This window comes from Paenibacillus sp. FSL H7-0331, from assembly GCF_001956045.1.
Genome location: NZ_MRTH01000004.1, coordinates 346,028 through 403,698, shown reverse-complemented (window position 1 = coordinate 403,698; position 57,671 = coordinate 346,028). Strand labels below are relative to the sequence as shown.

General features: G+C 46.6%; 55 protein-coding genes and 1 riboswitch (2 of these 56 running past the window's edge). Of the genes, 11 read left to right on the top strand and 44 right to left on the bottom strand.

Features of this window, described 5'->3' with window-relative positions; all coding sequences use genetic code 11:
* On the bottom strand, positions 1-384 hold the 5' portion of the coding sequence (locus tag BK127_RS08595; protein WP_076229602.1) for an FAD-dependent oxidoreductase. It extends 1,026 nt beyond the left edge of the window; only the first 384 of its 1,410 coding nucleotides appear in the window; the start codon lies at positions 382-384; its stop codon lies off the left edge, out of view.
* Positions 385-557: 173 nt separating this feature from the next.
* Here BK127_RS08595 and BK127_RS08590 point away from each other — a divergent pair, with 173 nt between their 5' ends.
* The 4 genes from BK127_RS08590 to BK127_RS08575 all read left to right on the top strand — a co-directional run bounded on the left by BK127_RS08590 (position 558) and on the right by BK127_RS08575 (position 6,599).
* Positions 558-1,613: a LacI family DNA-binding transcriptional regulator gene (locus tag BK127_RS08590; protein WP_076229601.1), complete on the top strand. Its 1,056-nt coding sequence runs from the start codon at positions 558-560 to the stop codon at positions 1,611-1,613.
* Between the two features lie 191 nt (positions 1,614-1,804).
* On the top strand, positions 1,805-2,800 hold the full coding sequence (locus tag BK127_RS08585) for a LacI family DNA-binding transcriptional regulator (RefSeq protein WP_076229600.1): 996 nt from the start codon (positions 1,805-1,807) through the stop codon (positions 2,798-2,800).
* A gap of 5 nt (positions 2,801-2,805) precedes the next feature.
* The gene (rbsK, locus tag BK127_RS08580) at positions 2,806-3,720 is read left to right on the top strand and encodes a ribokinase (RefSeq protein ID WP_076229599.1); all 915 of its coding nucleotides are present in this window, start codon (positions 2,806-2,808) and stop codon (positions 3,718-3,720) included.
* A 23-nt stretch (positions 3,721-3,743) separates the two neighbouring features.
* Positions 3,744-6,599 carry a stalk domain-containing protein gene (locus tag BK127_RS08575; protein WP_076229598.1) on the top strand — a complete coding sequence of 952 codons (2,856 nt, stop codon included), beginning with the start codon at positions 3,744-3,746 and terminating at the stop codon, positions 6,597-6,599.
* 118 nt (positions 6,600-6,717) lie between these two features.
* Here the strand turns inward: BK127_RS08575 and BK127_RS08570 are convergent, their stop codons facing one another.
* The 3 genes from BK127_RS08570 to BK127_RS08560 form a co-directional block, all read right to left on the bottom strand.
* Positions 6,718-7,866, bottom strand: coding sequence for a Gfo/Idh/MocA family protein (locus BK127_RS08570; protein WP_076229597.1), 1,149 nt, complete (start codon positions 7,864-7,866; stop codon positions 6,718-6,720).
* Between the two features lie 168 nt (positions 7,867-8,034).
* A complete protein-coding gene (locus tag BK127_RS08565) occupies positions 8,035-9,267 on the bottom strand; it encodes an ROK family transcriptional regulator (protein WP_076229596.1) in 1,233 nt (410 codons plus the stop codon).
* 75 nt (positions 9,268-9,342) lie between these two features.
* Positions 9,343-10,014: a sulfite oxidase-like oxidoreductase gene (locus BK127_RS08560; RefSeq protein ID WP_076229595.1), complete on the bottom strand. Its 672-nt coding sequence runs from the start codon at positions 10,012-10,014 to the stop codon at positions 9,343-9,345.
* A gap of 266 nt (positions 10,015-10,280) precedes the next feature.
* On the opposite strand from BK127_RS08560, the gene BK127_RS08555 reads away from it, so the two are divergent.
* Entirely contained in the window at positions 10,281-11,195 is a 915-nt protein-coding gene (locus BK127_RS08555; RefSeq protein ID WP_256711226.1) for an S-layer homology domain-containing protein, read from the top strand.
* Between the two features lie 68 nt (positions 11,196-11,263).
* Here the strand turns inward: BK127_RS08555 and BK127_RS08550 are convergent, their stop codons facing one another.
* From BK127_RS08550 to BK127_RS08520, 7 genes are all read right to left on the bottom strand, one after another.
* Positions 11,264-12,223, bottom strand: coding sequence for a D-2-hydroxyacid dehydrogenase family protein (locus tag BK127_RS08550; protein ID WP_076229593.1), 960 nt, complete (start codon positions 12,221-12,223; stop codon positions 11,264-11,266).
* A gap of 54 nt (positions 12,224-12,277) precedes the next feature.
* On the bottom strand, positions 12,278-13,000 hold the full coding sequence (locus tag BK127_RS08545) for a Rossmann-fold NAD(P)-binding domain-containing protein (protein ID WP_076229592.1): 723 nt from the start codon (positions 12,998-13,000) through the stop codon (positions 12,278-12,280).
* Positions 13,001-13,029: 29 nt separating this feature from the next.
* Entirely contained in the window at positions 13,030-13,893 is an 864-nt protein-coding gene (locus BK127_RS08540) for an oxidoreductase (protein ID WP_076229591.1), read from the bottom strand.
* Positions 13,894-13,986: 93 nt separating this feature from the next.
* On the bottom strand, positions 13,987-14,559 hold the full coding sequence (locus BK127_RS08535; protein WP_076229590.1) for a TetR/AcrR family transcriptional regulator: 573 nt from the start codon (positions 14,557-14,559) through the stop codon (positions 13,987-13,989).
* 104 nt (positions 14,560-14,663) lie between these two features.
* Positions 14,664-15,116 carry a DUF441 domain-containing protein gene (locus tag BK127_RS08530; RefSeq protein ID WP_076229649.1) on the bottom strand — a complete coding sequence of 151 codons (453 nt, stop codon included), beginning with the start codon at positions 15,114-15,116 and terminating at the stop codon, positions 14,664-14,666.
* 17 nt (positions 15,117-15,133) lie between these two features.
* Positions 15,134-16,354 carry an ABC transporter permease gene (locus BK127_RS08525; RefSeq protein ID WP_179097424.1) on the bottom strand — a complete coding sequence of 407 codons (1,221 nt, stop codon included), beginning with the start codon at positions 16,352-16,354 and terminating at the stop codon, positions 15,134-15,136.
* Positions 16,355-16,371: 17 nt separating this feature from the next.
* The gene (locus BK127_RS08520) at positions 16,372-17,070 is read right to left on the bottom strand and encodes an ABC transporter ATP-binding protein (protein ID WP_076229648.1); all 699 of its coding nucleotides are present in this window, start codon (positions 17,068-17,070) and stop codon (positions 16,372-16,374) included.
* Positions 17,071-17,279: 209 nt separating this feature from the next.
* On the opposite strand from BK127_RS08520, the gene BK127_RS08515 reads away from it, so the two are divergent.
* Positions 17,280-17,768 (top strand): glutathione peroxidase, encoded by a 489-nt coding sequence (locus BK127_RS08515; RefSeq protein ID WP_076229588.1) that lies wholly within the window; start codon positions 17,280-17,282, stop codon positions 17,766-17,768.
* Positions 17,769-18,001: 233 nt separating this feature from the next.
* Here the strand turns inward: BK127_RS08515 and BK127_RS43620 are convergent, their stop codons facing one another.
* The 9 genes from BK127_RS43620 to BK127_RS08470 all read right to left on the bottom strand — a co-directional run bounded on the left by BK127_RS43620 (position 18,002) and on the right by BK127_RS08470 (position 25,450).
* Entirely contained in the window at positions 18,002-18,154 is a 153-nt protein-coding gene (locus BK127_RS43620; RefSeq protein ID WP_179097423.1) for a hypothetical protein, read from the bottom strand.
* A 47-nt stretch (positions 18,155-18,201) separates the two neighbouring features.
* Positions 18,202-19,305, bottom strand: coding sequence for a GerAB/ArcD/ProY family transporter (locus BK127_RS08505; protein WP_076229586.1), 1,104 nt, complete (start codon positions 19,303-19,305; stop codon positions 18,202-18,204).
* 5 nt (positions 19,306-19,310) lie between these two features.
* On the bottom strand, positions 19,311-20,507 hold the full coding sequence (locus tag BK127_RS08500; protein ID WP_076229585.1) for a Ger(x)C family spore germination protein: 1,197 nt from the start codon (positions 20,505-20,507) through the stop codon (positions 19,311-19,313).
* Positions 20,508-20,512: 5 nt separating this feature from the next.
* On the bottom strand, positions 20,513-21,976 hold the full coding sequence (locus BK127_RS08495; RefSeq protein ID WP_083689175.1) for a spore germination protein: 1,464 nt from the start codon (positions 21,974-21,976) through the stop codon (positions 20,513-20,515).
* Between the two features lie 192 nt (positions 21,977-22,168).
* On the bottom strand, positions 22,169-22,621 hold the full coding sequence (locus tag BK127_RS08490; protein WP_076229583.1) for a MarR family winged helix-turn-helix transcriptional regulator: 453 nt from the start codon (positions 22,619-22,621) through the stop codon (positions 22,169-22,171).
* A 138-nt stretch (positions 22,622-22,759) separates the two neighbouring features.
* Positions 22,760-23,599, bottom strand: a complete 840-nt coding sequence (locus BK127_RS08485; RefSeq protein ID WP_076229582.1) for an energy-coupling factor ABC transporter ATP-binding protein — start codon at positions 23,597-23,599, stop codon at positions 22,760-22,762.
* A 5-nt stretch (positions 23,600-23,604) separates the two neighbouring features.
* Positions 23,605-24,405 (bottom strand): cobalt ECF transporter T component CbiQ, encoded by an 801-nt coding sequence (gene cbiQ / locus BK127_RS08480; RefSeq protein ID WP_076229581.1) that lies wholly within the window; start codon positions 24,403-24,405, stop codon positions 23,605-23,607.
* Complete coding sequence (locus BK127_RS08475; protein WP_076229580.1) at positions 24,402-24,686, bottom strand: energy-coupling factor ABC transporter substrate-binding protein; 285 nt, start codon at positions 24,684-24,686, stop codon at positions 24,402-24,404. The genes cbiQ and BK127_RS08475 overlap by 4 nt, the downstream gene beginning before the upstream one ends.
* Positions 24,683-25,450 (bottom strand): energy-coupling factor ABC transporter permease, encoded by a 768-nt coding sequence (locus BK127_RS08470; protein ID WP_076229579.1) that lies wholly within the window; start codon positions 25,448-25,450, stop codon positions 24,683-24,685. The genes BK127_RS08475 and BK127_RS08470 overlap by 4 nt, the downstream gene beginning before the upstream one ends.
* A gap of 142 nt (positions 25,451-25,592) precedes the next feature.
* A riboswitch (cobalamin riboswitch) is annotated at positions 25,593-25,782 on the bottom strand.
* Positions 25,783-25,995: 213 nt separating this feature from the next.
* Here BK127_RS08470 and BK127_RS08465 point away from each other — a divergent pair.
* Entirely contained in the window at positions 25,996-26,535 is a 540-nt protein-coding gene (locus tag BK127_RS08465) for a hypothetical protein (protein WP_076229578.1), read from the top strand.
* Between the two features lie 176 nt (positions 26,536-26,711).
* Here the strand turns inward: BK127_RS08465 and BK127_RS08460 are convergent, their stop codons facing one another.
* On the bottom strand, positions 26,712-27,386 hold the full coding sequence (locus BK127_RS08460; protein ID WP_076229577.1) for an MBL fold metallo-hydrolase: 675 nt from the start codon (positions 27,384-27,386) through the stop codon (positions 26,712-26,714).
* A gap of 331 nt (positions 27,387-27,717) precedes the next feature.
* On the opposite strand from BK127_RS08460, the gene BK127_RS08455 reads away from it, so the two are divergent.
* The 4 genes from BK127_RS08455 to BK127_RS08440 all read left to right on the top strand — a co-directional run bounded on the left by BK127_RS08455 (position 27,718) and on the right by BK127_RS08440 (position 30,866).
* The gene (locus BK127_RS08455) at positions 27,718-28,131 is read left to right on the top strand and encodes a DUF4183 domain-containing protein (RefSeq protein WP_076229576.1); all 414 of its coding nucleotides are present in this window, start codon (positions 27,718-27,720) and stop codon (positions 28,129-28,131) included.
* A 183-nt stretch (positions 28,132-28,314) separates the two neighbouring features.
* Positions 28,315-28,788: a transcription elongation factor GreA gene (greA, locus tag BK127_RS08450; RefSeq protein WP_076229575.1), complete on the top strand. Its 474-nt coding sequence runs from the start codon at positions 28,315-28,317 to the stop codon at positions 28,786-28,788.
* A gap of 109 nt (positions 28,789-28,897) precedes the next feature.
* Positions 28,898-29,566 (top strand): hypothetical protein, encoded by a 669-nt coding sequence (locus BK127_RS08445; protein WP_076229574.1) that lies wholly within the window; start codon positions 28,898-28,900, stop codon positions 29,564-29,566.
* Positions 29,567-29,654: 88 nt separating this feature from the next.
* Positions 29,655-30,866 (top strand): MFS transporter, encoded by a 1,212-nt coding sequence (locus BK127_RS08440; protein WP_076229573.1) that lies wholly within the window; start codon positions 29,655-29,657, stop codon positions 30,864-30,866.
* A gap of 362 nt (positions 30,867-31,228) precedes the next feature.
* On the opposite strand, the gene BK127_RS08435 is transcribed toward BK127_RS08440, so the two are convergent.
* From BK127_RS08435 to BK127_RS08325, 23 genes are all read right to left on the bottom strand, one after another.
* Positions 31,229-31,684: a hypothetical protein gene (locus BK127_RS08435; protein ID WP_076229572.1), complete on the bottom strand. Its 456-nt coding sequence runs from the start codon at positions 31,682-31,684 to the stop codon at positions 31,229-31,231.
* Between the two features lie 327 nt (positions 31,685-32,011).
* Positions 32,012-32,719: a metal-dependent hydrolase gene (locus BK127_RS08430; protein ID WP_076229571.1), complete on the bottom strand. Its 708-nt coding sequence runs from the start codon at positions 32,717-32,719 to the stop codon at positions 32,012-32,014.
* 133 nt (positions 32,720-32,852) lie between these two features.
* The gene (locus BK127_RS08425; protein ID WP_076229570.1) at positions 32,853-33,944 is read right to left on the bottom strand and encodes a mandelate racemase/muconate lactonizing enzyme family protein; all 1,092 of its coding nucleotides are present in this window, start codon (positions 33,942-33,944) and stop codon (positions 32,853-32,855) included.
* 28 nt (positions 33,945-33,972) lie between these two features.
* Entirely contained in the window at positions 33,973-34,263 is a 291-nt protein-coding gene (locus BK127_RS08420; RefSeq protein WP_076229569.1) for a DUF6807 family protein, read from the bottom strand.
* Positions 34,184-35,224, bottom strand: a complete 1,041-nt coding sequence (locus BK127_RS08415; protein ID WP_083689174.1) for a DUF6807 domain-containing protein — start codon at positions 35,222-35,224, stop codon at positions 34,184-34,186. The genes BK127_RS08420 and BK127_RS08415 overlap by 80 nt, the downstream gene beginning before the upstream one ends.
* A gap of 63 nt (positions 35,225-35,287) precedes the next feature.
* Positions 35,288-37,390, bottom strand: coding sequence for a hypothetical protein (locus tag BK127_RS08410; RefSeq protein WP_076229567.1), 2,103 nt, complete (start codon positions 37,388-37,390; stop codon positions 35,288-35,290).
* Between the two features lie 40 nt (positions 37,391-37,430).
* The gene (locus BK127_RS08405) at positions 37,431-38,417 is read right to left on the bottom strand and encodes a DUF4432 family protein (RefSeq protein ID WP_076229566.1); all 987 of its coding nucleotides are present in this window, start codon (positions 38,415-38,417) and stop codon (positions 37,431-37,433) included.
* Between the two features lie 46 nt (positions 38,418-38,463).
* The gene (locus BK127_RS08400; RefSeq protein ID WP_076229565.1) at positions 38,464-39,471 is read right to left on the bottom strand and encodes an aldo/keto reductase; all 1,008 of its coding nucleotides are present in this window, start codon (positions 39,469-39,471) and stop codon (positions 38,464-38,466) included.
* 19 nt (positions 39,472-39,490) lie between these two features.
* Positions 39,491-40,519 (bottom strand): aldo/keto reductase, encoded by a 1,029-nt coding sequence (locus tag BK127_RS08395; protein ID WP_076229564.1) that lies wholly within the window; start codon positions 40,517-40,519, stop codon positions 39,491-39,493.
* 41 nt (positions 40,520-40,560) lie between these two features.
* On the bottom strand, positions 40,561-41,739 hold the full coding sequence (locus BK127_RS08390) for an enolase C-terminal domain-like protein (protein ID WP_179097422.1): 1,179 nt from the start codon (positions 41,737-41,739) through the stop codon (positions 40,561-40,563).
* Entirely contained in the window at positions 41,739-42,620 is an 882-nt protein-coding gene (locus BK127_RS08385; protein WP_076229563.1) for an SMP-30/gluconolactonase/LRE family protein, read from the bottom strand. Before BK127_RS08385 ends, BK127_RS08390 begins: the two co-directional genes overlap by 1 nt.
* Complete coding sequence (locus BK127_RS08380; RefSeq protein WP_076229562.1) at positions 42,617-45,130, bottom strand: glycoside hydrolase family 2 protein; 2,514 nt, start codon at positions 45,128-45,130, stop codon at positions 42,617-42,619. The genes BK127_RS08385 and BK127_RS08380 overlap by 4 nt, the downstream gene beginning before the upstream one ends.
* Positions 45,131-45,183: 53 nt before the next feature.
* On the bottom strand, positions 45,184-45,999 hold the full coding sequence (locus tag BK127_RS08375) for a carbohydrate ABC transporter permease (RefSeq protein ID WP_256711225.1): 816 nt from the start codon (positions 45,997-45,999) through the stop codon (positions 45,184-45,186).
* Positions 45,996-46,895: a carbohydrate ABC transporter permease gene (locus BK127_RS08370; protein ID WP_076229560.1), complete on the bottom strand. Its 900-nt coding sequence runs from the start codon at positions 46,893-46,895 to the stop codon at positions 45,996-45,998. Before BK127_RS08370 ends, BK127_RS08375 begins: the two co-directional genes overlap by 4 nt.
* A 101-nt stretch (positions 46,896-46,996) precedes the next feature.
* Positions 46,997-48,328, bottom strand: a complete 1,332-nt coding sequence (locus BK127_RS08365) for an ABC transporter substrate-binding protein (RefSeq protein ID WP_076229559.1) — start codon at positions 48,326-48,328, stop codon at positions 46,997-46,999.
* 91 nt (positions 48,329-48,419) lie between these two features.
* Positions 48,420-50,195, bottom strand: a complete 1,776-nt coding sequence (locus BK127_RS08360; protein WP_076229558.1) for a sensor histidine kinase — start codon at positions 50,193-50,195, stop codon at positions 48,420-48,422.
* Positions 50,196-50,261: 66 nt separating this feature from the next.
* Positions 50,262-51,803 (bottom strand): response regulator, encoded by a 1,542-nt coding sequence (locus BK127_RS08355; protein WP_076229557.1) that lies wholly within the window; start codon positions 51,801-51,803, stop codon positions 50,262-50,264.
* Between the two features lie 149 nt (positions 51,804-51,952).
* Positions 51,953-52,276: a hypothetical protein gene (locus tag BK127_RS08350; RefSeq protein WP_305954287.1), complete on the bottom strand. Its 324-nt coding sequence runs from the start codon at positions 52,274-52,276 to the stop codon at positions 51,953-51,955.
* Positions 52,277-52,665: 389 nt separating this feature from the next.
* Positions 52,666-53,061 carry a DoxX family protein gene (locus tag BK127_RS08345; protein WP_076229555.1) on the bottom strand — a complete coding sequence of 132 codons (396 nt, stop codon included), beginning with the start codon at positions 53,059-53,061 and terminating at the stop codon, positions 52,666-52,668.
* Between the two features lie 381 nt (positions 53,062-53,442).
* Complete coding sequence (locus BK127_RS08340; protein WP_076229554.1) at positions 53,443-54,930, bottom strand: ABC transporter substrate-binding protein; 1,488 nt, start codon at positions 54,928-54,930, stop codon at positions 53,443-53,445.
* Positions 54,931-55,012: 82 nt separating this feature from the next.
* Entirely contained in the window at positions 55,013-55,834 is an 822-nt protein-coding gene (locus BK127_RS08335) for a carbohydrate ABC transporter permease (RefSeq protein WP_076229553.1), read from the bottom strand.
* A gap of 12 nt (positions 55,835-55,846) precedes the next feature.
* A complete protein-coding gene (locus BK127_RS08330; RefSeq protein WP_076229552.1) occupies positions 55,847-56,788 on the bottom strand; it encodes a carbohydrate ABC transporter permease in 942 nt (313 codons plus the stop codon).
* Between the two features lie 69 nt (positions 56,789-56,857).
* On the bottom strand, positions 56,858-57,671 hold the 3' portion of the coding sequence (locus BK127_RS08325) for a sulfatase family protein (protein ID WP_076229551.1). The gene runs 575 nt beyond the window's last position; only the last 814 of its 1,389 coding nucleotides appear in the window; its start codon lies beyond the right edge, outside the window; it ends in the stop codon at positions 56,858-56,860.

Sequence of the window (57,671 nt, the reverse complement as noted above, 5' to 3'; positions counted from 1 at the left end):
GGCGCCGCTGTCCAGCACCTCCTTGTCGTATACCCGCTTTAGCGTTTCCACGTCAATCGGTACCCAATCCAGCAAATCCTTGTAGCTATTAAGGAATTTGTCACCAGCGGCCTGCTTCATCTTCTCCAGCAGATCCAGTCCGATACCGCGAATAATCGGCTTTTCTCCATCTGTATATGGGCAAAAGGCAGGCACCAAAGCTGCCGTACCCATACCGCCGAGGTATCCGCGCTGCTCAATCAACAATGTATTCGCGCCATTCCGTGCCGCTGCTATGGCAGCAGCAATCCCTGTCGCACCGCCTCCGATAACGACAACATCCGGTGTATGGGACACCTGCAGCTCAGAAGTTATTTTAATCGTTGTTAACGCTTGCTTATTCATATTGTCAGCCTCCTCAATAAGATATCTTCATTATAAGCTGCCGCTGCCGGAGAACTAGTTTCATTTTAGTTTCATCTAAAATCAAAGCATGGTAGGATAGAACATAAGCACAGTGATACCGAAGCCGAAGCATAGCCAATAAAGTCCTAATCTAATTCAAAGGGAGCCCAAGTATGCCCATACGCAAGCAGGTAACGCTGAAAACTATCGCTCAGCAGCTTGGCGTTACGATACAGACCGTTAACAAAGCCTTAAAAGGAAAGCCCGGGATGTCAGAGGCCACAAGACAGCTTATCGTGGAAACGGCGGAGAAGCTCGGGTATTTTACGAAGGAGCAAATTCGCAGCTTAAGAGCGGAACGGATTATTTCTTATCCCATAGAACGCAAAAGATTCCTGCTCGTACAAACCGAGCAATCCGTTGGCTATAATCGTCTGCTGCTGGAGGGGCTGCATGATCGCTTTGCCTCCTTCGGTCACCATATTGAAATCTGCTTACTACCTGCCTTAACTCGGGAGGCTGCTATGGCAGAGTGGCTGGAAGAACAAGCAGTCACATTCACTGACGGCTTGTTCATTGCGCCCAGCATCTTGCCCAAAACCTGGGAGTCTGTGCTGCTGCAAATACCGATGCCGAAGATTCTGCTCAGCTATCCCCCGCTCGGTACCAAGGCGGACAGTGTAATCTGGGATATATACGAAGCCACTTATCAGGCTGTTGCTTATTTAAGGTCCATCGGCCATCATAACATCATGTATATTGGCGACACGCATTCGCAAAGAGGATTTATTGTGCGCTGGCAGGCTTTTATCCATGCGATGAATGAATTCAATGCTGAGGTAGACGCTACAGCGCATTCGATCGGTCAGCGCAGCCTTCAACCTGAATGGCTGAAGGATTTGCGAGACAAGCTTGTTTTACACGCCCCAACTGCCGTAATTTGTGGTGTCCATGGTGAGGTCGCCCCTTTTTATCAGCTATGTCAGGAGCTTAACCTTCATATACCCGAGGATATATCTGTTATCGGCTTTTTAAATGAGCAGTCGGATTCGCTTCCGCTCTTCACCAGACCCCTGCTATCGATCCGCGAAACCGGATATCGGGCTGCCGATCGTATGCTTTGGCGAATTGCCAATCCAACGCTTCCCTACGAGCACATTCGGATTCAGGGAGATTTATGTATCGCTGGAACTACGGCAGTACGCGTAGACAAACAAGAGAAACACTAACTACTTAACCGGCTTCAGTGGGGATCTTCATGATTCTTTAATGAGTTTGCAGCTTGTCTGTATTGACATCGTTTTATTTTCCAAGTAAAATTCAATCTATGAATGTGGTAGCGGTACCACATATTTTTTTACGGATATATGGTACCGCTACCATAAGCCTGCACCAACTCTCATGAAGGAAGTGAACAGCAGTGGCTACGATCCGCGATGTTGCACAATTATCAGGTGTGTCTGTTTCCACTGTGTCCCGTGTTTTGAACAAGAGCGGTTACGTCAATCAGGAAACCGAGCACAAGGTGAATCTGGCCATCCAGACGCTGCAGTATGAACCCAGTGCAGTCGCAAGAGGGCTGGCAAGCAAGCGGAGCCGAACGATCGCTTTGATTCTTTCCAATATGATGAATCCTTTTTTTCCAGAGCTGGCAAGAGCCGTCGAGGAAGTCGCACGTACATTTGGTTATACCGTGTTTTTTGGCAGCTCCGATGATCAAGCCGATAAGGAGCAGGCTTACATTGAGATTTTCAGACAAAGATATGTAGACGGAATTATTTTCTCCTCGCACACGCTGGATATGGACGAGGCTCTTCGCCTGAACAGCAGCCATATCCCCTATATCGTGTTGGATCGAGCACCCTCTGATGAGGTTTGCAGCGTTGTCCGCTCGAATAATCGTGCTGGTGCGAGACTCGCTGTTCAGCATTTGCTGGATAGAGGCTGCAGCAAAATTGCTCATATTTGTGGGCCACAGGGGATTCGGACCGCCCAGGAACGACTTCGAGGATACGAGGATATCGTGAAGCATTTGCCGTGGTATAGTCCGAGTCTGCTCATACCCGGAAATTTCCTTTTGGATGGCGGGATAACGGCTGCTGAACAAATGATGGAGCGCCACCCCGATGTAGACGGTGTCTTCGTTGGAAATGATCTGATGGCTGTCGGGGTATTGAAATCCTTGCTCCGTATGGGAATCCAGGTTCCTGAGCAAGTGGCGATATGCGGATTTGATGGCATACAGCTTACAGAGGCCACAGAACCTGAAATTACAACGGTAGCCCAGCCGATTTATGAGCTTGGGGCTTTAGCGACAAGACTGTTGATTCAAAAGATTAACGGAGAAGCTGTTGCAAACAACCTGCACGAATTAGATGTTACCCTTATACCACGAGCCTCCACAAGAAAGGATTGAAAACCATGAAACCAGCTATCGTAGTTGTAGGAAGTTTGAATATGGATATTGTCATTAATGTCGATCACATGCCTAAGGAGGGCCAGACGCTCATTGGTACCGGATTAACGGAAATCCCAGGAGGAAAAGGCGCCAATCAGGCAGTAGCGATCGGCAAGCTGCAAGCACCGGTCAGCATGATCGGGAAAGTCGGAGCGGATCCGTACGGTACCTCCCTCTTGAATTCTCTAACAGCCTCCAACGTCAATACAGAACATATCGTTACCTCTACCGAGAAATCCGGTGTTGCTGTAGTTACCGTGGATCAGAGTGGCAGTAACCATATCATTGTTATTCCAGGTGCTAACTTTGATATCACAGAGCAGGATATTGAGCTGCAAAGGCAAGCCATTGAGCAATGTGAGATTGTGGTGCTTCAGCTTGAGGTTCCAATGGAGGTTGTCAAATACACCCTTCAATTAGCCAAGCAGCTTGGTAAAACAACGATATTGAATCCAGCTCCTGCCAAACCTCTCGATGATGAGCTCTTGTCCTACGTCGATATTTTGATCCCCAATGAGCATGAGCTGGCGGATATTTGCGGAATTGAGCTTGTCGATGACCTAAGCCTTCAAGCTGCGACTCAGGCGCTGCTGGCCAAAGGCGTCCAATCACTCATTGTGACACTTGGCGAGAAAGGCTGCTGTTATGCAGATCATCAAACGTTCAAAATGTTCCCGGCCCATAAGGTCAAAGCCCTGGATACCACTGCTGCCGGAGACAGCTTTATAGGTGGCTTCGCAGCCAGCTATGTGTCCAATCCGAATATGGACGAAGCGATCCGGCAAGCACAGATTGTAGCCGCTATCACGGTGACGCGCGCTGGAGCCCAAAGCTCACTGCCTACTCTGGCAGAGGTGCAGCAGTTTGGTCGCGAATGAATTAGATAAGAGGAGAGATATTTTTGCAAGAGAGAATTCGAAGTCTAAGAATATGGAAAAAAAGCGCAATACTCAGCACGGCCGTATTTCTTTCAAGTATCACTTGGGCGGTTCATGCGAACGCGGAGGGCAATACGTCGCCTTTGGTTTCGGGTCATAATCCTGAAGAAATCATGTCTAAATGGGAACAGTACCGTCCTAAATTCAACGGAAATCCGTTTATCGAGCAGCCGCTGCTGGTACCGCCTTACACTACGGGCAGGCTGAATGCCGAATTTATTCAAGACGGTGTCAACATGGCCAATTATGCTCGTTATTTGGCAGGCTTGCCAGACAATCTGACAGCCGACCCAGCGCTGAACGATCAGGCACAGCACGGTGCCGTCCTGCTGTCGGTAAGGGACAAGGGATTATCCCATACGCCGGACAAGCCGTCAACGATGGAAGACAGCTTTTATAAGATTGGCTACAAATCAACCAGCAGCAGCAATCTGTACAGTGGGGCTACCCAATTGTACTCAACCGTTATCGGTTATATGAGTGATAGCGATATGAGCAATATCGACCGTCTTGGACATCGACGCTGGATTCTGAATCCACCGCTCCGGTATACAGGGTTTGGCTTAGCCAGCGGCAACACAACCTATTCACCGATGCAGGTATTTGATAAAAGCGGCACGGCAGCATTTTCCATGCCCTACGTCGCTTGGCCTAGTCCAGGAGCATTCCCCACCAACGCCTTTAAACGTGGTGATGCATGGTCCATCACACTGAATCCGGCACAATACAAAACACCGTCCGCCGATCAGGTAAAAGTCGTGCTTAAGCGTAAAGGGGACGGTAAAGTATGGACCTTTGACCAAAAAGATCGGGGTATTCCCTCAGACCCCAAATCATTTGCCAACCGCAATTATTTTAATGTAGAAACATCAAACTTCGGGATTGCCAACTGTATCATTTTCCGTCCTGCATTAGTAGGTACTATCGAGAATAACGACGAGTATGAAGCCCAAATTACGGGTATTCAAGCTATTAATGGCGCACCCGCCACAATTACATATACGGTACGTTTTTTTGATATTCCAGACAAAGCGGATCAAGCCGCCTTCTTAAGCGAATGGTCCAAACCAAGTGATCAGAAGGCCAATTTAAACCCGGTCGCTTTTCAAAGCGTCGATTTTGAGAAAATGATCCGCACCATACTGGAGAAACCCCAGGAACCGGTAACGGATTGGGATTTATCGAGAATTACAGCGTTGGATATCGATTACAGCACCGGAGATATAGCCAAAGACGCTGGTTTGCTGAGAAAATTCACGAGCATGGAAAGACTTCAGATGTTCCATATGAAGGATGCCGATATTTCGTTTTTGTCCGAGTTGAGGTTGCTTCGCGATTTGACGGTACGAAATCAGAATTTGAAAATCAACGGTGTTGATGCTCTGAAGCAGCTACCAAATTTGAAAATTTTGTACCTCCAAGGCGATGTAGCCACAAGCCAGCTAACCGCTCTGCTCGACCCTATGAAATCACTGCAAAAGCTCGACATTTGGAACGATTCGGTTACCGATTTAAATTTCGTTCCCCATATAGCCAACCTGCAGCGCCTGTCTGTCGGCGGCAATGCATTACGTGATATTTCTCGTTTGGATAAGGCTACACAGCTGCGAGAGCTCGGTTTGCACAGTAAAGCCATTACCGATTATTCGAGTGTTAACCGTCTCGGCCAATTGGAAACGCTGGAGTTAAATTCATCAGGCCTATCCGATTTAACCTGGGTGTCCACACTTACCCGTCTCAAATCGATGGATATTACGGACAATGCTGTAAGCAATTTATTGCCGCTGTCCCCTCTGACCAGCCTGGAGACACTGTATGCCAGTAATAATCGGATTCAGAACGTAGGTCCGCTTGCCAGTCTGCCGAACTTATCGACCCTTTATTTATCATCAAACGGGATCAAGGATATATCTCCGTTTATGACAGTGAACACGAAATGGAAGTACCTGAATTTGAACTACAATTTCCTAGATGTCGCACCAGGCAGTCCATCACACAAATGGCTGGAATCCCAGTCAAAAAAAATAGTTTCTTATGACAAGCAGCAGCAGTTGAAACTAAAAAGCCTTCGTCTTGCGGATAAGCCAAATGCCTCTGCCTCCAATTCGTACATGCTTGTAAATGAAGCCATTGCAAAAAAAGTGATTGCCGTATACAACGATTACAGTGAAAAGACACTGAGCGAGGGCGTGAATTGGGAATCCTCCAGGCCGGATACGATAGACGTGGAGGGCGACACACTTGTGGCCAAAAAGAAGGGTTATGCTCAGATCAAAATCAAAGCAGATGGATTGGACCAGTCGATCAGCGTCACGGTGCTAGACAAGCATAACATCGATAGCTATAAGGCCAATGTCCTTTCTGACGCATCCCTGATCAAGATGAACACAATGATCCTCCTCGCTGTCAACAGCTCAAGCGCATACGTTCAAGGGGAGAAAAAAACACTGCAAGCCAAGCCGCTAATCGACAATGACAGTACCCTGCTGCCCGTTCGGTTCGTCTCGGAAAATCTGGGCGTGCAGGTAACCTGGGATGCTGATACGCAAACAGCCACCTTGACCGGTTCAGGTGGCAGCAAGATTACGATTCCCGTTGACTCTATGCAAATGAAAGTGAATGAAGCCACTGTCGACTTGCCCGTTTCGGCAAAAATTATCAATGGCAGTACCTATTTGCCGCTGCGCGTGCTTTGCGAAGCACTAGGCAAAAAAGTCTCCTTTTCGGATGGAGTCATCATCATAGGTGAACGCGATTATGAGCAGGACCACGCGCTGTATGACGAGCTTATTGCGTTATATGGTACAGAGCTCAGGTAAAACCAGATCAAACAAATCAGAGGCTGTCCTTCGAGTAGATTTCTCTACTAAGGGATAGCCTCTCTGCATGAGATCCAGCTCATACAACTACCAATCGGTATAGGTATCGGGCACCTACCTACTCCCAGTTAACGGTCTCCCATGTTCCCGACCGCGCACTCCGTACAATGGCATCATTAATTACCATGATCTCGTAGCCCTCTTTAAAGGTCGCCACAGAACCAGATATCGGCACTTGATTCACGATGGCCTGATAATAGTTATGCATCATATTCTTCAAGCTATCGGTCCAGCCTTCCTCATGTCCGCTTGGATAATGCATGAAGGGGAGCGCTTCCTTCTTGAGCTGACTCGGGTCTCTCAGAACGGTTTCTCCCGGTTTGTCGCGATAGCCCATCATTAATCGAAAAGGCTCTTCCTGTTTCCATGAGCCGGAAGCCTGCGAACCGTCCAGATTAATTTCAAGGGCATTCTTTTTGCCGGCCGATACTTGAGATACGGTAAACACGCCGCGAGCACCATTATCAAACTTCACAAGTACAGAACAGTAATCCTCAGTCTTAATATCTACCAGTTGTCGATCAGCTGTCGAGCTCGGTTGAAAGGATTCTCCTTGCGCAGCGTTCATATACCGTTTCGGTATCACAACCGCCAGATCGGCGAATACCTCAACGATTCTTAAATCCGTTACATACTGAATAAGGTCAAACAAATGCGACCCGATGTCACTGATGGCTCTCGTCTGTCCCCCATACTCAGGCTCCATTCGCCAATTATAATCCGTATCATATAGCAGCCAGTCCTGCAAATAGCTGCCTCTAATAATATTAATCTCCCCTAAATCCTTGTCCTTGACCATCGACTTCAGATGCTGAACCATCGGAAACTGCCGATAATTAAAATTGATACCGGTCACCAGCGACGTGTGACTGGCCAGCTCGTATAGCTCCTTGGCTTCCTCTCGGGTTAACGTCAACGGCTTTTCCGATAGTAGATGCTTGCCATGGAGAAGCACCTGCTTGTTAATTTCAAAATGAAGATGGTTAGGCGTACAGTTATGAATCACTTCAATTTCAGGATCATTCAATAAATCCATATAATTGCCATAAGCTTTGGGGATCTTGAGCGCTTCCGCATAAGCATCCGCCTTGTCTTGCCCATTCTGACCTATCGCCACAATATCCACGTATCCCAACCTTCGAACTGCCTCCAGATGGGCTTTTCCGATAAACCCCGCCCCGATGATAGCCGCTTTGATCCTGCGCATGAACATCCACTCCCTTGGTTTTGACTATAGCAGATATACTTTTAACTTTCAATATTAAAAGTATATTTTTAAAAGATAAAAGATCATATGCGCATAGATCATTCGCCAGCACTTTTGGCAAACAACAAAAAAACTGAACAGGTAAATGCCCCATTCAGCCATTTCTACTTATTTATATGTCTCTATACTTGGCATCACATTCAGAAAATACTCTGGGTCATCATTCGTTGCCTGAAGGATCAATTGATCTATCGTCATATAAGCGCCACCGATCAGTCCAGCCTTGCTGCCTAATAACGATTTATTCATCATCAATTTACGGGTAGCCAGCGGCATTGATCTTTGATATACACTTTGGCGAATCGCTGCAAGAAATATGTCGCCAAATTCGGACAGCTTGCCGCCAATTGAAATTAATGACGGATTCGAGAAATTTACGATAGAAGCAATCACTTTTCCAATCGCAGCTCCGCTCTCGCGGATTAACTCCACAGAGGCCGGGTCCAGCTTAAGCAAGCCTTCCCCCAAGTCATCGAGTGTCAGTCTTCCGTTGCGCTCCAGCAGCTGTAACAAATGCTCACTTTTCCCGGATAAAGCAAGCTGCTTCGCCTTTTCGACGATTGCCTTGCCTCCTGCGTTCGCTTCGAGGCATCCGCGATTCCCGCACCAGCACATCACATCATTGCCAATATCAAAATGCCCGATATCACCGGCACTTCCCGTAGAGCCGCGATACAGCTTGCCATCGTAAATCACACCGGAGCCGATACCCGTACCGACCTTGATGTGAATTAAATTATCGACTTCAAAATTCAAGCCCTTGGCATATTCGCCAAGCACCATATTGTTAACATCATTATCTACATAACAGGGACACGCATAATGCTGGAACCAGAATTCACGGATTGGATACTGATCCCAGCCTGGCATGATAGGGGGTGCGATAGGGGTTCCCAAGGAAAAATCGACAGGGCCCGGCACTCCGATTCCGATCCCTTTAATCAGGCTCTTATCGAGATTATATTCCTGAAGCAAATGGTCCACCAGCTGCTGAACCTCAGGTAGAACGGCATCAGGACCTTGATTAATATCACTTGGCGAGTTCGTCGTCACTATAATCTCACAATCAAAATCCGCAATCGCAACCTGAACGTAGGAAATACCCAGCTCAATGGAAACGATGATACCGTAATTTTTATGAATCGCGTATTGCTTAGGCTTTCTACCACCGCTGGAAGCACCTACATGGGAAACCATGATCAGCTTTTCCTGCATTAATCGATCGACATGAACAGAAACTGCCGATAAAGAAATCCCAGTCTCATTGGCAATTTCCGCCTTGGACAGTGGCTGCCTTGCTCTCCTTATTAGTTGGAGAACGCGTGCTGTTAGGAGTAGCACCGTAATTTCACCACTTTCGAACTTGATCAGCTTTCACCTTGTTGACACAGGAGCTTAGTGCCTCCTACGAGATACTCAGTCATAATCCTTATGTACCCATTCATCCTCGGGAATCGGCAGAGGCTCACCTGAAAAGCGCTGCTCCTCAAAAGCATCCGCCGTATTGTGGAAGCCATTACGCTCCCAGAAGCCTTCCCTGTCTTCCTTCATAAACTCGATACCTTGAACCCACTTGGCGCTTTTCCAAAAATAAAGATGCGGTACCAGTAATCGCAACGGCCAGCCGTGCTTTTTCGTAAGCGGTAAGCCATCGTATTTGATCGCAAGCAGGATTTGATCACCCATTAAATCCTCCAGCGGAACATTCGTTTCGTAGTCATTATCCGCATGAAGCATAACATATTTCCCTTGTGGCTGTATGTTCAGCAAGCTCAGAAAATCACGGAAGCGTACGCCCTCCCATACCGTGTCCAGCTTGGTCCAGCGGGTAACGCAATGAATATCGCAGACAACCTCGGTTTGTGGCAGTGCTAACAGATCCTCGTAGCTGAACTCCCGTTCCTCTGCAACCTCACCAAATACACGTAAGGTCCAATTGGACATATCGTATTCAGGCACTTCACCCTCGTGTAAAATAGGGAAGCGCTCCGTCACCACTTGTCCAGCCGGAACTCTGCCTGCAAGCTGTGAGTCCACTTGTGGAACCTGCATCCGTTTAATACGATCAGCCTTCGTAACTTTATTCATCTATACAATCTCCTATCGGGTAATAAATTCAGCTCTTGCCATTCAGCTCTTGCCTTGTATCCTTACCCATCATATCATAGATCGTCCTACAATCGGAACCCGCGCGGATCTATTCAAAGGTTTGAAATGTCCTTGCTTTTCTTGAACGACACTTCTTCTAGCTGACTTTATTTATACGGGCACAGCAACCTTTTCAGTAAATGGACCGTCTAAGGATTAACTGCAGGAGAGTGAGTAACTATAATTAAGAAAGGTGGAACATCATGATGAAAAAGATAACGGCGATAGTATCAACAGCCCTTTTGTTGTGCACAATGTCGGCTGGCTCCGTATTTGCCTTTACGGATTTGGATGCAGCGGAGAAAGAGCCTATTATGATGCTTAAAGATAAAGGGATCGTAACCGGCGTGGATAGCGAGCATTTTGCCCCACGCAGTCCGATCAGCTATGCTCAAAGTGTGAGTCTGCTCGTCAAAGGCCTGAACCTGAATCTTGATACGATACGTTTTATTAAAAAACCGGAGGCTTCCGATTACTTCACCAAGGTACCTAACGATGCTTGGTATGCAGAAGCGTTTATTATCGCCCAGTTGAACGGACTTAACATTCCCAAGGATGTAGACCCGGGTGCTACGATTACTCGTGAACAGTATGCCGATTTGCTCATTCATGCGCTGGACAAAAAAGGGACATTTCCTGTGATTCTGGTGTATATCGGCTTTGCTGATGAAGACCAGATCGACAAAGCGTATACGAATAGCATGCAGCTTCTGTATCTGCACAAGCTGGCCAAGACAGAGGAGAACCATATGGCCTACCCTAAACGGGAAATGACCCGTGGGGAAGCCGCTGTCTGGGTTAGCAATACGATCCGGTTTCTCGAAGCCCACTCCGTTAAACTGACGAATCCGCAGCAGGATGAAGTAACCGTAGCGGTTGAGCCAGTGAACGCAGATTTGAACCGAATTACGCTGTCACGGGGCATCACACCCAATCCAGGCTACGGCATCAAGATTGAGGGCATTCGTTTTCTTACTGATGGAACTGCACAGATCCAGTACAGCCTGACCGAGCCTCAGCCGGATATAATGAATCCGCAGGTCATTGTAGAAGCTAAAGCAGACACCTACCTGTCCTCGAAGTATAAGCCCATTGCCGTCGAATTGCAGCCAACCAAATAAAAGACAAAGAAGCCAACTCTAGACTATAAAGTTGGCTTCTTTATTGTAGACATAATCTATTTACAGCCTTACGACAATATTCTAATCGGCGAGCCCGACAAAAACGCTTCTATATTTTCCACAGTATCGCTGTAAAAAGTTTGATAATTCCCTTGGGACACGTACCCGAGATGCGGTGTGGTTAATACATTGGGAAGCCGGCGAAAGACATCATCCTTCGGCAAAGGCTCCACCTCGAATACATCCAGCCCCGCCCCTGCTATCCGCTGGTTCTGGAGAGCTTCGACAAGAGCTGCCTGATCCACAATCGGTGCGCGCGAGGTGTTGATCAGATACGCCGTCGGGCGCATTAGCTTGAGCTCCTTCTCGCCAAGCAGCCCTCTCGTCCGTTCGCTGAGTACGAGATGGATCGAGACAATATCACTGCTTTCGAGCAGTTCCTCTTTGGAGGCTGCATAACTCACCCCTACTTCATCAGCACGTGCTTTGGTTAAATTCTGGCTCCATGCCGTCACGTCCATCCCAAAGGCCTGCCCAATCCGTGCCACCCGACTGCCAAGTTTGCCAAGCCCCAGCAAGCCGAGCTTTTTTCCTTGAAGATCCATGCCAATCGTGCTCTGCCAAGGACCATTCGACTGAATCGCATTATGTTCCGGTACAATATGGCGGGCAAGTCCGAGAATCAATGCCCAAGTAAGCTCTGTAGTAGGATCGCCGCTGCCCGAAGTGCCGCTAACGACAACACCGTGAGATGCAGCTGCTGCCAGATCTATGGAAGCATTACGCATGCCCGTCGTGATGAGCAGCTTCAAGCGCGGCAGCCGCGCAAATAATGGCGCCTTAAAAGGAGTGCGTTCACGCATAGCTACAATGATGTCATAATCCTGGATCGCGCTGACCAGCTCATCCTCCTGATCAAAGTGCTGCTGAAAAACCTGGACCTCTACCTGCTCCGAAATAGTCGACCAATCCGCACTATGCAAGGCAGCATTCTGATAATCATCAAGAATCGCACATCGTAGTTTCATTGTTACCTCCCAAGAGTTGATGAAGAAAACGGCTTACAGCTAATTATAAGCTAATCATCCGCCCGCAGCCAGCCTCAGAATATCCTTAGGCTCCAAAATGGATCGCTCATCGTCCGTATTCACGGTATGAATCATGGCTATCCCCAGTTCCCTCAGTGTGATCAAATGATTGGGGAAAAGGCGTTTAAGTGGAGGATACAACCAGGACAGCAGGGAATACAACCGATGAGCATTCCGTAGTCCCTTGGTTGGATGTATATAGCCGGGTCTGAACATAAATGCTCTCTTGAACGGAAGCTGCAGCAGATGATTTTCCGTTTTCCCCTTCACTCTGGCCCACATGCTTCTTCCCTGCTCAGAGCTGTCAGTCCCCGTTCCGGTTATATAACAAAAGGTCATATCGGGATTGAGTCGGGATAACAGTTCAGCCACATGCATCGTAAGTTGATACGTCACTCTCTCGTAATCCGCTTCTTTCATCCCGGCCGAGGAAACGCCCAGGCAAAAAAAGCAGGCGTTGTAAGGCGCTAATTGAGCTGTGATAGGCGTCAGGTCATAAAAATCATGATGCAGGATTTCAATAAGCTTGGGGTGTGTTACACCACACGGCTTCCGATTAATTACTAATACCTGCTCGACATCCGGATGCATAAGGCATTCGTGGAGTACACCTTCCCCTACCATCCCGGTAACCCCCGTAATAATCGCCCGTATTTTCTGATGCGGTGTATTTGCGGTCCTTGTGTTATTAAGTGACGAGTTAACTTTCGATGACATATGGCTTCCTGCTTTCTGCTGGCTTTGTTTTAAATCAGATCTTTGAGTGCTACATTCAATGAAGAATCGGAATAATCCGTGGAAATACTGAGTTTTTCCCACCGTTCCGTTTCGGCGAGCTTGCCTTGATCGATCAGCTTGGCCATATATACAGCGTCGCTGCCGAGCAGAAGTCTAAGTGGCGGATTCTCCTCATTGACAACTGCAATGATCGCTTGTGCCCCTTTGGCCGGATCTCCCGGCTCTGTACCTGTTTTCTCACGAATGTATTCCTGTAATTTGCCTACTGTACCTTGATAATCCTCTCCAGGTTCAACGTGACTCATAGAGGAGCCTGCCCAGTCTGTGCGGAAGCCGCCTGGTTCAATAATCGTGACTTTTAAACCAAGTGGAGTCACTTCCTTGGACAGAACTTCGGAAAAGCCCTCGACTGCCCACTTGGCTGTCTGATAGGCACCCAGTCCCGGTGCGCCACTGCGGCCGCCTATAGAGGAAATCTGCACGATATGACCTGATTTTTGCTTGCGCAGAACAGGCAATGCCGCTTTTGTTACGTTAATAACGCCCCACAGGTTCGTGTCGATTTGAGCATGGAAGTCCTCGAATGATGTTTCTTCGATTGAAGACATATTCCCATATCCGGCATTGTTGACTACAACATCAAGCCGTCCAAATGCTTCGACAGCGGCTTGTACAGCGGCTTCGGCTTGCTCGGGGCTTGTAACGTCCAGCGTTACAGCGCGCACCTGATCTCCATATTGCGCTACAAGATCGGCTAGTTGTTCGGTCTTACGGGCCGTTGCTATCAATTGATCTCCATGCGCCAAAACAGCTTCAGCAATACTGCGTCCAAGTCCTCGCGAGCTTCCTGTTATCAACCATACTTTAGACATATGAATAATTCCTGCTTTCATAATAGGATTTTGTTTTAAATATTTTTAAATTAAACGATCATTCGTTCTTTATTATATAAAAAAAAGAAATAACTACGCTTGGATGGCGTCCCAACTCATTTGAGTTATTTCCTTGAGTTTTTCCTGATTGAACACTACAGCCCCTTTAAAATGCTCCTTGGCCATTTGTGTGACGGGGTAGTAACAATACATGAGCAGCAGATTGGCATCCACTTGTTTTAATAGTTGCTGCTGCTGTCCTTTTTCAACGAATTCATGAAGCGTTCTAAAGAACCCAATACTCTCATCCAGACACATTCTTGCAATCAGCGGCGAGTTTGTGAACTGTTCCAGAAACAGAAAATAATCCTTATTATCAAGCACAAAGTCCTTCAGATTGCTCATAATCAATTCAAAGCCTGCTTGAATCGGGGTCGTTTCGTTAATTCCATGAAGCATTTTCAAGCTCATTTTTTCTTTAACATTCAAATAGAGCTTTTTCAGCATGTCCTCCTTATTTTCAAAATATACATAAATCGTGGATGGAGATACATTTGCCCGTTTGGCAATCTTGGACATCGAAATGTCTGAAAAACCAATTTCGTTCAAAAGCTGGATCGTCGCCTGGAAGATCGCTTCGCTTTTATTATCATCTTTATGTCTCATGTTTGTATAATAAACGATCGTTCGGTTATTGTCAAACCTTAAAAAGCCCGATCATCGGAATGAAACCCCGAATCCCGCGGCTGATAGCTAATTACCTCTGATCATTATGACTTCCCAATAATCAACGAAAGAATACCTGCTGCAATAAGTGGTCCCACAGGAACCCCCTTCAGAAAAGCTACTCCAATAATGGTGCCAATGATTAAAGCAGTCACTATCGAGGGCTGTGCCGACATCAACTGAACGCCGCGGCCTCCCAGGTAGGCAACACCAACACCTACAAGTATGGCTGCGATCGACTTCCAGTTCAGAAAAGACTTATACAAAGACTCCAGACTCATACTTCCACTCGCTAGCGGTGCCAGAATCCCGATCATCAGAATGATGATGCCTATGGACAATCCATGCTTTTCGATCCATGGAAAGGCTTGCTGCAGATTCAGAACTCGGAGCAGCAGCAGGAAAACAGCCGCGATGGTAATGGAGCTGTTGCTGCTCATTATGCCGAGAAAAGCTAACAGGACAAGCAATATAGAAGGCATATCCACCTGTGACATCATGTGCCATCCCTCCCCTAGTACCAGCTCGTAAACACAGAAGATGATCCATAGGCTAGCGGTACAGCAGCTCCGAGCATCAGCAGGGGTCCCCACCAGGTGAACATGGAAATACCTGCACATAAGCTGATAAGCAGCAGAGCTGGCAGCACCAGAATGGGAGTTACGGCTTGAAGCGCTTGATGCTTGGCTGCATCCTGAATGTCAAACAGCTTCAAAAACGATGCGTTCATCTCTTCTTTACAGAACCGTTTTCTCCAATAGGCCAACATACACGCAGCCACGACCCAGATCACGATCTTGAGTGTTCCCGGTAAAAAAAACAAGGCCGCTCCCATCACCACCGCAAACTGTACAGTAAATCTCCACTGCGTCCCGCTGCGAAAATACGATTTGGCCAAAAAATCAGACAGTCCGCTGGCCGCGCCTGCACCACGGAACAATCGCTGCGATCTTCCAAACAGTAATGGATACTTGCGTGTCGGTCTGATCCTCCGTTTAACGACCCGAATCAGCATCAGTGATACAATCCTCATCCGGGAATCGCTCTCTCTGGCAATATCGGCAAAAAATGCGCCCTTCTGGGCCAATCGTACTCGGCTAAGAACAACAAACAGCACTAATAGCACCAGCATCCCGCACCAGCTGAACACAGGCTGCTCAATAATGTGAGCAACGATATCCTCATATATGAAGAAAGCGCCCGTAAATAATATAATCCGCAATAACCACAGAACGATTCCGTACAGATGGAGAGCAAGCAGCTGACGGGCTAATCCCAAAGTTACTTTTAACAAATAGGTCAGAACAAACAAGTTCGCAACCGCAGCAGCTGTAAAGGAGAAGTTCTGGTATAACAAGGGCAGCAGCAAAGCTACCAGCAGTAAGGTTGTGACGCCCTGCAGAACCAGAGAATATCTATAGCCAAGAACCATCAGATGGCGGAACCAGCTTTGATTTTGCCTGAGAAAGAGCTGATCCCCCTCCTCAACAAAATAACGTATCGTCCCCATCCAGGTAAATACATACAATACCGCTGCAACCATCGGTAACGTAAACAAATGAAACCACGCAGGAGGCGTGTGGAGCCATGTTATATAGTGATAACCTGCCACAAGCATCAAGGGAATGACGACATACAATGCTACAATCCAGTCCACGGCAAGCCGCAGCGCTTTATATTGATAGCTCCAATCAGAACCTACTCTTCGAACAAATAACCGCCAGCTGCTCGTCAATGTGCCCCGTCCCCCCATCATAGCAAGGAGTGAAAGCAATCGAATAAGGGGGCACCTGGTAAGCCGGACTGCTGTTGAATATCATGCAGCGTTCCGTTCGCTACCAGTCTGCCACCCGATAAAAGCACAAAAGAAGTACAAATCCGTTCAGCCGTATCCAGCACATGCGTACTCATCAGGATACCCGCTCCCCGCTGCCGTTCATCATCGAGCATACCGAGAAAGTCCTTGATCGCCTTGGGATCCAATCCAATAAAAGGCTCGTCCACAATGTAGACATCCGGCTTATTCAGGAATCCCAGGATGAGCATGATTTTTTGCTGCATGCCCTTGGAGAATTTGCCTGGCAGATGATGCTTTTCATCCAGCAGCCTGAAGCGGCGCAGCAAATCATCCGCTCTTTCCAGAAATACGTCCCGATCCAGTTCATACACAGCAGCTGCAAACTCCATATGCTCCCAAAGTGTCAGCTCGTCATAAAGAATCGGATGCTCGGGGATATACGCATAGCTTTTCTTCTCACCCATAAAGGTGATCTCTCCTTTAAAATCCTTGAGCAAGCCCAGTATACTCTTGATCGTAGTACTTTTGCCTGCTCCGTTCGGGCCCAGCAAACCGACGAGTTCACCTTGCCGTACATCAAATTGAATTTGCTTGATCACGTCGGATTGACCTTCGTAGCCCGCTTGCTCAATATGCACTTTCAACACTGCCAATCGTTCTTTGACCACTTGCTTTCACTGTCCCTTCCTGCATCTTCTCAAAGTATAATGCACAATTCCAAATAAATCATCTTTTGCGTTATGAGTTCGAATTTATATTGTGCACAATTAAATTGACAACAATTATTATTCGTTTTATAATCGGGTTATAGCATTTCCAGCCTGATGATGTGCAACTATAACCTGAGAGAGGGATGAGCGAGATGTCGATTTATGATTATACCGTGAAAACAACCAAAGGCGAGATGAAATCCATTGGAGATTATAAAGGAAAGGTTATGCTGATTGTGAACACGGCAAGCAAATGCGGCTTCACTCCACAGTACAAGGAGCTTCAAGCGTTATATCTGCAATATAAGGACAGCGGACTGGAAATTCTCGGATTCCCCTGCAACCAATTTGGCAGAGGCGAGCAAGGCTCCAATGAGGATATCCAGAGCTTTTGCGAAATTAATTTTGGTGTTACTTTTCCCTTATTTGATAAAATAGATGTGAATGGAGCTAACGCGGCCCCACTGTACAAGTATCTCAAGAAAGAAGCCACAGGTATTCTCGGCTCAGAATCGATCAAGTGGAATTTCACCAAGTTTCTCGTAGACAGTGAAGGCCATGTATTGAAAAGATACGGATCTGCTGATAAACCTTCAGCTGTAGAGAAGGATCTGGAGGGTCTACTAACGGGACTGATATAATTCCTCCCCGGCAAGCAAAGAAAGTTGAATATTTGGGACTCGTAGAGTTGAGTTAAAGGTATATTTGAAAATGGAAATACGAGCGTGGGAGTTAAAGGCGGATAGCATTTGTTTGGAGCACAAAGCGTTGTTTGATTCCAGAAAGTTTCGGAACGAACCGATTTACACAATTCTCATGGTCCAAGTGCCTGGAGCCCACAAGGACCTGTGGGCTCTTTGGCAAGTAATAGCTTCTACATTTTCATCCAATCGATCAATCTTCCTATCCATTCATTCGGATTGAGTTTTTGTTGAAAAAAAATACCCATCCAAACTACAAAACCAAGCAACGAAAGAGCTGCAAATAGGCTCATTTCCTTAACCGATTTTCTCTTTCGTAACATCATGATAAAACTCCCAACAAACCCGACCATAAAACATACAATAAACCAGATCACAATAAGCCTTCCTTACTTTTGCTGCGACTTTTCCGGAACCAGGTCATCAAGAGGAGCAAAACAGGGATTCCAATTCCATAAAAACAGGAATATAAAAAAATGTATCGTTTATCCCACTCTATATTTTCCACTACGTTATCGTTAAATGAAATCGCGAGCCCGGAGACAAGCAGGATAAGGGGCACTGCGATCCATGTCCTGTCGTTGAGTCGAAATAATTGACAGATGCCCAGCACAGCACAGTAGTAGGCCGTACAGAGCTTGAGGAAAATCCAGATCAGCCAGACAATCACAATTGTCGATTCCACATGGTCGATGAATTCGGCAATTTTGAGCTCCTGAACAATGATATACAGTGGGTACGTAGAATGAGATGCACGAGTCACTCCAAGAACACCTATGGTCACAAAAACAATCCCGCTTAACAGAATCGTCCCCATAGCTATACCATATAACAAACCTGACTTGACCCCATTTTTCACATAAGGAGCCAGCATCATAAGACAAACAGATTCCATGTAAGGAAATCCGATAACAGTGGTTGAATTGATTATCATCTGCCAGGCATCCGTCTGAAACATGGGCCATAAGCGATCCGTCCGCCATTCGGATAAGGTTAATAAATAGATAATCACTACAACAATTAAGACAAATGGGGTCAAGAATTCACTAACTCTTGCTATAGTCTCAATTCCTTTGATAGCAGCATAACAAACGATTAATAGTAGCATGAGATGAAATACAGAGATTGGCGTACGCGGCATAACAAGAGTCTTCATGAAATCACCAAGATTTCGAGTGACCCAGCCAGCCGTCTGCACAAAATACCAGATATAAAGCAGCGCAAAGAATCCTCCCACGGGTTTCCCGAGCACCTTTATGCAAATTTGCACGATACTTAACCCAAGATTGGCTTTTGCCAGTGTCAACCACAAACAGACGATCAATAAAGCAATGGTTCCCGCTAATAACGGAATGATCCAGCCATCTTGCTTGGTTGAGGCAATAATACCTCCTGGTCTAATAAAGAAAGAGGTGCCAATTGTATAATTCAATGTCAATAGAAAAAACTGCCACCTGCTGATGCGTGCTTCCTCCATCGTCATCACCTTTTCTTGTTAAACGGATCTATAGTATCACCGACAGTTTGTATGATGCAATTTACGGTAATTTCTAGACGTGTTTCGTCCAATATATTTTTATCTTTTGAGGTGACTTCTCCGACTTTTATTTGATTTCGTTTGATTTGTTCCTCGACTCCAAGAATGTCCCAACCCTTTTGTTTAGTTTTCTCATAAAAACGGTGAGCTTCCTCTGAGACTTGTTCGTTGAACTTTTTTTTGATTTCATCCAGATTTTGAACAGTCAACTTCGCAGTTTGAGAATTTTCTAGAATATCAAGTTTCGCCTTGATATCGATCTTCAAAACCGGTTGGCCGGCTTGTATTATTATTTTCTTGCGTACCTTAATAGCCATAGCCCGGACATTGACATGCCCCCCGTCTAAGCTTAATAATTGGTGAAAAGTCGTAATTTGCCCATTCAACAAATTGACCAAGGGCATCTCCGACATTTTTAATTTCCCAATCATCTGGCCCGCTTTGAATACGGCGCCTCCGTCCAGTGCAATGTTTCCCTTATTTGCATCAATTTGTTCATAACGATTAGTGGTGGGTTTGGGTTGTGAGCTCGATAGTGTAATAAGGGGAAGTATGGTAAGCGAAGAGCTTTCCATATTCTCAACCAGATCTTTGACTCGCGATTGCTTGCTTGCCCGACCCGATTGCTTGGACTGATTTTCAACGATAGTGTGTATGACCCTGCCTGGCATCCTCTCCAGGGTGGTATATGTATCCATAATGTCAGAGAGTCGAGAAGTGGTTACGAACATGTGGATAGTGGACCGGTTGTCCGAATGCTTGACCAAATAATTAATAAGCTCCTCTACTCCTTCTTTAGCAGTCCTTTCGGTCACAACCAATGACTGATAATGGTCGAAAAAAGGCCGCCTTGGAATCTTGTCGAGCATTTTATCATAAATCTCTCCAATGGTCTTTGATTCGATACGATACGAATATATAGGAGAATTGATCCCCGACGTTTTTTGTGTAGCTATCCCTGAAGGATTAATAATATGATAATAAACGGTATATAATCCGGTATCTGGATTTTTGTCCAATCCGATAAAGTTTACAATAGCAAGCTGATTCACTTCCACCATATCCCAGCAACCTGTCAAACAAAGGCAAGAAATGATCATCAAGTAACCTTTACAGTACCTGAGAAAACGTTTGAAGTTCATGAGTTTCACCTTTTTTTGCGTTTTGTATGATTCATGCGAGGATAGGTTTTCATCCGTGATCTTGGCACGCGAATTAGCGTGTCCTTCCAATCCGAAAGAAACGTTGGTGCTACAGGAGCCATAAATGGAACACCGAACGATTTCAGTGAAACGAGGTGTACAATAGTAAACAGGACACCGCATAAGATACCGTATAATCCCATAAATCCGGCCAATATCATGTAAGCATACATGAGAAATCGCTGCGATAAGCCGAAGTTATAATATGGGGCTACAAAGCTCGTGATAGCGGTAACAGCTACAACAATAACCATCGCGGCCGATACAAAACCAGCCTGTACAGCGGCTTCCCCTAATACAAGTGCTCCCACAATCGAGATCGCTTGACCCGCTATTCGTGGCATTCGCAAACCGGCTTCACGCAGTACCTCAAATATACCCGTCATCAAAAACGCTTCCACATATGAAGGAAACGGAACTCCTTCCCTTTGTGCAGATAGGCTTACAAGAAGCATAGGTGGAATCAATGCTTGTTGGTATAAGGTAACAGCTATATAAAGTGCTGGGACGAATATGGCCATCAAGTAAGCCAAAAACCTGATCCAGAGCATAAAAGTTGCGACATCCGCTCTTTGGAAATAATCTTCAGGCGACTTAAAATATTGAAAAAAAGTAACAGGTCCGATCAGCGCTATTGGACTCCCATCGACCAGAATAGCTACCCTGCCTTCCAATATATGTGAAACCGTGACATCGGGCCGTTCCGTTTTCATGATCAAAGGAAAGGGAATGAATGTTTTGTCAGCAATCCATTCCACAATATAGGTACTGTCCAGGATGCTATCTGTTTCAATAGCCCGAATGCGGTTACGACATTCATTTACTACTTCAGTCGGTGCGAGATCCTGCATGTAACTCAGCAAAACTCTCGATTCAGTGGACGTGCCCAGCTTCATTTGTTCGACTCGGAAATTTGAGGATTGAATTCTTTTTCGCAGCAAGCCCAGATTGGTCGTCAGGTGCTCATTAAAAGCCTCATTTGGTCCCTGAACAGTCGTCTCTGTTTTAGCTTCCGCTACGGCACGATGAGGAAAATGAGCCACATCGAATAAAAGCACTTCGTCAGCTCCAGGGATAGAAAACAAACATTTCCCTTCCAAAAGGCCTTGTACGCAAGAGTCCAAATCATAAGTTGTCGTCGTTGCAACAATAGGAATGGTGTTCTTTAAGGTTTCCACGAGATTCAAGCCGTTCTCCAAACCGTCAAACATTTGAGCCTCCGAAAAAAACCGCAGAACATTATTATCAATTTTATTCTTGTCCACCAAGGTTTCGATAAATAAATAGCACCCCTGAACGTCCGCGCTTAGTGCAAAAGTTTGATATATTAAGTCCGGTGGATTTCCTATGACATTAATCAGTTGATCAAAAAAAGCATCGGACTCATTTTTATCATACATAGTTGTCATATTGGAAATGGTTAACGCCAACCCTCCGAATTTTTTTGTATTCGCTTTTAATATCTCCCTCTCTTTGTGAAAATAAACGTAAACCGCCGGTTGATATATGGATTAATAGTATGTAAAGACAATAAAAAACCGGAAATTTTTTGTGAAAAACCAAAAAACTCCGGTTATATTCAAGTATCCCCTGTATTTATGTCAATCGACACGTGTGGCTTCACGGACATCGGCTAATAGCTCTTTCAACTGTCCAAGCATTTCCACATAATTAGCTTCGGTTTTGCAAATATCCGCAAATATGGTTTCCGGCGCACGCTGCAGCTGCGGTTTCAACGACTCACCCTTGGCGGTTAAGCTGACTTCGACTTTACGCTCATCCTCTAGGGAACGCTTGCGAAGCACTAAATCAGCTTCCTGCATACGCTTCAGAAGCGGCGTTAATGTCCCCGAATCGAGCAGCAGCTTTTCTCCAAGCTCCGTTACGGTACAATGACCAACCTCCCACAGAACGACCAAAACCAGATACTGTGGATAAGTAAGGCCAAATTTGTCCAGAACCGGCCTATACAAGCGAGTGATTTCACGTGAGGATGCATAAATCGTAAAACAAAGTAAATTTTCCAGCTTGATCATTTCTTCATTCTCTGACATTATGAATCACTCCTTCTCGCAGATCACAGCTATTATTTATCGTTATTATACTCCATAGTATAGCTCAACTTAACAATCTTTCAAAATTTAATTGCACACAACTTAATTAAGGATTGGAAATTGCTATTATCCGCTATTTCACCCTTGGGAAGACGCAGCTATCAGGCGCTTAAATTCCTCAATCGTACGTGGAGGGGTAACATCCTTACGGATGGATTCGGGCAAAGCCTGCCACAGCTCCAGAAGCAGCGGCAGTTCGAGACTGAGCGACTCAATCCGCTCCTCATGCTGAAATAGCTCATGCGGCGTGCCTTGCATTACACATTGTCCATGATCCATAACCAGAATCCAATCCGCCCATGAATAGGCCAGATTCATATCATGTGTGGCCATCACGATCGTAATGCCGTTCTCATGAATCCGATCCAATTCCTCGACCAGCTGCTGCTCGGACAAACGATCCAGATACGCTGTGGGTTCATCCAACATCAGCAGCTCAGGCTCAAGCACAAGTACTCCGGCAAGCGCTACCCGTTTCTTCTGGCCCAAGCTTAAATGGTGAATCGGCTTGTCCGCCAGATGCTCCAGACCCATAGCTGTCAGCATACGACGGGTTCGCAGCGCGATCTCCTGCTCAGCCATCCCGGCGTTGCGCAAACCATAGGATATATCTTCAAACGGCGTGTTCAGAATCAACTGCTGCTCGGGGTCCTGAAACACAAGACCGATCTGCTGGCGAAGTTTTTTGAGAGCCTCCGGACGATACGATAGCGGAGTATCATGCCACCGCATTTCTCCGACCGCAGGACGGTGTATACCAATCGCCTGAAGGAAAAAAGTCGATTTACCGGAGCCATTATGGCCGCAAATGGCAGTTTTCTTATGCTTGGGTATACTCATCTTCAGTCCCTGAAGAGCTTCCGTATCCGTACCGGGATACCTGTAATGTACATCTCTTGCTTCTAAGATCGATTTCATTACTGTTACCTCCATCGAATCCAACACTCCAGCCCTAATAAGAGGCTTACTCCGATCCAGCTTTCCAACCAGTAACGGGGCGCAACGGGCTTAGCCGCATAAGGAGCCATCCGAATCTCATCCGTAAAACCCCGGGCTATCAGGCCATGGGACAATGCTCTATACCTCTGCATCGTTTTGCCAAACAAGCGAACGATTAAAATCGCCGTGTCGTTCAGCCTGCCGCGGAACCCGGACTGACCGCCTCTCGCTTTTTGGGCTGTATACATGTGCTGCGCCGTTTCTGACAGCAGGAAAAGAAAACGGTACATAATCAGCATAATTTCCAATACCAATGTGGGCATTCGCAGCTTGTTCATCACCTGAAACAGCTCGGACATCGGCGTTGTCAGCATCACAAAGGTAAGACAGGAAAGACAAGCAACGACTCTTGCAAATAAATAGCCCGCTTGATGCAAGCCTGCTTCCGTCATATAACATGTCCAATTCATAAATGTAAAAAGCACTTGATTCGTGCTTACTGCCGCTATCGAATCCCTGGACTGCGTTCCGATCTCGATCACAATGGCAGGCAGGCTGGTCACATAAAATAAACAAGGAAGCCCTATCAGCAGGATATAGGATTTAAAAGGGATTCGGGCATAAAAAACAGTCCATACGAGCATCCAGCCTGCAAGGCAGAGCTGTACAACGGGATGCGACAAGTATGCTACTACGAACAGAACGGCCGCAAAACCGCATTTCCACGCAGGAGATACGGACCGCAGCCGATTCTTATAGGATAGTGTATCGATCAGCTTGATCATTGTTTATTCGGCTTAACCGATTTACCCTTGAACCAGCCAATCGCATACCCGATGAAGCCTGCACCGATCGCCGCCTGAAGTGCAAAGAGCATGCTTTCCGTTTCGGGAGGAGGTTCGACAAGCGATGAGAACCACGGCTTATAGCCAGGGTGAAGCTCTGCGATGATCTGTTCGGCAGCATCGTCCGCTCCGCCAAATTCACCATTGACCAGAATCAGCGGAAGAACCGCCAACAGCACTACAGCTGTCAGCATAAGTATATTTTTAGTACGACTTGTCATGGCTGCTTAACTCCTTTCATTTTGCGTTGAAGAATGGACAGCTCCTCAGAGCTGTAGGCCTGCAGCCAGTTCCAAATCAATACCGTGAGCAAACCTTCACTGATAGCCAGAGGAATTTGGGTGATCGCAAACACACCGCCGAACTTGATGAACGAAGCCAGGAAGCCGCCATTTTCCGCAGGAAAAGCCAACGCCAATTGAATCGAGGTTACCACATAAGTGGACAGATCGGCACATGCAGCTGCCGAGAATATGGCCAGCTTTTGCTTGCCTGTTGTGTTCATCAGCCATTTATAAATGACATATCCTACCATTGGTCCTGCAACCGCCATGGAGAAGGCATTCGCTCCAAGTGTCGTCAAACCACCGTGTGCCAGCAGCAGCGCTTGAAACAACAGTACGATAGATCCGAGCACGCTCATCGGCAGAGGTCCGAACATCACGGCACCCAAGCCTGTCCCCGTGGGATGTGAGCTGCTTCCCGTTACCGAAGGGATCTTAAGAGCTGACAGCACGAAAGTAAAAGCGCCCGCCAGACCCAGCATAATCTTCAACTCCGGTGTTTCCTTGTTGATTTTGACCAAGGCACGTAATCCGAGTATGAAAAAGGGAATAAACACAACCCACCAGAACACAGCCCAGCCCAGTGGCAGGAACCCCTCCATAATGTGCATCGCATAGGCAGATTGAGGCTCGTTAATAACAAAATACAGGGTAAAGGCCACAACCACTAATAGTGCTCGAAACATCTTTTTTGCTTTCATTCTCTAAATCCTCTCTTTCCCATAATAGACGAAACAAAAAAACCAATCCTTTAGAATTGGTCATGGGTACATCACAATATAAAACAGGATCCTGCGGGATCGCCGTTTCATCGTTTGTACACCACTCCTTTCCGCGAAGGCTGTCGGGTGATTAAATTAGGTAGGTCTCCTGGCTTTCGGATCTTCGTTTTCTTCCGTCTTCCCCGATTCATTATCGAGTGACCTGCATGAAAAAAAACTCCCCGAATACAGTGGCGGGACCGCTCGGGAGTTGCACCCGATTCCCTGTTACCCCTTATTGTCTAATGGGCACCTAATTCATGTATGCTTTTGATTTGCTGTTGAGTACCTTATATTCGATATCGACAACGATTTTCCTGTTCCGTAGCATAAATTTATAAAAACATGACACAATCAGACCGTACAAAAGCATCTGTAGTCGTGTCATTAAATGATTGACATCGAGTGTAACCATTTGTAAAATTAAAAATGCCTAGTCAAGAGATCGGTTTAATCCGTTTCATGAGAAAGGAAGTTAGCAATTCATGTTTTTTTTGCGTTCGCTTATCATTTGCTGCTATCTTATGACCGCTTATTGGGCATCCATCCATTTTCCTTCATTAAAGATGGTATTTTATCCAACGCTCGGCGCATTCAGCTTCTTGTTCATACACCGAATAGGCCAGCTCAAAGATGTTGTACGCATCATTATCGGAGCTATCATTGCAGTATCGCTCGGAAGCTTCTTTTATACAATTAATACCGGGGCCGTCTCATTTTTTGCAACTGCAATTGTAACGATATCGTTGATCCAAGTGTTCAAATGGAATGCAGCTCCCATATTAGCGGTTTCGTTCATTCCTTACTTCGCCCATCCTGACAGTCTATGGGCACTGCCCATAGCTGTGTTGGCTTCGCTGGCAGGTCTGCTCATCCCGCTCTGGCTGATTAGCAGATTGGAGCAGTTCACATGGCTTATCCGCTTTAATGAGGCTGCAGAGCAGCTGCGTCTTAAAGCTTTAACTGTAACCCGAATCCTTAAGGAACCACCTGCCACGGAGATCATCCAGAAATCGAGAAACTAAAGCAGTACCATTTTCCAACAAATACTTACATCCTGTCCTGCTCAGATAAGCGGGATGGGATGTTTGTGATTTACTGCCCAACTGAGTCCTGAGCATCCCATCCAAGGCTGTGATTGAAGTACAAAAAGACCGACGGGTTACCCGCCGATCCCAATTCTTCTATTTTATCTATTTTATTATTGCTCGCCCGCTGCAATTGCAGCAAGTCGCTCCTGAATCCGTTCTGTGCAAACACCACCATGATACGTAATGACGGTCTCAATATCATAATCGAGCAGCTTGGCGACCGAGCTGAGTGCCTGCTCCATATCGGGTGTAAATGCTTTGTTAGGCGGCATCAGCACACCATCCTGTGAGGTCAAGGCGTCGCCGGATATCAAGGTTTTACTTGGCTTGTGATAAAGGCTGATATGATCCGGTGTATGACCCGGGGTGAAAATCACTTGAATCCCCCCGCAATAAGGAAGCTCATCACCATCCTGAAGCGTCACATCAACCTTGGAAGGCGGCACAAGGACACCTCTTTTTATGATGGGTACTTCCCCTAATAGGTAAGGCTTGGTCAATTCATGTGCGAAAACCTCAATCTGTCCCTCTGAAGCCGAGATTAGCTCAGGCAGACTACCGATATGATCCAAATCCTGATGAGTAATAATGATTTTTGTAAGCTTGTCAAAGGGAACCGCTTCCTGAGCAAGTGAAGCCCGAATCACCTCCAGCTGACCGGGGATTCCTGTATCCACAAGAATACCATCGTTCTCATCCCATAGTAATGCAGCATGAACGGCAAACGTATGTTCACCTGCTTGCATCGACCACTCTACAGCTGTAATTCCTGAGCCTGCTGCCATGTCCTGCACCTCCATCATCGTATTGATTTGAACAGCTTCTCCAATGGAGCACCATCGGTTGTTGTCTACCTTGTCCCATGGCTTCCGCGTGAGTACTGATTATTTAATGTTAACCTAGAGCGGATGCGGAGGCAAATGTGCTGATTTCTCGAATTAATCAGAGCTGTCTATCAATCACAGCCAACCTGCTATTTCATAGCATTCATAGGTTTTGCAACCATAATATATATGTCAGTAGATTGGCCGTTACATATTCTATTTAACTTTCATCTACTGTTAATAGAACTGAAGATTTCTTTCGGTTTCAATGCAGAGTAAAGGAGGTGAGAATATGGCAATTATTAAACCCGTCTATACGGCAACCTCCACGGCTCCGATATCGAGCGGTGGCGCCATCGATACAACTGTCAATCCCGTTGTCTCCCGTTTCTTTGCGGCAATTGATGCCGGAATGATAGGTGCTACAGATATTACAATTCCCGCAGCCAGCTTTGTTGATGATGCTGATGGTCCGGTTGTGGCTTTACCAGCTGTCACTGTAAATGATTACTATAATGTTTATATTAATGGTGTTCTTCAGCAGAGCGCATTGTCTACGCTGACAACAGCTAGCCTTGTACTGGCAACAATCGATATCTCAGTAGGGGTACCTATCCTATTGGAGATAGCAAACTTCGGCACCGTAACTTCTACAATTGCTACTCAACCAACCATTTCAGCTCCCACTATCACAATCATCACGTAATTAGAATTACAGCCTATAACCTGGCCGCTGGCCAGGTTTTTTTGAGTTCACACCGACTCTTCCATAATAAGGTTCATCTTAAATGTGCGATAAATTCACCCTTTCTTCGCACGATTGCCGAATATAGTGTAATATGTAAGAAGATCATCGGATCTGAAATTGGATAGTCTAGGGGATGCAGATATGGCTAAGGATGAAATATTTTTAACACCAGAGGGACTTCGTAATTTGGAGCTTGAGCTGGAGGATTTAAAAACGGTTAAGCGCAAGGAATTAGCCGAGCGTATTAAATTAGCAATCAGCTATGGCGATCTCAAGGAAAATAGTGAATATCATTCTGCGAAAAACGACCAGTCGTTCATGGAAACCAGAATAATAACCATTGAAAGAATGCTAAAAAAAGCCAAAGTAGCTACCAATGTGGACATATCAACCGTTCATGTAGGTTCCATCGTTATCCTGAATGACGTTGAGTTTTCGGAAAAAGTTGAGTATAAAATCGTAGGTCCTTCAGAGGCTGATGTAGCCGAGAATAAAATATCTTACGAAAGTCCTCTCGGTGGTTCTCTCATGGGTAAATCGGTTGGCGATATCGTTAGTGTCAATGCACCTGTGGGCGTCATTAAATACGAGCTGCTTGAAATCAAAGCTAATTAATTCCCTTCTATTATCTATACAATTAAATAGCAATAACTAAAAGGGCAGCGATTCATTAGCTGTCTGTTTGGTTTTTATTCCCCATTATTGTATAGCAAAGGAGCGACCAATGAAGCTGTTTCAAATGAAATCAAACCCTCATGGAATGGATCGAATGGCACTTTTTCTTAAAGACCATTTTGTATGTATAGGCTGGCCGGGCATCGGGGATTTGGACAACATCAGCACATCCGAGCTGGAGCGACGGCTTGTCCTGGCTTATGATATGACGGATACAGATATAACCGATCCATTAGACGAAATCAACTGCTTTGTGCACATGATGCAGGATGGCGATTATGTGCTTGTAGCCCATGAACAAGAGGTCTACCTCGGGGATATAGGCGATTATTATTATGTTGAACAGCATGATAATAACGATGAGGGCATGTGCCATAGAAGAGGCGTTACCTGGTTGCACCGGATACCTCGAAGTGAGCTGAATAAAGAAGTTCAAAGCTTATTAAATCATCGTGAAGCCATTACACCGTATGAGCTAGCTATGGAAACAGCTGGATTGGACCGGTGGCTGCCGAATCATTTGAGAGTCGCTGCACATACAGGCGCTGAGCCAAATATCCTTGTACAAAGTGTACCCAAGGTCATCATAGACAATGACACCCTTGAGCAAGCTATGAGTGTGTTGAAGGAAGCGCTCAACAGCGACGATCCCGTACGCAGGGAAAGAGCTGCTATAGCCATTTTGCAATACGCAGCACAAACCGGGAGCGGACTGTAAACCAAGAGAACCTACTGTGCACTGCCTACAATATATAAACAGATAAGGCAGACGCTGAATAACTTACGGATAGGAAGAGATACACATCATGAGTTCAGCAATAAACCAAGCCCCATCGTCACACAAGAAGGGACGTTTTCCTTTACCCCTTTTATGTCTGACTGCGGGTGCCTTTGCCATCGGCATGACCGAATTTATCATTATGGGTCTGCTCCCTAATGTCGCCAATGATCTGGGAGTCACGATCCCGCAGGCAGGCCAGCTCATTACGAGCTACGCTCTCGGAGTCGCTTTTGGCGCACCTTTGCTCACTATATTTACCCATAAGGTTCCCCAAAAGAAATTGCTCATTCTGCTTATGTGCATTTTTATAGTGGGTAACGCCTTGTCTGTAGTGGCCCCTTCATACTATCTGCTGATTGCCGCACGGGTGATGACGGCCTTCGCTCACGGCACATTTCTTGGTGTCGGATCCATTATCGCTGCTCGACTTGTAGCGCCAGAAAAGCGGGCTGGAGCGGTATCTATGGTACTGGCCGGATTGACCATTGCCAATATTATTGGTGTGCCGTTCGGAACCTTCATTGGTCAGCAATTGGGTTGGAGAGCTTCATTCGGTGCCATTACCATCATGGGAATTATCTCCCTGATCGGCATTATCAAATTTATTCCTGTTATTCGCCAAGAACATGTACCGAGTCTTGCCAAAGAATTCCGCGGTCTGATTAATCCCCAGGTACTGCTGGTGCTGCTGACGGGCGCACTCGGATGCGCGAGCCTGTTCTCCGTATTCACCTATATTACACCTATGCTGGAATCGATCAGCGGCTTTGCCGAGCATAGTGTAACCTGGATTTTGGTATTATTCGGATTTGGAGTCACCATTGGCAATATGCTTGGCGGTCGACTTGCCGACTGGAAGCTAAAGCCTGCTTTAATAATCAACTTTGCTGTGCTGGCCGTCATTCTATCGCTGTTGACCGTTACACTATCGAATCCGGTGCTGGCTGTCATTACTATCTTCCTCTGGGGAATCTCAGCTTTCGGTATTATGCCCGGTATCCAGATCCGTATTATGAATTTGGCTCATGAAGCCCCTCTGCTTGCAACAACCTCAAGCCATTCAGCATTGAATTTAGGTAATGCGAGCGGAGCCTACCTGGGCGGCGTGACTATAACCTATATGGGACTGTCCTCTGTTCCCTGGTTGGCAGCCTGCCTTGCCGTTCTCGCTCTGGGCGGCGTTATTCTAAGCTTTGGTCTGGAAAAGCGGCGTAGCCAGTTAGTCGCAGTTCAATAATAACTCTGCTCATCTCATTACGAAGACCCTACGATGCATACATCGTAGGGTCCTTATATAACGTGGGAAGCGATTGCGTCCGATAACGTCCGTTCAATTAGTACATCAAGACATTATAAATTTTCAGTTAGCCGCAGAATATTGAAGTTTCCAGCTGCTAGGGAATTTGACCTGAAAACAATCGAAACCATCTCGATCGTTTCATCCTTTTTAGAGATCTCATGGTAAATCAACTACCTTTCGGATTGACATAGGTTCATGCTTCTTCCGTACGACGTTTGATTCATTATTACCACTTCCCACTACTTTTCATTACCCTGTTCAGTAAGAAGTGAAACATAGCGAATCCATTTCACTTATACTTATGCCTTTTCCTCATAACCAGCTTGATTAACGATTTGAGTGACCTGTTCTGTTGTCGATTTTATGAGAGCGGTCGCTTCGTCAGAGGTGATCTTGCCACTATTTAAACTGTTGTTAATTGGTGCTTCCACGAGACTTAACAGTTGACTTGTAAAGCTCGCGGATTCGTTCATTTGCTGTGTTGCCAAGTCCGCTAGCGACCGCCCATCATGAAGATCCTCTTGCAAATCACTATAGTCGACATCCAATATAGAAGATGCCAATATAAGGATTTGATTGAGCTTTAAGTCAGCCCGGGTTGCAGCGGGAATCGACATATCGATCGGTGAAGAGATGGATGAATCCTCGCTGTCATCATCTGCAAACACTTGCTGTGTGAATGAACCTCCAAATCCTCCGACCAATAATGCCGCTGCTACCGTTCCTGCCATCATACTTTGCTTCCATTTACTCATGGCTCTCTCCACCTTGTCTATATAGTGTCAACCGAGAAAGGAATTGCTTATTCCTTATGTACTAAGAATAAAATTCCAACCTGAAGCGTAAATGAAATTCAGCTGATTTCCTGCTATATTTTTCCTTAAATTAACATGAAAATTCATTCTGTAAAGGGACAACCGTCTAACTTTTATCAATTCCGCTCGATGGATTCAATGCAAACCGCAGCGCGCGGCTGATCAATGATTTCCGGTAAATCAAAAAAATGACAGGCGGGAACATGAATCATGTTCTCAACTGTCATTATGTAAAGGTGTATAAAGGTTTCGGGACGCTCGGCTCTACTATTTGTTTAGTTCCTGCTCAACCTCAAGCGTATCTCCAGGAGCCATAACCTTCCCCTTCAGTCCGCGTGTTTCCAGCAACGATACGAACGCATCGGCATCCTGCCTGATAGCGGGGAATGAATTGTAATGAACAGGAACAACCAGCTTCGCCTTGTACCATTCTGCAGCCTGCAAGGCATCCTCAGGCCCCATCGTATAATGGTCACCAATCGGAACCAAAGCGACATCAATACGATTGCGATCGCCTATCAACTTCATATCGCCGAACAATGCGGTATCTCCGGTATGCAATATCGTTAAACCTTCCGCATAGATCAAATATCCGCCAGGTGTACCCCCATACAGAATCTGCTTGTTTTCTTCATCGACGATACCCGACGTATGAAACGCCTGGATCATTTTCGCCTTGGCAAAGCCCAGATCGACGGTCCCGCCCATGTTCATGCCTATCGTTTTTACACCCTTCCAGGACATATAGGCTGCCAGCTCCACATTCGCCACAACCGAACAATCATTGGCTTTGGCTATCGGCTCCGCATCCAATATATGGTCTATGTGGGAGTGCGTCAGAAGAACGGCATCCACCTTGATATCCTCAGGCTTGGCAGTAGCGAGTGGATTGCCGCTGAGAAAAGGATCGATAATTAACGACTTTCCGTTGGTGATGATCTGAATGGCAGAATGACCATGGTAAATGATTTGCATCGAACTTCGACTCCTTATGATTTCGATTTGACTGGGAGAATGCTTCCAACAATCCATCTTAATTGTGACACAAAAAAGCAGCCATTTGCAAGATCGCTGCTTTTTTTGTATCGTATCCGTTTGGAAATCCCTCTTATTCCTTACTGCTAGTCTGATATTGTGCCTTGTTCAGCCATTCCTGGCTGAATGTAACACCCCATCCCGGTCCGTCAGGAATGGCGACCTTACCGTCCCTGGCCACCGGGAACGTTTCATAAAAGCCTTGTGCCCAGCCCGGTTCCTCAATACTGAATTCCAAATACGGTCCAGCGTTGGGCAGTGCTCCCATCAGATGCAGCGTGAAAATCGTTACCATCGACAAATTGGCGGCATGAGGCGTGCAGGGAATTCCGGCTGCCTCGGCCATTTTGGCTACCTGAAGCGTACGGCTGATGCCCCCTGCGTAGCAAATATCCGGCTGTACAATATCAACAGCTTTCATCGCGATCATCCGTCTGAATTGTGCCAGATCGGTGTCCTGTTCTCCGCCGGACACAGGGATCGTTAAAGCGTCGGCAACCTCCGCGGTCCATTCCAATTCGGGATATGGGCACGGCTCTTCGAAGTGCCCGTAGTTATATTGCTCCAGCATACGTCCGACCTCGATTGCCCGTTTTGGCGTGAACCCGCTGTTGGCATCGGCGTGTATGATCGTTTGGTCACCCAAAGCTTTCCGGATGGTCGGGATCATGGCTTCGGTGCGTCCCGGCCAATGGTCAACATCGTTGCCGAAGTTTTCCCCGATCCGGATTTTGAATGCTTCGTATCCATGCTTATCCTGAAGCCTCAGAAGCCGCTCCGCCTCCGCCTCAGGCGTTATATTACGCTTCATGCTGGAACCGTATACAGGCAGCAGCCGCGGCTTGCCTCCCAACAGCTCGCAGACGCTTTTCCCTTCCCGTTTGCCGCGCAGATCCCATAACGCCGTATCCAGGCCTCCGACTGCCCGGCAAATATAAGAACCCGGAAATTTGTGCTCGCCTGTCACAACGCGGTCGACCAGTCCATCGATATCGTCAGCATCGGCTCCGAGCGCATAAGGAGCGACCTGCCGATGCAGCACCATAGCCGAGATATCGGCTTGATATGGAGCAACTTGTCCGTAACCTTCCAATCCGTCCTCAGTCCGTACACGGACAATCCCGATATGCTGTGTGCAAAAGCTTTCTATACTTTTGATTTTCAAAGTGTTTGCCCTCCTATTTGGGGATAGCTTACGTTCTTATAATTTCAATCGCTATAGGCTCTATATATTCCTGAAACCGCTCCTTCACTTGACCGCTATTCACATCGCCTTCATGCACGTAAATCCGCTGCCGTATGTTCAAACTATCGCCACCCTGCAGCGTCTTTCCTCCCGAGAAATGAAAGTTCGCCGATGTAAAGGCTCCGGAATCCCGCACAAACCATTGCGATGCATACGTTTCATTGTCCGGGTGTACAAACATCGCGATTCCTGCATCGATGTGCGTTTTGTGGGGGAATGCCGTTATCCCAATCCACATTAACCAGCTTGCCGCTGTAATCGACCCATTCAGTTACCGTTCCAAAAATTCCCTTTTCCTTGGTATTTCCGCTGGCAGCCGTTAGCAATCCGGTATGGAAGCCGTTAATTTGCTCGTTGACCCGAATGAACGGGAAACCGCCTTCTTTGGTGCTGCCAAAAACCACCTCGCCGTTTACCGCATGAAGCGATGTGTGAAGATCCAGATATCTGGCCTCTCTCGGCATATTATAAATCCGGACACTGCGAGTCTCCTGCAAAAGAAGGCCGCCGTCCTCATCCAGCCAATCCACAAGCGATGTAATTTGTCCAAAAACAGGTCCTCCAAACAGCGCCAGGAACTTGCGATGGGTCTGCCGCCCTTCTCGACGAAATTCATGGTATGCCTTATGCCCGTTGACGTCATCATGTCCCCACCACAAGCCGTGGTGATGCAGATGATCATCCGGTGCATCCTGAATCAGCGTATGCCCCTTCGGTCCAATCAATGGGTAATAATAAGGCTTGGGTACAAAAGGAGAGTACATATAACGTGTAGTCAAGCTGCCTTCTATGCTCACGATAACTCTTGCATTCTCTTCTTGATGATCGAGGAACACCCCATAAGTGTTCCGCCATGGATTATATTTTCGGTCCTCAGGCACAGAAACTTGTTTGACTTTCTGCGTAAAGACCAAGCTTAATTCGGTAGCACTGCTATCGGCAGGCCATTCCTTGATCAACACATACAGCGCGTGCTCCGTATTCGTGCCCTCCGGTGTTGCGGACATCGACTGACTATTTAATTGACATGCGAATTCCAGCCCCGAAGCCTCGTCCTGCAACCAAATATCCATATCACCAGACTCTTGTACAAGCTGTTGATACGTTGATGTGTCCAGTTCCAACCGGGTTACTATGGGGAGCAGCATACTGGTACTCGGGATCAGCCTTACCTTGAAATCAATCGTCATTGTGATCATCCACCTCCGCTTACTTGTATAGGCCTTGCTGTGGACAGCCCAGCCATTCCCTGATTATTTGTCTTAGTTAACCGCCGTTACTTGATTCCCGCCAACAAATGCAATATCTGCAGCGACTTGCGGACGAAACAGCTCCCAGCTGAACAAAGTTTCCCCCAAATGCATCAAAGGCTGCTTCTTATAACGGGACTTCGTCACATCGATCAGATCCTCCCAATACTTCGCTGCGTAGGGCTCTTCCAGCCAATGCTGTGCATTTCTGCGATCATCCTCTTCGCCGGTTTTCTCATACAGCGCATAGCAGACTCCGGCCCGGAGCTTGGCAGCCAAATAAAGGCTCAGATACGCCCATGCCTCAACATCTGCTGTCTCAGAGCTGAGTGCAGGCGTGGAATCGACTATGGTGGACAGTGCCTTAAGCCCCTCATGGGCATCCGCCTCCAACGTATCCGCTAATTGCAGCGGTGTGATGAAGCCCTCCATCGATTCGCCGTTTACCCAACGGTCCGCATAATCACGAAGCGATAAATACGCGGGATCAAAGGTTGTGCTTTCCAGCAGGTCCTTCAAGGAAATAAACGCCTCTCCCGAATTGTACTCAGTCCGATTGGTCGCAATAAAACCTTCGGCATATAAAGTAAAATCCCACGTAAATGAGAAAAAGGAACCGAGAGCCATCGGCATTTTACAAACGGATGAAAAGGCTCGAAGCAAGTGCTTACCTGCCGATTCCCCATAACGTTGACTGATTTCATTTTGAAATACCGTGTCAGGTGTCGAAGGATCGTATAATAATCGGCCCCACAGCATGTAATGCAGCCAGTGCTTCTCAAATGCGTAGGTCCAGCTCATTTGCGGGCTGTCCTCAACATGGGAATAATCCTTTGCGGGTATGAAGCACTCGGAACCCACGTAATAACCACCTACATAGTCATGAATATTTTCTGCCAGATGCTCTCTGATAAAGTCAGGCTGTGCCCAGCGAAGCGTGAAAAAGTCTTCATTGCGGATCATCCACGTAATTTTGTAGTTGGTCGGAGGTGGGTTCCAGTAGCCCTCCATGCCTTTGGAGCCCCCATGCGTCAGCAGCAGCTTCGAGGACGAATAGGCGTGGGACCAGTTGAATTTGACCTCAACCCAGACCGGCTCAGGCATAAAGCCGTTTTTTTCGATAGAGGTTCTTGTAATAAGCGGGTCTACGGAAAAAGGCGCACGATGAATAAATTTGACAGATCTGCCGGCGTTCTTCATGCCTTCATAATAAACCTCCTCGATCCACGTTTGCCTCGCCTCGGGAGCCATATCGTCCATTCGTTCTCCGAGAGAAATGCCAAGTCCGGCCAAATCGGGATACTCATCAATCATCTGGGTAACGCTTTCGCGAGTATACTGTTTAATCTGTTCGGTTGAATAAGCATCGCCGTAATAAAATTGCAGATCATCCACGGCCTGCGCATCATAATGCTCTTTAAACGCCTCCGATACGAAAATATTCCAGTTGATCACATACGTTTCGATACCACGATCTTTAGCCATCCGAAACAGCGAGGTCCAATACTGCTTCCACTCCGTCAATTCCTCATCGGAAAAAGGAGTTGCTTTGGGGAAATGAACCGATCTGACCATATAAGGAAAAGGGTGAAGATTCCAAAGCGTCAGCACATTGTAGCGGTTGACCGCCATCATATCGAGAAAGCTTTGCCAAAAGCTGAGATCACGAACGGTTTCATGCTGCAAATCAAAGCATTCATTCATCCGATAGCTGGACCAGGGCAGATTAAACTTGAGTGCCCGAAACGCCAATCTGGCATTGGTTATACATTCAGGGATAAGGGACAGCTCCAGGTGATCGCGGAGCTGCTCGGCAAGCTCCAATACGCCATACATCGCTCCCGACTCGTCACGAGCGAGAATTGCAAGAGCTGGCTTTCCTTGATGCAGAAATCGGCGTATTTCGAAGCCTTCGGCAAGCACAGAGGTATCCACTGCCAAACCGAGCATAGCAGCTTCTTCCTCCGAGCTGGTGATGGCGATATGTACATGTCCCGGACGATTCAGCTCTCCGGTTTCATAGGTCTCCCCTACTGCCAGAATCGCTTCCTTTAACTTATCGACAGCAAAGCATACTTGAGGCGAGGCTGTCCGAAACGCTACGGCGATAGCCATTTGATGATAACTCCCTTCAATCCTGTTGTGGTTATACAGCTTAAGTTTCAAAGATTTCACAAGTATATTCGGTGGCATATGACTGATCAGGCTGCAGTTCGCGATAAGTACCGTGCTCCAGGGAATGATCAAAATTGGCAAATGCATCATTGCTCGGCTCAATGCCGATTGTATACATATCCTCGACATTATTGCTCCAGTAGCGGATAAATGGAAAAGCATCCAGCTCCCAACGGAGTTGAACGCCTACTTTCTTATCCCGGTTGATCAGCTTCACCCAAGGCTCCTGGATATGCGTCAGCACCGTAAATATTTGCTCATTGGCTAACCTCGGCAGCACTTCCTGAAGATTTCTGATGGTACCGTCGGGTAACGTGATCCGGTTAATCGGTTCCTCAAAACGGCTCAAGTCTTTTGCAAATGCACTGTCATATTGCCTTGCATGAAAAGCGATACAATCTGGAAATTCGATGTACACGCGTTCATTTAGGAACTGACCACCAAACGCCGCATGCTGCGTCCATGTAAATTGTACGGCTGCCGTTCCCTTATTACGAATTCGCTGCTCTACATACAGACGCGAATCCCCCTGCTTAAGCTTATATGTTTTTTCGATGAACAGCGGAACATCCGGCAATTGGACGAAGCAGCGGATGCTGGCACATTCAGCCGTATCTTGTTCAACTTCATACGCCCAAGGAACTGTTGCTGCGATGCCGCCGGTGTCCTGCGTGATATCCAAATCCAAATATCTGGCTCGATGGGGAAGGCAATCCTGCCAGCCGCCCGTGAACAGCTCCGAATAATTGCTCAATCTGTGCTCAGCCAGATTTCTATGCTCAAACCGATCAAGCCCGTTGTTCGTTTTCAGAAGAATGTCCATATCTAATGGCTTGTATATGAACTCAAATATATCGGCCCCCTTACTGATTAGAATACGGACCCGCAGCAGTTCGTTTTCCAAGGTGACTGTCTTTATTGTAGAAATAACCGATTCACGAATTGTGCACCGGGAGCTAATCGACATGTTCAAGCCCCTCCTCATTAACATACCACATTTTGGGTGCAGTGGGTCACGTTTGTTTAAACATCGACAGCTCCCGAGACGCCGGAAAAATCTCGTCGAGCCGTTTCATCGTCGTAACGTCCAGCTCGATTTCAACAGAACGCCGCGTTTCCTCCAGCTCCTGTACACTGCTTGGACCGATCACAGGAGCGGTTACAGCCGGATTGGCCAACAACCACGCCAAGGAAATATTGGCTTCGTGCTCTCCGAGCTCCCTGCACAGTGCTGAGAATTGCTCCATCTGCGAACGATGATTTTCCAGTAGCATCTGGGCATCGACAGTGAGCGGTCGGATTGATGGCTTACTGACATCCACTGCCAGCAGCCCTCTAGCCAGTGGGCTCCATATCGTAATCCCAATACCAAGCTCCCTCGCAGTTGGCAGTGTATCTGTTTCCGGAAATCGGTTCAGCAGGTTGTACCCGTGCTGCTCGGAAACAAGGCCCATATAATGCCGCTCCTGCGCGGCGGATTGGGCACGCGTCAAGTCTCTTCCCGCAAAATTGGAGGAGCCAATATAGTCCACCTTGCCTGACCGGACAAGGCCTTCGAAAGCCTCCCACAATTCTTCCCACTGCACATGCCTGTCAACATGATGCATTTGGTACAGCTCAATATGATCGGTTTGCAATCTTTTCAGCGATGCTTCGATATGGCGGCGGATTTTGTACAAGGACAAGCCCTGTTCCTTATTCGGGCCGTCAAGCTCATCCTGCTCGAAAACACGACCAACCTTCGTGCCAAGCACAACCCGTTCACGGCGATTGCCGCCCTGCGCGAACCAGCGGCCAATGATTTCCTCGGCTCTGCCGCGGTGGCCGATTCCGCCATATACGTTGGCAGTATCAAAAAAATTAATGCCTGCATCCAGAGCTGCATCCATAATTTTAAACGCTTCCTGCTCTGGAATGCTCCCATATTCCCCTTCTTTTGTTGGCAAGGAACCAAAGGCTGCTGTACCGAGACACAACCGGCTTACCCTTAACCCCGACTTTCCCAAATAACCGTATTTCACTGCTCATACCTCCCCACCTTTAAGTTTGTTTAAACATGGACAGCTCACTGGAAGCCGGAAAAATTTCGTCCAGCCGTTTCATCGTTGACGCATCCAGTTCGATTTCGACAGAGCGCAGTAAATCCTCCAGCTCCTCCACCGTACTTGGACCGATTACCGGGGCGGCTACAGCCGGATTGGCCAGCAGCCACGCCAGGGAAACGTTGGCTTCCTTCTCACCCAGCTCTCTGCACAGGTCAGAGAACTGCTCCATTTGCGAACGATGGGTTTCCAGCAGCATCAGCGCATCATCTGTAAGTGTCCGGGTGATCGGCTTGCTCACATCCGTGGCCAGCAGCCCCCTTGCTAGCGGACTCCATATCGTAATGCCGATACCAAGCTCCTTAGCGGTCGGCAGCGTATCCGTTTCCGGAAATCGGTTCAGCAGGTTGTACCCGTGCTGTTCGGAAATAAGGCCCATAAAATGCCGCTCCTTGGCGACCGATTGGGCACGTGCCAAATCTCTTCCGGCAAAATTGGAGGAGCCGATATAATCGACCTTTCCTGACCGTACAAGGCCTTCGAATGCCTCCCACAGCTCCTCCCATTGCACATTCCGATCCACGTGATGCATTTGATACAGCTCGATGTGATCGGTTTGCAGCCTTTTTAGTGATGCTTCAAAATGCCGACGGATTTTGTACAACGACAAGCCCTGCGCCTTGTTCGGGCCGTCAAGCTCATCCTCCTCGAACACCCGGCCCACCTTCGTCCCGAGTACCACCCGTTCCCGACGGTTGCCTCCCTGGGCAAACCAGCGTCCGATAATCTCCTCCGTAATCCCGCGATGACCGATGGTTTCCCCACGAAGTCTTACCCCACCATAGACGTTAGCGGTATCAAAGAAATTAATCCCCGCGTCCAAAGCAGCATCCATAATTCGAAATGCTTCCTGTTCACTGATACTCCCATACTCTCCTTCTTTCCCTACCTTGCCACCAAAGGCTGCCGTACCCAGACATAACCGGCTTACCCTTAATCCCGACTTACCCAAGTAACCGTATTTCATCGCAATCCCTCCACGAATACATTTCATTTTAATAATATGTGCTACAACCGTACTTTAGCTTCAATCGTACTTTCATCCAGCTCAATGCCCAGCCCAGCTTGCTCAGGAAGAGCAAGAAATCCGTTCACCGGGATCAGCTTGTTGAGGTGAAAATGGTTTTGCTGCTGCTGGTAGAGTACCAAATATTCAAGATAAGGACACACCGAAGGGGCAAGCGATGCGATCACATGCAGATTAGGCAGCACTGTGCAGCCATGAGGAATGAATTTCACATCAAAGGTTTCGGCAAGGATCGCGATTTTACGCAGCTCTGTAATGCCTCCGGTCCAATCGGGATCAGGCTGGGCATAAGCTAACAGCCCCTCGTCAAAAAACGGTTTAAAATCTTTACGGGTATACAAATGCTCACCGGCGGCCAGCAGCAGCGATCCCCGTTCTTTTAACAGCCTGTAGCCGTCAATCTGATTGGGAAGCAGTGGTTCCTCCAGCCATAACGGCCGTAATTCGCGCAGCCTGTCCATCATATCGATCGCGTAAGGCACGTCCCAGCCCATCCAGCAATCGAGCATGAAATCAGCCTCGCTGCCAATGGCTTCCCGTACCTCCTGCGCCATACGAAGATTGCTTGCCCTCCCTTCCCCGCCAGCAGAGGGGCCATGGCGAAAAAACCATTTTTGCGCCTTAAAACCGGCGTCCACAAAGGCTTTTGCTTGCTCGCCTGCCTTGCCTGCATCAATCGGATAGCCCAGTGTGCTGGCATATACGGGAATTTGCGAACGCGTAGGTCCGCCAAGCAGCCGATAAACGGGCGTATTATAAAATTTACCGCGTAAATCCCATAGCGCACAATCGATTGCACTGGCAGCCATCATATAATAACCGCTGCGGCCGTGCCGGTCGAAACGCATTTGATCCCATAAACGTTCGATATCCAGCGGGTTCTGATCTAGCAGCAGCGGCCTCAGCTTCTTGATTATTATATCCGCCTGCTCTTCATACACCATCGGCCCGTATAACCCGTCAAGACCCTCGTCGGTAACAATGCTCACATAATAACGAACCAACGGTATGGGCTCTGTCGTGCTATCAAGCGACGGTGACGGGTCACGGAGCGCATATTCCGGGTAAATGTCCAAGGGAGCAGCCGAGCGTGCGCGGTGCTCCCACGCCTTATTCATCATTCCGCTCAATTTAAAAACCTGTACATCAATAATTTTCATTATACCGCTCCGCGAACCTGAAGCTTGAGGCTGTACAAGGAAGAGCTCGCTGTTATGAACAGTGTATGACCGAGCGCCGATTCCGGCGTTGAGCCGAAGCATAGGTTGGCAGCAACCTCCGGGAATTCCAGTCTGCCCAACCGCTCCCCTGACGGGGCAAATATCCACACACCGCCCGGTCCGGTCACATACACATTGCCATGCTCGTCTACTTTCATCCCGTCTGCGGCGCCAGGGCCTGCCTCCGTGTCCAGCTCCGCAAAGACCCGTCCATTGCTGATGCTTCCATCCGGGTTTACCTCGAACACTCTGACATGCTGCTCAGTCGTATCGTCAATGTATAAAAGTGATTCATCCGGAGAAAAGGCAAGTCCGTTAGGTCTCGGGAAATCTTCTACAAGCAAATCCAAAGCTCCTGATTGCGGATCATACCGGAATACCCCGTTAACGTCCAAATCCTTCGTATCTCCCAATGCTGTACTGTAAGGGTCGGAGAAATAAATCGTTCCGTCCTTTTTGACAATGACATCGTTGGTGTTATTGATTCTGCTTCCTTGATAATGGGTGACGAGCGCTGTAATGGAGCCATCCAGCTCCGTTCGGGAAATTCTGCGGGTTAGCGTTTCGCACGATAACAGCCGCCCCTCCGCGTCCAAGGTAAGACCAACCGCTCTGTCGCTATGATCACTATAAAGCTGCAAGCCGTTCGTCTCGTTCCAGGTATAAATACGATGATTCGGGAAATCCGTAAAATATAATTGGTTTGTGCGAGGGCACCAGACAGGACCTTCCGAAAAGGAGAAGCCGGAGGCCAATTTCTGTGCAGTCTGCTCGGGAGAAATAATATGATCCAGCTTTTCTGAATAACGGATGATATTCACCGGGTAAAGCCTCCTTCAGTTGTAAATGGAGAGTAATAAGCTTTTGCTGTAATCGTTCCCTTCGTGTGCCTGCCCAATATGTTGACCTGCTTGACCTCTCCCGGCAGCAGATCAAAGTAGTTATCCTCAAACAGCCAGCCGAACTCATCACCCTCATGATTGCCGGAGAGCTCAATGCATCGTGCAAACTGATCCGTTGACAGCGTGAGTTGATCACCGTTGATTTCCATCGCAATTCTGGCCTCGGGGAATCGCATATGCCTTTCGATATCTACGAAATCATGCGTTCTCGCGATTAGCTCACCCTGAGCATCCACCAAATAGGCATATAAGATATAGGTTCTGGAAAACTGCTTGAACTCGTTGAGATTCGTAATGAGGTTCGACTCACCTGAACGAACCTGCACGCATTTCTCGAGCTCTTGTACAAAAACATTGGATAAAGGATCGAACAGCTTCACATATAAGGTGCCTTCAACATCGTTGGCACTGTCATTCACAGCCCACAAATAAATAAAGTTTTGCACATCAAACGACAGCAGCAGAGGCTGGTAAGCTCGCTTGACCGCATAATAAGGCATATACGGCTCCATATAATAATCGATCATGCTACCATAAATAACAGGCCATGAATCGTTCCATCTGCACACGAAATGCCCTTTACATATTCGTTCACCATCAGGGCTTTCAGACGGCTTGCCTCTGCGGTTATTCTCCAGCACCTTACGCAAATAATGCCCATGGGCAGCACCAAATTTGTATACTGCCGATGGAAGATCGTCTGCATCATAGAACAGCTCAATTGGCGGTATTTTCCTCCAGCCGAAGGCTGACGTCCGCTCAGTCCAGGTATCAGGCCAAGGATATTTCGAATTTCGGGTTATTTGACCTGAATAATCCGCCGGCCATGCCCGCTCTTCGCCCATATATCTCACAAAGCTTTTCAACGATGGCGGGGACGTTCTGATTTCCTCGGCAATCATGATCGGATAATCAGCTCCCGGAACATACCATGTATTCGTATAGCTGTGGGTGTCCCCTGCCAACGGATCATTGCAATAAGCGCCCCCGTATGGCGAGTTGATGTGGTAGTATCGGTCAGGATCCAGCGTCTCACATACGCTCTTATAATCCTCCAGAAAGATTTCGCCGCCTATATAGGGCTCTCCGGGCAGCTCAAACTCCGCTCCCATGAAGCATTCATTGCCACCGCACCAAAACAGCAGCGAAGGGTGATGCTTGAGCCGCTTCACCTGATATTCTGCTTCCTTCCTGCACAATTCACGATAGGGCAGCGTATCGGGATACATCCCATAATCATGGAAAAACTCCTGCCAGATCAGAATGCCCCGTTGGTCAGCCTCATCATAAAATGCATCATCGTATCGATCGGCACCACCCCATACCCGCTGCGAGTTCATATTCGCGTTCTCCAGCAGGTCCAGCAACTGGTTGGATTTCTCGTTATTCCAGCAGTGCGTAATTCCCTGAAGCTGCGCCGATTGAGCCCCCCATAATTTAATCTGCTTTTGATTAATGACAAAATCAAGCGGCTGCACCATCTTTACATCGCGGAAGCCGATGCGTTTCACGTTCAGGTCTTTGGCTTCGCCGTTAACAAGCACAGACACGGAAACCTCATATAACGGCTGCTCGCCATATCCCCGTGGCCACCACAGCAGCGGATCAGGAACTACCAGTTCGCAGGTATAAGTCCAACTTTCTGCGCCTTCACTGGAGATCGGGGTGTTATGCTGAGCAACGACCTGCTGATCCGGGCTTTTGATAGTCAATTGTAAAGTACTACCTGCTGCGAACCCGGCTCCACTCACTTTGGCAGTAACTAACCCTTGCTCATACCCTTCCAGCAATCGGAATGAAAGATCGTTGTCCACAATCTCCAGCTCATCTACAACCTCTAGAGAAACCGTGTCATAAATGCCCATCCGGGTCAGGTAAGGCTTGGCACCCAAGTAATCGTTAAAATCCTGATCACTTTTTCTGATTAAACGACTAGGCCGTATTTTGCCTGTCCAATCCTTCGGGTAATCGGCCTGCTGCATGTAGGCATAGGGCGAATGGATATGTACTACGAGTATATTTTCTTCCTCCAACAGCCCTGATACTTCCAGTCTGGCTGGCACATACATATTATTGTGGTAGGCCACATGCTTGCCATTAAGGTAGATATCGACCAGCGTATCCAATCCCTTGAAATGAAGGTATGCCTTCTGATCCTGCAGCTCAGCGGCGCTAAAGGTTCGTTTATAGATCCAGTCGTGCTCGGCCACCCACAAGCATTCCTTTCCTTTGCCAAGCAGTGACGGTTCCTCGATCAGCCCTTCCCTGAGTAAAACTTCATGAACCTGAGCGGGAACGCTGGTCGGTATCCATCCATTTTCCCCTTCAGACCCTTCAGCATCCGTATTTAACGTATCCGCATCAACCTGATCAAATGGAGCGAATTTTTTGATTTCCCACGAATCGTTTAACTGAATAATGAGCTTCATGTTAACTCTCCCTTTGTATCTTAATGATGTAGGGCATGCATGTCATTCGACCTTTAGCCTTTGATGCTTCCTCCCACAAGTCCACGAATCAGATGCTTCGAGCCGAAGCCGAACAAAATCAGGATCGGAATCGTTGACAGGGCAAGCGCCAAAATTCTGGCGGCATAATCCGTACGGTATTCACTGCTCAACAAGGAGACTGCAAGCGGTATCGTATACAAGCTTTCCTTATTAATCAATACCAGAGGTGTCAAATAGTTGTTCCAAGACCATAGGAAAAACAGCAGGGACAAGGTGATCAGAGCCGGGCGAATAACAGGCAGCACGATTCTCGCAAATATACCGAATTCGCTGCATCCGTCCAGCCTGCCGCTTTCTATAATTTCACCAGGGACCGCACTGCTGATATACTGCGTCATCCAGAATACACCGAACGCATTGGCTATACCACCTATAATCAACGGAACCAAAGTATTAACGAGTCCCAAATAACGCATTTCCACGACAAATCCAACCAAACCTAACTGTGGAGGGATCATCAATGTGCCAATAATAAAGAAATAGAGCAGCTTTTTGCCTTTAAACTGGTATTTGGCGAAGGCAAAGCCTGTCAGCGCACTGACCAGTACTGCTGCCGTCGTGTTAATGACAGCAACAACCAGACTGTTCAAATAAAACCGGAAAAAGTTTTGCGCCAGCACTGATTTTAGATTTTCCAGCAAATAAGTGCCTGGAAGCAGCTTGAGTCCTGTATACAAATCTTCGCTGACATAGGTGCCCATAATAATCATCGTATAAAACGGAACTAACGCAAACAGGGATACAATCGTAACCAGGATATATACCGGTAATTTTCCTATATGTCTCAAAGCTGCGATTCCTCCTTGCGGTTCATAATTTTCATGGAGAAAATGGAGAAAATCGAAATTACAATAAACAGACTATAAGCAATAGCAGAGCCATAGCCGAATTCAAAATTGTGAAAGGCCACATCATAATATCTCATGACTACGGTCAAAACAGCATGGTCAGGACCACCAATCGGCTGTGATGCGGATTGAAACAGCAGCTGCGGTTCATCAAACAAGCGGAAGCCGTTAATAATACTGGTAATCACGACGAACAGCATGATCGGTCTTAACATAGGAATCGTAATATGAATAAAGCTGTCCCACCACCGGGCGCCATCGATTTTGGCTGATTCATACAGCTCTTCGGGAATTGTGGATAACCCTGACAAAAACAGCACCATTTTATATCCGTAAGCAGTCCAGCTCATCATAATGATCACAACAAGCCGGGCTGCCCATGGAACACCCAACCAATAAACAGTGTCAATGCCCATCATGCTAAGTACTGCATTCACCGAACCATTCTTCCAGTCAAACAAAATTTGAAAGATGATTCCGATCGCAACCGGCGTTGTAATATACGGTAAAAAGTTAATCAGCTGAAGGGCATTTCTTGATTTACGGAAGAAATCCTTCAGAAATACCGCCAGCAGAAGCCCTAATATGATTTCTACCGGTATGGTGATCACAATGATCAGAATCGTGTTATACAGGGATTCATAGAACAGGCTGTCATTCGTAAATATTCGGATATAGTTAGCTAAACCAACAAATACCATATCGGTGATTCCGTCCCATTTGGTAAAGCTGATCACCAGTGAGAACAGGATCGGAAACAAACCGAATGCGATATACATAACAAAATACGGGGCTACCATCAAATAAGGTGTTGCCTTTTTCCCAACTCTTAGCAAGCATCTCACCTTCTACCTTATCATTATGAATCAAAAGGGAGCTTGCGCCTGAACCCAAACCCCCTTTTGACCTTCTTGCTATTTAACAAGCTTGATCTTGTTTATTGAACCTTGAGATCTGGCTGCTTGCTCTTCAAGTCATCTTCCATCTTCTTGATCAGCTGATCCACAGCCACATTGCCATCCTTGGACGCATTGATCGTTTTCATCGCTACGTTAACGGAATCATCAATATCCTGATCATATTTGCTTGGCAGGCGTACCGATTTAATTTTGGGGAATACATCCTGGGCAATAGCCTTCTGAACGTCCTGCCCAGCAAAATGCTCTTCTTTCTTCGAGTAGAAGTCGGCTTTCTGGTAAATCGGTTTGAATGGCGAGAAATTGCCCTTATAATCGCGTGCTACCTCAGAGCCTTTTTCGGTCAGGAACAGCCATTTCACAAACTCGGCTCCCCCTACTTTGTTCTTGGCTTTTTGTGGAACCCCTTGCAGTGTTCCGCCAAGCGGGAAAGGCCCTCCCGGTGGAATCATGAAGCCCCAACGGCCTACGCCATTTTTATCGTTAGCTTTGATTGTGAACTCAACCGACCAGTTGGCACATGGGTAAAAAATGTGTAAATCATCGGTATAGGACGCATTAGCAGCAGGGGAGTTCGTATCCAATACATCGATAATGCCTGCTTTTTTCATTTGCACCAGCTTGTCAAGCAAAGGCCCAACACCCTGCTTCAAATTCAGTGTAGTCCCTTGAATAAACGGTGTGTTCGTTTGCCCTTTGAGGAATGCATAAGCATCGCCAAGGCTTGCAAACATAAACACCTTGCCATTGGACTTCTCCTTGACCTCGATGCCCTTCTGAATAAAGGTATCCCAATCGGTAAAGATTTTTTCCAATTCCGCACGATCCTCTGTACCAAAGTACTGTTTGGCTAAAGCGCGTTTATAGGCCATACCCGCGACAGAAGGGGCTTCAGGACCGACGTAAACTCCGCTCTCGGTAGTTTCCAGAGGAACCAAATAGTCGAGCACCTGAGATTTGTCAAGATTGTAAGGGGCTTTAGACAGATCCTCCCAGATATTCAGGGACAGCAGCTTGCCACGATAGGTCTGTTCCAGCCATGCCACATCAGGCAGATCCGCCCCGGAGGCCAGCGCCGTTTGCAGCTTTTGAGCCATATCCTTACTCTCAACCGCTGTCATGACAATGTTATACTGGGGATACAGCTTGGTGAACTCCTCATACATCTTGGCCCGGGAATCCGTCTTGTCCCACAACCAAATATTAATGTCCGTCTTCGCTGGACTGCCTGCCGCTTCCGGCTTTTTGTCTGTACCGGCAGCATTTTGTTGACCCCCGCCACTGCATCCTGCCAACCCGAGCATTGCTGTGAGAAGAACCACGGGTAACGCTTTCATCCATCTCTTGCGCATACATCATCCTCCTGATTCAATATGATCTTGCTTACATCGATTAATATAACAGCAGCATCCAGAGCTGAATACATGTCAAAATTATTATATGTTACACATTTTTATGATCGGCGGCATATGGAAGCCAGTCTGGTATGGAAAAGCGGATTCGCGTACCCTCGTTCTCTACACTTTCGATTTGTAATATCGCCGTTTCACCGTACAATAATTGAAGCCGGTTATTCACGTTCAGCATGCCAATGTGGTCCAGATCCTCCTGTAGAAAAGGCGAGCCCATCAACGAACGAAGACGTTCCAGCTTCTCAAGGCTCATCCCAACTCCGTTATCCTCCACACTTACCACGAGGCTGCCGCTCTCAGCCATTACACGGATTCGAATCCAGCCTTTGCGTTGAGAAGGGAGAATACCGTGAAAGATGCTGTTTTCCACTAACGGATATAAAATCATTTTGGGTATTCTTTTCTCCCTGCAAGCTTCTTCAACATCCCATACCAGCTCCATTCTATCGATATACCTGTATTGCAGAATCATTATATAATCATCCATGTAGATCATCTCTTCTTGAATGGAGGCGAGCATCTCGGGTTTATTCTTGATCGTTCGCTGCAGGAAAGAAATAAATGCCTTCGTAAGAGCCGCCACATCAGGGGCATTCGCCTTTCTCGCCAAATAAATTACGGAATTTAAAGTGTTGTAGATAAAATGCGGATTGATTTGGTACATGAACATTTTCAGCTCAAGCTCCCGTTTCTGTTTCTCCATCAGAACCGATTCTTCCACCAGATTTTTAATATCCTTGACCATTTTATTAAATACCTTGGCTACCTCTTCGATTTCATCGCCACTTGTCACCGATATATGGGTATGCAGCTCGCCCTTGGAAACCTGGCGCATCCCTCTGATCAGCTTCATGAGCGGCTTGGTCACGTTGGCAACCACCGGATAGATCGACAATGACATGATCAACAAACAGATCAGCATAATGGACACCAGCACATAATTGGTATATGTCATGTTGGCGTTGATTTTATTTTCCGAAATCACCCCGATTAATTCCCACTGAGAGGAGGGTATCGATACAGGTATGTAATAATTCCCATTTTTCAACACGGTCTCTTTCGGAAGATCAGAATCGCCAAACACTTCCTGCGGAGCCGATAAAGCAGCAGCGTTCGGGGCATACACCGTTTCCTTATCCTTGTTCAAGGTCCATATGTGAATCCCGAGCGAAGGATCCGTCAGCATCGGTTTTACCAATACCTCATAATTCATGTGAATGAGAAGCTTGCCCAAATATACATAAGGATTTTGCTTGTCATAAATATTCATCACATAGGTGACAACCTTCAATTCCGTAGGGCGGTTCAAATTATTCGTAACAATATGCGGCTTCGACGTTCCGTTATATTGTCTGTTGGATCTAAAGTCATCGTACCAATCCTCCGTTATGGAGCTCGAGTAAACATCTTTCATTTCCAATACCTTGTTATCACGATCCACGATAAACATATCGACAATGATATGATCCCTGAGCAAGCTATACTCCTTTAATACCGTTTCCAATTGTAGATTGCTCACAAAATAGTCGTAGTCCTGCGTGGTAGACATTTTTTTTAACAACAGCTGCAGCTGATCGTTAACGACAATCCCTTTGGCATAATTCACAATATCCTCGGATAGATAAGAAACCTGCTGGGCTATTTTTTCAACGATCGTTTGGTTATCTCTAACGATCTGCCTACTCAAAATCGGATTGACGTACAAATAAATCGAAAAGCTGCTCAGGCCGACTGAAAGTAAAATAGAAATAAATGCGACGGCAGTAATTTTCACCTTAATATTCATTGATTTTAAAAAATGAGGCATACATCGACCCTCCTTCATGATTAGTACACAATCCTAATTCGATTTGGGAATCGTTCGTGAATCCTTTTACAAATCACCAGGGCTGAGTCCGGTTACTTTCTTAAATGTTTTGGAAAAATATTGCACCGTTTGATATCCGACCATCGAGCTCACCTCGTACACTTTATAATGACCGGAAGCCAGGAGCTCCCTTGCCTTTTCAATCCGGTATTGGGTCAGATACGTGATGAAGGAAACGCCCACCTCCTTCTTAAACAATTGGCTCGTATAAATCAAACTGAATCCCATCCGATCCGCAATTTCATTTAACGTAATATCCTTAGCGTAATTGGCATGAATATATTGCAGCAGTTCCCTGATTTTTTTGCTGTATTTGGCATTCGATTCTTCTTCCAGCTTCATCACCATATGTTGGAACCATTCTGCAATCTGGTACACACTGCCCAGCTGCTGTATTTCAGACAGAGCATCAAAAGGCTCGATCATTGGCGTTCCGTGCTTGGGAATTGCTTTCAGATTGATCAAACGAATCAGCTCCAGAATTCCGCTTTTAAGTGCAGCTATATCCTCCAAGGCTACAAGCAGCTGGGTAAACAACTCATCAATGCCTTCATTAGCCAATCCATACTGCTCATGCTTCAAATGCTCCTGAATTTCCTTAAGCTTGTGATCTATCGAAGACAACAATACCTGCTTGTCGAGCTGCTTGTGAGTCTGCACTAATAGGGAGCTGCCCTTTCTAAATATTCTTAAGGCATACAACTCCCTTGTTTTTTTAAGGCTCTCTCGGATATCTCGCTGGTTTTCAAAAACAGGTCCGATGGCTACGGAAATCTTCCTGGAAAACGCATTGTTTATAAGGGATTGCAGATGATTCGCCAAATGGCTGCTGTATTCAAAAATGCTGAGTTCACTACTGCGTTCCGGAATTCGATAAAAAATAATATATTCATTATCGTACATATCAACGACTTCCGATTCGACTTCATCCGATGAACGCGCGTACATAAAATCGATAAATGTTTTCCTATCTATTTCGGTAGATCTGTTCTGTGTATATTCCTGACCTGGATGAAGAGAATCAAAGCCCATAATTAGAATTCCTGTTCTGCCCTTCCAACGGAACAAATCGTCGGTGACGATCATGCCAGCATCATCGATCATCGACTCCATCCGCTTGAGGTACATACGAAGCTGCTCTCTGCGGGCCAAATAACCAACACTTTCTTCCTCCTGCATCTGCTGCTTTAATTTGTTTAGCTCCTGAATTAATAACGAACCGTCCAGTTCATGCTTCAGTACATAGGAATGGATACCCAATTGAATAGCCTGCCGCGCAAAATCAAAGTCACCATAGGACGTTAGCAGAATGATTTTTTTGCTTTTGCGAATTTGTAGAATGGTATCAATCATTTCCAATCCACCCATGACAGGCATCTTGATATCCGTTATAATCACATCCGGATTTTGTTCCATACAAATTCGTAAGCCCTCTCCGCCATTCCTTGCTTCGGCGATGATCTCAAAACCATGCTGCTCCCAATCGATTAAATGTTTGATGTCCTCTCTCACAATATCCTCATCCTCGACAATCATGACCTTCAGCAATTTCCATCCCCCCTATTTGAATCCGCTTACACTCATTGTGAAGTAAAGTGAAAATATAATCAATATTACCATATCCGAATTAAATTATGTTTATTAATGTTAGTAAGTGTGATTTCAATCGTATTCATATTGATTTATCCTGAATATTGTCAGGGTTTCTTTTGATACAATATCTTAAATAAAGCAATCCCGATCCCGATGCCCAGAAAAGCAAATAACATCGGCATCCATACAGGACCTAATAAAATGCCGAAAATGGTCAGGTGAGCTGAATACATCAACCCTACTGTACCGAGAAATGCGCCGCTAACATAAGGCAGATAAGCGTAATCTGCCGTTTCACCGCTATCTTTATAAGCGTCCCACATTCCAAACATATAGACGCAAGGATAAAACATTAGCCAATGATAATCGGTACTTTCAATCGAGTTCTTGATTTCGCCATTAAAGCTGAGGATTATGATTTGATTCAAATGTGCATTCGAGTTTATAACAAACTCCAGAACAATCAAAGTGAAACCTTTTATATATTTTTTATTTAACATTTGTCCAAAACCAGGAAACGCGATGCTCCACAATAGTCTTTCGATTTTATTGGAACGGTTCATCGGCATCCAGGGATAGTGAATTATTCAGAATGAATGGAGTATCCAACTCTAAGTAGCTACCTATTTTTAATAATGGATACAATAACCTGTCACACAACACTATTGGCGCCAATTCAATTCCTCCCCGTGTCATTTCGTTCTTGTAGTATGGGAACTATTTAACAATTTTATGTGACATGCCCGCATAAAATAATAAAATAATCGCACTCCATCAGACCCGAGGTCTGAAGAGTGCGATTATCATAACTTGATCATTATTTAAAAAGGGCATCCAATGAATAGGCGCCAGCTCCGGTTAAGGCGATTCCGACTACAACGGCAATAAGAACTAATGGATACTCATAGCCATTGGCTGCAGCCCAAATTCCGTTCTTCGCGTGAACCTTGAAGGCTCCAAGCATTGTCGCAGCAATCAGAATAGCGGCAACAGGGGTCAGCCAGCCTATAGCGAACAGCAATCCTCCCAGCAGTTCCATCAACCCGGCGATAACCGCCATAGCAACTCCCGGCTTAATACCAACTGACTCCATCCAGCCACCCGTTCCTTTGGGGCCATAGCCACCAAACCAGCCAAACAATTTTTGAGCTCCATGACCAACAAACAACAAACCAACTACCAAACGAATTAATAATAATCCCCATGCTACCATAACAACCAGCCTCCAATTAGTTTTAATTTAATATTCTTAATTTTAAGATATATGACAAAGAAATAACAAATATGCTTGCTAACTGATAACAGAAGCTCCTTTTCTGCATACTAAGCGATCGGTTTTGATCTCCTGTTTCAATGTCGCGTTCTCCGCCGTTTTCCAGTGCATGATCATTGAGCTTTACCTCCTTTTATCTCACTATTAAGTATCTTTAATTAAAGATAAATGATTTATGAATCTTTGTCAACAACAATTTTTAATCTTACATGGCTTGATCTATTAGGCACAGCGCTTAGCTTGCTGAGATGCCTTCAGCTCTGTTCCGTGCAGATCAAGCCCATCTGGTTCCTACTTAAGCATAATTAAGTTTATCCATATTTATTTCTGAATCCCGTAATTATTATCGGCGCTCCACTTGTTCTCCTCCTTCTTTTGCTTCACTCCCTCCTGCATCACCTTTTTCAGATCATTCAAATATTGTTCCAAGGGTAATGAGCCTTCGAGATACAGCTGGCCCAGCTTCTGATTGTTCTCCGTAACATTTTTGTCGACCTCGCCGCCATAAATGTTCAGCTTCATCGGATCACCTACGAAGGCAAAGCCTTTCAGGTTATCCGGAAGATCCGCAGTCGAGGTGGCTGGAGTCCGGTATAGCTTCTGTGCATGCAGGCCCTGAATTTGGGATGAGGTTACAAAAGCCATAAAATCAATGGCTGCATTGAGCTTCTCCGGCTTGATCGATTTGGGAATGGCCATATTGCCCGCGGGCACACCACCGATTTCCATGAGCTTGCCTATGGCATCAGGATGGTTTTCTTTGGTCAAATACGGCAGCGGAAAGGCAGCCATCTCAAACTTGCGCGCGCTGGATTCATACAGCACCTTGCTCTGTCCGGAGGTTCTCATAATCATCGCAACTTCCCCACGCAAAAACATGTCCGTCGACGTATTAAAATCGATGCCATTATAGCCCTTCGACCAATATTGACTCCAATTTTTAATAATAGGGAACACATCCTTGTAAGGAGAGCGGGTTATATCGACGATTCCTTGATCCACAGCGCGCGTATACTCATTCACCTCGATAAAGCCGTTATGGCTGACATCCATCTGTTCATATTGTCCTGCAATCAGTTCCTCTGTCAGGATGCGAGTGGTCCAGCTGTAGTTGTAATCCCCAGGCTTTGTGTTTGGAAAACCGAATGGGGTTACCCCTGTTTTTTTCAATTTATCCTGAATGTCGAGAAACTCGTTCCAGGTTGCAGGTATGTTCTGAATACCCGCTTTGGCAAACAGCTCCTTATTGTAAAGAATACGTACAGAATCGATGCTGGCCGGCACGCTTGCATAGGTTTTATTATCTCCGATCAAACGCTGCAATACAGATTTGGGAAATACTTCGTCCCAGGACTTGCCACCAAGATAATCATTTTTTTTACTGTAAAAAGGCGTCAGATCCATAAGAAGACCTTTCTTCAGATCTTCCTGATCCCATATATATCGGGTTGTGAACAAATCCGGTGCCGTACCGCCGATCAGCTGTGTCGTCACCCATGCCCGATGCTGCTCCACACCACCGAAATTTTGCAGCTGTAAATTGATTTTCACGTTCGGGTTTTTCTGCACATACATCTTCACCGTTTCTTCCCAAATTTGCTGCTCGGTCTGATCTCCGTTCGCCTCTGTCGTAAACATGACGTTAAGCTCGGTTTTGGCTCCTGTACTCGTCGTAGAGCCCCCCGCTGGATTACTGGAGCCAGCATCGCCCGACGGAGTCCCAGTACACCCGGCAGCCATAAACGTAAATGCTAATCCAAACGTTAGAAGCTTGTAAGACGTTCTCTCCTTGCGTATTACTGCAAACATGGTTCAACACCCTTCCTTTGTCTACATCGTAAGCCTACCTACATTCGTTTATTCGCACCATCACTTCTTTTCAGTTCCTGTACTACCCCTTCATCGCACCGGACGTGATCCCGCTGATGAAGGATCGAGTGGCGAACACAAACAAGATCAGCATAGGCACCGAGGCGATAACGTATCCTGCAAATTGCATTCCCTGCACCTGATCGAGCGGTCCCTTGATATTGCTCAGCGCCAAAATGATCGGGCGAGCCCGATCCCCCGAGGTCACGACCAGAGGCCAAATGTAGTTGTTCCAGCCGGTTAGTGCATTCATGATAGCCACCGTCGCAATGATGGGCTGAGACAGCGGCAGCACCATTTGCCAAAAAATTCTCAGATCACCTGCACCCTCCAGCTCGGCGGCTTCCAATAGGCTGCTGGAGATCCCCTCAAAAAAAGTCCTCATCAGCATCGTTGCCAGAGCGGAAGCCCCAGCCATCGGTCCAAAAATTTGAGCCCAGTGCGTGTTGAGCAATCCGAGATTTTTGAACAAAATAAATTGAGGAATCAGCAGCAAAAATCCGGGCACCATCAATAGCATGAGGATAAGCGCATACAATATTTTTTTGCCTGGGAAGCTGAATCTCGCAAATGCATAACCCGCAAGTGTCGAATTGATGAGCACGCAGACGATAATGCCCGATGTAATCAGAATCGAGTTCATAATAAACGGCCATGTTTGTTTGAAGGCACTGCTATAATTGTCAACGTGCAGCGGGAATGCCGGAGTCCAAAAGCTGTGAATAATCTGATCCTGAAACTTCACAGAGCTCATCAACAGCATATAAAAAGGAAACAAGGTTAATGCGACCAGCAGCCATAAAATCAGCTGGTTGGCAGCAGCTCCATAAGTTAATTTACGCATGCTCATTTCCCCTTAATCCAGCTTTTCCGTTTGTTTCATTGCTTTGTTCGCGACAAAGGTAAATAGAATAAGAATGAGGAAAATCATCACGCCGATAGCAGATGCGTATCCCAGCTCGTTATACTCAAAGCCTTTTTTATATAAATACAGGGCAGGAGTCAGCGTCGTAAACCCAGGACCTCCGTTGGTCAGGACCAGCACATTTTCGAAGCTTTGATATTGATGAATGAAGGCCAGAATGACAACAAGCCTGATTTGATTACGGAGTAAAGGCAGCTCGATATACCAAAAGCGCTGCCAGCCGTTCATGCCGTCCAGCTTCCCCACCTCATACAGCTCGGGAGAAATGGTAAGGAGTCCCGCCAAATAGATGAGAAAGTAAATACCACCAATCCAGGGGAAATTGACGAATACAATGGACGCCAGCGCTGTCGTACTATCACCCAACCATGCGTGGGTCCAGGAGTCCAGACCTAGCTGTCTTAGCAGTGTATTCAGAACGCCATTACTTAAATAGATCCATCGCCACAACAAAAAGATAATGATGTAAGGAACAACCATCGGAACGAGGAATAAGAAGCGATACGCATGCTGAAGCTTTTTATGGGAATGAAAGACGCCAACAGCGGCATACAACGGTAAAGTCAGCTGAATGATAACAAAGCTGATCGTGAGCAATGTGACATTTTTAAGAGAAGCATAGAAGGTCGGATCGCTAACGAGCTTGACGAAGTTATCCAAGCCAACAAACGTGTTCAAATTTGCCCCGTTCCATTGATAAAGCGACTTGATTATAGCCGTAAAAAATGGATAATACTTGAACAAACCCATCGAAACAAAAATGGGCACCAGGAAGGAGTAGGCGATGATGTATCTTGTCAGCTTCCTCCTCTGTTTCAATGCCAAATCTGTCGCAGATCGGTTGATAGCTGTACCCGAATGGGGCTCTGTCATTGTGCCTTCTCCTTTCTCAGGTACACCTGAATTGAAATGAATGACTCACCGCTCCCCATACGTGAGCAGCTACAGCTTCTTATTGTCCAGCAGTTGAGTCCGCATCCATTCACTCTGCACCAAACCATCGCCTTCGGCACATAGCCGTTGATATAAGAGGCTTCTAAGTGTCTGGATCAGCTCCTTGCAGCCAGGGTCATAAATACGATTGATCAATTCGTCAGGGTCGTGCGCCAAATCGTATAATTCATCGATATCGGTTGTGTTCCAGATATATTTCCAGTTCGCAGTGCGGAGCATTCTTTGCGTATACAATCCAAACTGCTGCCCGTTGTAGGTAGAAACGATCTCCTTTCTCCAGTCGGGAACAGACTCATCCTTCAATAATGGAATGAGCGATCTGCCATGGAACCATGAGGGTACAGGCAATTCCAGCCCTTCCAGCAATGTTGGTGGCAAATCGAGCATATTATAAACAAACTGGTCGCATACACGTCCCTGCCCCGCTGTCCCGGGGTATTTGATTATGAGCGGAACCTTGACCACATCGTCATAGAGCACATAATGCTTGTCGATCATTCGGTGCGAGCCGCACATATCGCCATGATCGGAGGTAAAGATGACAAGGGTATTGTCGTAGGCGCTCGTTTGCTTCAGCTCTTGAAGCACTTTGCCTATCGCATCATCCGCTTGACTGATGACACCATAATAGCGGGCCACGATAGGTGCCCATTCCTCCCATGTGAAGTCTTCAATCCGCCAGCTGTGAAGCTGCTGCTTCTGAATATACGGTTTATTGGTAAAGGTTTCGTCAAAGCTGCTCCAAATCGGAATATCCTCAGGTCGGTACATGTCTGCAAAGCTGCCTGACGGTCTGCACGGG

What these genes read in the sequence shown, in the direction of transcription:
- BK127_RS08415 (WP_083689174.1), bottom strand. Translation starts at nt 35,224, where the DNA reads ATGATCACAATGACGATTGATTTCAAGGTAAGGCTGATCCCGAGTACC.
- BK127_RS08550 (WP_076229593.1), bottom strand. Translation starts at nt 12,223, where the DNA reads ATGAAACTACGATGTGCGATTCTTGATGATTATCAGAATGCTGCCTTG.
- BK127_RS08495 (WP_083689175.1), bottom strand. Translation starts at nt 21,976, where the DNA reads ATGACAACTATGTATGATAAAAATGAGTCCGATGCTTTTTTTGATCAA.
- BK127_RS08475 (WP_076229580.1), bottom strand. Translation starts at nt 24,686, where the DNA reads ATGACAAGTCGTACTAAAAATATACTTATGCTGACAGCTGTAGTGCTG.
- BK127_RS08460 (WP_076229577.1), bottom strand. Translation starts at nt 27,386, where the DNA reads ATGGCAGCAGGCTCAGGAATTACAGCTGTAGAGTGGTCGATGCAAGCA.
- BK127_RS08540 (WP_076229591.1), bottom strand. Translation starts at nt 13,893, where the DNA reads ATGTCTAAAGTATGGTTGATAACAGGAAGCTCGCGAGGACTTGGACGC.
- BK127_RS08360 (WP_076229558.1), bottom strand. Translation starts at nt 50,195, where the DNA reads ATGCCTCATTTTTTAAAATCAATGAATATTAAGGTGAAAATTACTGCC.
- BK127_RS08365 (WP_076229559.1), bottom strand. Translation starts at nt 48,328, where the DNA reads ATGCGCAAGAGATGGATGAAAGCGTTACCCGTGGTTCTTCTCACAGCA.
- BK127_RS08435 (WP_076229572.1), bottom strand. Translation starts at nt 31,684, where the DNA reads ATGAGTAAATGGAAGCAAAGTATGATGGCAGGAACGGTAGCAGCGGCA.
- BK127_RS08345 (WP_076229555.1), bottom strand. Translation starts at nt 53,061, where the DNA reads ATGGTAGCATGGGGATTATTATTAATTCGTTTGGTAGTTGGTTTGTTG.
- BK127_RS08455 (WP_076229576.1), top strand. Translation starts at nt 27,718, where the DNA reads ATGGCAATTATTAAACCCGTCTATACGGCAACCTCCACGGCTCCGATA.
- BK127_RS08440 (WP_076229573.1), top strand. Translation starts at nt 29,655, where the DNA reads ATGAGTTCAGCAATAAACCAAGCCCCATCGTCACACAAGAAGGGACGT.
- cbiQ (WP_076229581.1), bottom strand. Translation starts at nt 24,405, where the DNA reads ATGATCAAGCTGATCGATACACTATCCTATAAGAATCGGCTGCGGTCC.
- BK127_RS08470 (WP_076229579.1), bottom strand. Translation starts at nt 25,450, where the DNA reads ATGAAAGCAAAAAAGATGTTTCGAGCACTATTAGTGGTTGTGGCCTTT.
- BK127_RS08410 (WP_076229567.1), bottom strand. Translation starts at nt 37,390, where the DNA reads ATGGCTATCGCCGTAGCGTTTCGGACAGCCTCGCCTCAAGTATGCTTT.
- BK127_RS08555 (WP_256711226.1), top strand. Translation starts at nt 10,281, where the DNA reads ATGAAAAAGATAACGGCGATAGTATCAACAGCCCTTTTGTTGTGCACA.
- greA (WP_076229575.1), top strand. Translation starts at nt 28,315, where the DNA reads ATGGCTAAGGATGAAATATTTTTAACACCAGAGGGACTTCGTAATTTG.
- BK127_RS08340 (WP_076229554.1), bottom strand. Translation starts at nt 54,930, where the DNA reads ATGTTTGCAGTAATACGCAAGGAGAGAACGTCTTACAAGCTTCTAACG.
- BK127_RS08505 (WP_076229586.1), bottom strand. Translation starts at nt 19,305, where the DNA reads ATGGAGGAAGCACGCATCAGCAGGTGGCAGTTTTTTCTATTGACATTG.
- BK127_RS08515 (WP_076229588.1), top strand. Translation starts at nt 17,280, where the DNA reads ATGTCGATTTATGATTATACCGTGAAAACAACCAAAGGCGAGATGAAA.
- BK127_RS08590 (WP_076229601.1), top strand. Translation starts at nt 558, where the DNA reads ATGCCCATACGCAAGCAGGTAACGCTGAAAACTATCGCTCAGCAGCTT.
- BK127_RS08490 (WP_076229583.1), bottom strand. Translation starts at nt 22,621, where the DNA reads ATGTCAGAGAATGAAGAAATGATCAAGCTGGAAAATTTACTTTGTTTT.
- BK127_RS08485 (WP_076229582.1), bottom strand. Translation starts at nt 23,599, where the DNA reads ATGAAATCGATCTTAGAAGCAAGAGATGTACATTACAGGTATCCCGGT.
- BK127_RS08445 (WP_076229574.1), top strand. Translation starts at nt 28,898, where the DNA reads ATGAAGCTGTTTCAAATGAAATCAAACCCTCATGGAATGGATCGAATG.
- BK127_RS08330 (WP_076229552.1), bottom strand. Translation starts at nt 56,788, where the DNA reads ATGACAGAGCCCCATTCGGGTACAGCTATCAACCGATCTGCGACAGAT.
- BK127_RS08390 (WP_179097422.1), bottom strand. Translation starts at nt 41,739, where the DNA reads ATGAAAATTATTGATGTACAGGTTTTTAAATTGAGCGGAATGATGAAT.
- BK127_RS08465 (WP_076229578.1), top strand. Translation starts at nt 25,996, where the DNA reads ATGTTTTTTTTGCGTTCGCTTATCATTTGCTGCTATCTTATGACCGCT.
- BK127_RS08395 (WP_076229564.1), bottom strand. Translation starts at nt 40,519, where the DNA reads ATGAAATACGGTTACTTGGGTAAGTCGGGATTAAGGGTAAGCCGGTTA.
- BK127_RS08535 (WP_076229590.1), bottom strand. Translation starts at nt 14,559, where the DNA reads ATGAGACATAAAGATGATAATAAAAGCGAAGCGATCTTCCAGGCGACG.
- BK127_RS08545 (WP_076229592.1), bottom strand. Translation starts at nt 13,000, where the DNA reads ATGTCATCGAAAGTTAACTCGTCACTTAATAACACAAGGACCGCAAAT.
- BK127_RS08570 (WP_076229597.1), bottom strand. Translation starts at nt 7,866, where the DNA reads ATGCGCAGGATCAAAGCGGCTATCATCGGGGCGGGGTTTATCGGAAAA.
- BK127_RS08560 (WP_076229595.1), bottom strand. Translation starts at nt 10,014, where the DNA reads ATGAATAAAGTTACGAAGGCTGATCGTATTAAACGGATGCAGGTTCCA.
- BK127_RS08500 (WP_076229585.1), bottom strand. Translation starts at nt 20,507, where the DNA reads ATGAACTTCAAACGTTTTCTCAGGTACTGTAAAGGTTACTTGATGATC.
- BK127_RS43620 (WP_179097423.1), bottom strand. Translation starts at nt 18,154, where the DNA reads ATGATGTTACGAAAGAGAAAATCGGTTAAGGAAATGAGCCTATTTGCA.
- BK127_RS08420 (WP_076229569.1), bottom strand. Translation starts at nt 34,263, where the DNA reads ATGTGGATTGGGATAACGGCATTCCCCCACAAAACGCACATCGATGCA.
- BK127_RS08430 (WP_076229571.1), bottom strand. Translation starts at nt 32,719, where the DNA reads ATGCAAATCATTTACCATGGTCATTCTGCCATTCAGATCATCACCAAC.
- BK127_RS08380 (WP_076229562.1), bottom strand. Translation starts at nt 45,130, where the DNA reads ATGAAGCTCATTATTCAGTTAAACGATTCGTGGGAAATCAAAAAATTC.
- rbsK (WP_076229599.1), top strand. Translation starts at nt 2,806, where the DNA reads ATGAAACCAGCTATCGTAGTTGTAGGAAGTTTGAATATGGATATTGTC.
- BK127_RS08405 (WP_076229566.1), bottom strand. Translation starts at nt 38,417, where the DNA reads ATGTCGATTAGCTCCCGGTGCACAATTCGTGAATCGGTTATTTCTACA.
- BK127_RS08335 (WP_076229553.1), bottom strand. Translation starts at nt 55,834, where the DNA reads ATGCGTAAATTAACTTATGGAGCTGCTGCCAACCAGCTGATTTTATGG.
- BK127_RS08530 (WP_076229649.1), bottom strand. Translation starts at nt 15,116, where the DNA reads ATGTCACAGGTGGATATGCCTTCTATATTGCTTGTCCTGTTAGCTTTT.